The sequence below is a fragment of the Crenobacter oryzisoli genome, from assembly GCF_030385785.1.
Taxonomy (GTDB): Bacteria; Pseudomonadota; Gammaproteobacteria; order Burkholderiales; family Chromobacteriaceae; genus Crenobacter_A; species Crenobacter_A oryzisoli.
Genome location: NZ_JAUEDK010000010.1, coordinates 86520 through 128885 on the forward strand (window position 1 = coordinate 86520; position 42366 = coordinate 128885).

Below are 42366 nucleotides of genomic sequence, written 5' to 3' on the forward strand. Positions count from 1 at the left end.
CCGGGTTGAGCGCTCAAACCGGGAACCCCCAAACGTCGGGCGCGGGGCGCGGATTGGCCGATCCCCGGCCAATCCGCGCTAGCTTGACGCGCGTCAACATTCGGCCGGAGCAGCCGTCCGACAATGGCGATCTTTTTAGGTTTAGCTACTTGAAAGCATCGCCATGACCACCCCCACCGAATTCTCTCCCTTGCGCCTGAAGGGGCGCGAGCTCTTGCCCATCGTGCAGGGCGGCATGGGCGTCGGCATCTCGGCCAAGAGCCTGGCCGGCGCCGTCGCCCGCGAGAATGCCGTCGGCACTATCGCCAGCGTCGACCTGCGCCACCTGCACGAGGACCTGGTCGCCCAGTCGCAAGGCGCCGACCTCGATGCGCTGAACCGTCTCAACCGCATCGCGCTCGACCGCGAGGTGCGCGGCGCGCTCGTGCGTGCCGACGGCCACGGCTTGGTTGCGGTCAACGTGATGAAGGCGGTCGACGACCACCCGGCGCTGGTGCGCCAGGCCTGCGAGTCGGGCGCGCACGCGATCGTGATGGGCGCCGGCCTGCCGCTCGACCTGCCGGAGATGGCGGCCGAGCACCCGGACGTGGCGCTGATCCCCATCCTGTCCGAATCGCGCGGTATCGGCATCGTGCTCAAGCGCTGGATGAAGAAGAACCGTCTGCCCGATGCGATCGTGATCGAGCACCCGAACCACGCCGGCGGCCATTTGGGTGCGGCGCGCATCGACGACCTGTCCGACGCCAAGTTCGACTTCAAGCGCGTGCTGGACGAGACCTTCGAGCTGTTCAAGGGGCTGGGCCTGGAGCGCGAGAAGATCCCGCTGATCGTCGCCGGCGGCATGAGCCGCTTCGACAAGGTAAAGACCGCGCTGACCGAATGGGGTGCCTCAGCGGTGCAGGTCGGCACCGCCTTTGCCGTCACCCGCGAGGGCGATGCGCACGCCAACTTCAAGCGCACGCTGGCCGAGGCGCGGCCCGAGGACATTGCCGAGTTCATGTCGGTGGCCGGCCTGCCGGCACGCGGCGTGCTGACGCCATGGCTGAAGAACTACCTGAAGCGCGAGGTCAAGCTGCAGGCCAACGCCAAGGCCGACCCGCGCCGCTGCACCCAGGGGCTGAACTGTCTATCGGTGTGCGGATTGCGCGATGGCCTGAGCAAGGTCGGGCAGTTCTGCATCGACCTGAAGCTGGCGGCGGCCTTCCGCGGCGAGGTCAGCAAGGGGCTGTTCTTCCGCGGCGCCGATCCGCTGCCGTTCGGCGAGACGATGCGCTCGGCGAGAGAGACCATTCACTATCTGCTGACCGGGGAGAAGCCGGGCGAGTTGGTCGCCGGCTAAGTCGGGTTCGGTAGGCCGGGAGGTTGGCCGAATGAATAGGGATGACGGGCGCGACGTGGTGACGTAGCGCCCGTTTTGTTTGGGGGGATTGGTGTGGTGCCTTTCGGCCAACGTTGGAGGGGATTGTGGGACCCGGATGAGGGGGCGGGTGGTGGCCCGTCATTAAGGTAGAATGCCAAAATCACATCAAAAATTCCTTCTCTATTTGTTCGGTATAAATAAACAGCATCCAGAACAACAATGAATCCTAAACCAACCATTCAATCCATCCAGGCGCTGCGAGGTTTGGCGGCGCTCCTCGTTGTCGGGTTCCACTTCCGAAGTATCGCCGGCCCGGCGAACCAAGCCCTAGCCGACTTGCTGTTCAGCCAGGGGGCGATTGGAGTGCCCTTATTCTTCACCATCAGCGGCTTCATTGTCGTGTATATCACCGAGGATCACGCCCAGGGGCTGGCCGGCGGACGCGACTTTCTGGTAAAGCGCGCCTGCCGTGTACTGCCGCTCTACTATCTGGTCACACTAGGGGGAGCGGGCTCCTCCTGGGACAGCCTGTATGAAACTGGCCGCTCGATGTTGTTCATTCCCCTCGGTGGCACAGGCGGGGGGCCTACCTACGGCTACGCTAGGCTGTTTGTCGGTTGGACGTTGAACTACGAAATTTTCTTCTACCTGCTGACGGGCCTATGTATCGTGGTTGCCGGTCGCTGGCGCTGGCAGGTCCTGTTGGCCTGCTTGGCGGCATTGGTGTTGGCGCCCGCGCTGTATTTTGGCTGGAACGGATTGAGCACGTCGGCAGGTTATCCGTTTGGGAACGTCTACTTGGCGATGATCACTAACCCGATCTTGCTGCAGTTCGCGCTGGGCGTTCTGATTGGGCTATGGCACCGTGCTGACCCGAAGCGAGGCATGGGCTACTGGGGGTGGGGCCTCGCCGTGGCGGGGCCGCTCTTTGTGTGGGATTACGTCACGGGTCGCTACAATGGGCATGATCTGACTGGCTGGGGACTGATTTGTGCAGCGTTAGTGCTAACGCTGGTGATGTACGAACGGCAGAGAGCTGTCCGCTGGCCCCCTTTCCTCCTGTTCCTTGGTACGATTTCGTATTCGTTGTACCTGATGCACGAAAAAGTCTGGTTTTTCTGTGAGCGGTTGCTACCCCGTCTCGGAATCGCGAAGGATACCGGCGGATGGCCATTGTTGATCGCGGTGGCCATCGTGACGCTGCTGGTGTCAATGGTGACCCACAAATACATTGAACAGAAGCTGTTGGGGTGGATGCGAGCTAAGCTCTTTGGGGCATCGCGTGGAGGTTCCGAAAGACCGCGCCAACCTGCGCCAGCCGGTTTGTAACATGGTGGGATGCACGGACGGGGCTCTCGTGGAGGGCCCCATTTTTTTTAATAAAAACCTGTCAGTCAGATAGCGCTTCTTGAAAGAGGCGCCGTTGGCAGGTGTCTGACTGTGGATAAGCCGCAAGGTCGGCCGAAAGTATCCGATGCGTGATTTAGTGTAAGAAAGCCGGATTTGGCCAACATGATGAGTAGGCTCACGAACCTGCCCTCGTTTTCAACTTTCCAAATCCACTGTCGATGCAATCATCCTGCCCATCCCCCTTTGCGCTGCCGAGCGATCGTCAAGCGGCCAGGTTTTAAGCCGCCGCTTGTTCGAGCACCGCGACGTTAGCGCGGTGCGAGTTCGGCGGCGCCTGGCCGTTTGGCTGGCGCGAGGGAAGCCGAAGGCCGGCGCATCGGGGGTCGCCTTTCTTTGCTTCCTTTCTTTGGCGAAGCAAAGAAAGGAAGTCGCCAGTCGGGCGAGGCCGACAAGGCCGCTGTTCTCGCCAACGTTGGCCGAACGACAAGATGGGTTGCGGCGCCAGCGTCTCCACCCATCCTACGGGCTACCTATTGGCTACATCGCCAAGCCGCAGCCAGCCCCGTCCCCGCCCCATAACAATTCGTCGCGAAAACACACGTGCCCCGTGTTTTCCCCTCCTGACGCCGCTCCCCCGTTTTTGCTACCCTTGGGTCATGACTGCCTATACCAGCTGCAACCCCGCCACCGGCGAGGTCGTCTTCACCCGTCCCGCCGAATCCGACACCCGTCTGGCCGAGCAGATCGCCGCGCTGAAGCAGGCGCAACGTGACTGGCGTGGCCTCTCCGTCGAACAGCGCATCCCGCCGCTGCTGAAGCTTGCCGACCTGCTTGAGGCCGAGCGCGAACGGCTCGCCGACCTGGTCACGCTCGAGGTCGGTCGACGCACCGCCGAATGCCTGGCCGAGATCGACAAGTCGGCGCAGTTGATCCGCTACTACGCGCAACTGGCGCCGGGCCTGTTGGCGTCGCAGCCGATTGCGACCGGCGCGAGCAAGAGTGGCGTCGCATTCGAGCCGCTGGGGCTCGTGCTGGCGGTGATGCCGTGGAACTATCCGATCTGGCAGGTGCTGCGTTTCGCGGTGCCGGCGCTGTTCGCCGGCAACGCCTGTCTCGTCAAGCCGGCGCCGTCGGTGCCGCAGGCGAGCGCCGCGCTGCTGGAGCTGGCGCATCGGGCGGGCCTCGCGGTGCTCGATATCGGCTGGCTCGATAACGAGCAGGTCGAGGAGGCGGTGCGGCTGTGCGACGCGGTGGCGTTCACCGGCTCGACCAGCACCGGCCGCCTGATCGCGGGCCTGGCCGGCAAGCATCTGAAGAAGACCGTGCTGGAGCTGGGTGGCAGCAACCCGTTCATCGTCCTGCGCGATGCCGACATCGCCGCGGCAGCGAAGGAAGCGTGCCACTCGCGTTTCCGCGACGCCGGCCAGAGCTGCAACGCCGCGAAGCGGCTGATCGTGGTGCCGGAGATCGCCGACGAGTTCGTCGCGGCCTTCCTCGCTGAGGCGGTGGCACTGCAGCCGGGCGACCCGCGCGACCCGGCGGCGACGTTGGCGCCGCTGACCCGCGCCGATTTGCGCGAGGCGCTGCACGCGCAGGTGCTCGACGCGCAGGCGAACGGCGCCGAGCTGCTGCTCGGCGGCCAGATGCCGAGCGGGCCGGGTTTCTTCTACCCGGCCACCGTGCTCGATCACGTGAATCCGGCGTGCCGCGTTTACCACGAGGAGGTGTTTGGGCCGGTGGCGAGCATCCTGCGCGCCGATTCGGAGGCCGACGCGATCCGCCTCGCCAACGATACGCCGTTCGGCCTGGGCGCGGCCATCTACACCGCCGATACCGAGCGCGGCTGGCAGCTGGCGCGCCAGATCGAGGCGGGCAGCGTGTTCCTGAACCGCCATACCAGTTCCGACCTGCGCCTGCCGTTCGGCGGCGTGAAGGCGTCCGGCTACGGCCGGGAGCTGTCCGAGTTCGGCCTGTACGAATTCGTCAATGTGAAGACCTACTGGCAGAAATAATCCGCCGATGCCCCGTTTCTGCCTGATCCTGCTGCTGGCGCTGGTCGCCGGCTACTACGGCGTCGTCGCGTTCGCGCCGTCGCTGCTTGCCGGTAGCCTATCCGGCTGGCCGGTGTCCATCGTCGTCGCGCTGGCGCTGTTCGCGCTTGGCTTCGCGATCACTGTGCTCTACGCCCGTGCGGCCGATGTTGGTCGAAAGGGGGCGAAATGAGCCCGGCGGCGATGCTGTCCATCCTGTTCGTGCTGCTCACCCTGGGGGTGACCCGCTGGGCGGCGCGCCGCCAGGGCGATGGTGCGATGGCGTTTTTTACGGCGGACGGGCGGCTGGCCGGTTGGCAGAACGGCCTGGCATTGGCCGGTGACTACCTGTCGGCGGCGGCTTTCCTCGGCGCGGCCGGCCTCTATTTCACTAGCGGTTACGACTCGGCGGTGTACGCGGTCGGCACCTTGTTCGGCTGGCCTCTATTGCTGATTCTGCTTGCCGGACGGCTGCGCGATGAGCGTGAGTACACGCTCGCCGGGGTGCTCGCGAAGCGCTTCGACACCAGGGCGGTGCGCGGCCTCGCCGCCGCCTCGTCGCTGACGGTGACGTTGTTCTACCTGATCGTGCAGATGGTCGGTGCCGGCAAGCTGGTGGCGTTGCTGTTCGGCCTGCCGTACGCGGCGGCAGTGAGCGTGGTCGGTGTGCTGATGGTGCTGTACGCAGCGGGCGGGGGCATGCTCGCGACCAGCTGGGTGCAGATGATCAAGGCGATGCTACTGTTCGGCTGCGGCGGCGCGCTGGCGGCCGGGGTGCTGGCCGTGCACGGCGGCAGTGTTGCCGCGCTGTTCGCCGACGCGGCGGCGCACTCGGGCCAGGCGATCTTCCTGCCGAGCCGTGCGCTGGCCGACCCGGTCGAGGTGCTGTCGCTTGGCGTTGGCCTGGTGCTCGGCCTGTTGGGCCTACCCCACGTGCTGATGCGTTTTGTCACCGTGCCAAACGCGCGTGCGGCGCACCGCTCGGTGCTCTGGGCGACCGGGCTGATCGCGCTGTTCTTCGCCATCAATATGGTGATCGGCTACGGTGCGGTCGCGCTGCTCCCCCCCCACGCGGAGCTGTTCGACGCGGCTGGCAAGCTCGTCGGCGGCAGCAATATGGCGGCGGTGCAGCTCGCGCGGGTGCTCGGCGGCGCAGTGCTGGGCGGCTTCGTCGCGGCGGTGGCGTTTGCGACGATCCTCGCGGTGGTCGCGGGGCTGGCGCTTGCTGGTGCCAGCGTGGTCAGCCACGACCTGTACGCCGGGCTGCTGCGCCGTGGCCGCGTCGATGCGGCCGCCGAACTGAAGCTGGCGCGCTGGGCGGTGATCGCGCTCGGCGCGTTGGCGGTGGCGCTGTCGCTGGCGTTCCAGGACCAGAACGTCGCGTTCCTGTTCGGCCTTGCGTTCGCGCTGGCCGCGTCGAGCAATTTTCCGCTGCTGCTGCTCAGCCTGTTCTGGCCTAAGCTGACGGCACGCGGCGTGATCGCCGGCGGCATTGCCGGCATTGCCGCGTCGGTCGGCCTGATCGTCGCCGGGCCGGCGGTGTGGGTGGCGGTGCTGGGCTTCAAGGCCCCGCTGTTCCCATACACCAATCCGGCACTATTCTCGGTGCCGCTGGCATTCGCCGCCGCCTGGCTGGGCTCGGTCACTGACCGTGCCGCTCGCCGGGCTGCCTTGTCTTCCTCATTGTGAAAGTCCTGTCTATGTCCCGTCTGCTGCTCTACGGCAACCGTCTTTCCGGCCACAGCTACAAGGTGCGCCTCGCGCTGATGCTCGGCGACCTGTCGCACGACTACGAACACGTCGACCTGGCCGTGGCGCGCGACGCCCGCCTGGACGCCTTCCGTGCCGCCAGCCGTTGGGGTGAGGTACCAGTGCTGCTGGTCGACGGTGTGCCGCTGGTGCAGTCGAACGCCATCCTGCAATGGCTGGCCGAGAGCGAGGGCGTGCTCGCCGCAGCGCCCGGCGAGCGCCAGACGGTGCGCGAGTGGCTCAGCTGGGAGGCCAACCGCATCGGCATCTCGCTGCCCAACCTGCGCTATATCCGCCTGTTCGGCGGCGCGAACGAATCGGTGTGCGACTGGCTGGCCGCAAGGCTGCGTGACGATCTGAGCGTGCTCGATGCGACGCTCGCCGGGCGCGCGTGGCTGGTCGGCCAGCATCCGACCATCGCCGACGTGGCCTGCGCCGCCTATCTGTGGTGGCTGCCCGACGCCGGTCTGAACCTGCAACGTTGGCCGAACGTCGCCGCCTGGCTCGCGCGCATCGAGGCGCTGCCGGGCTGGGCGCATCCGGATACGCTGATGGCGCCTGACCTGGCCGACGAGGAAGAGGACGAATAATGAGCACGCCGCTCGCGCAACTGGCCGCCATTGTCGGCGACGCGCACCTGTTAACCGCCGAATCCGACATCGCGCCGTTCTGCCTCGACTGGCGCAAGCGCTACCTCGGTCGCCCGCTGGCGGTGGCGCTGCCGGGCAGCACCGCCGAGGTCGCCGCGCTGGTCGGCTATTGTGCGGCGAATGGCATCCCCATCGTTCCGCAGGGCGGCAACACCGGCACCTGCGGCGCGGCGACGCCGGACGACTCCGGCCGGGCGCTGGTGATCGCGATGCGTCGGCTGAACAAGGTGCGCGAGGTCGACGCGGCCAACGCAACGATGACGCTGGAGGCCGGCGTGACACTGGCCGAGGCGCAGCAGGCGGCGGCTGCGGTCGATAGGCTGTTCCCGCTGTCGCTGGCGAGCGAGGGCAGCTGTCAGATCGGTGGCAACCTGTCGACCAACGCCGGCGGCCTCGCGGTGCTGCGTTACGGCACGATGCGCGAGCTGGCGCTGGGGCTGGAGGTGGTGCTGCCGGACGGCCAAGTGCTGAACCTGCTGTCGGGGCTGCGCAAGGACACGACGGGGCTCGACCTGAAGCAGCTGTTCATCGGCGCCGAGGGCACGCTCGGCCTGATCACCGCGGCGACGCTGAAGCTGTTCCCACGGCCGACCGCGCGCGCAACCGCCCTGATCGGCATCGCCGACGCCACCGAGTCGGTGGCCTGGCTCGCCGAGCTGAAGGCGGTGTTCGGCGACCGGCTGACCACCTTCGAACTGATCTCGCGGCGCTGTCTGGAGCTGGTCGACCAGTACCAGCCGCAGGCGCGCGTGCCGTTCATCACGCCGTGGGCGTTGCTGATCGAGCTGTCCGATGGCGGTGCTTCGGCCGAACTCAACGAACGGCTGGTCGGCTGGCTGGCCGAGCGGGCGATGCTCGACGGCGTGATCGCGCAGTCCGAGGCCGAACGGCAGGCGCTGTGGGCAGTGCGCGAGGCGATCTCCGAGGCGCAGGCGGCGCACGGCCCGAGCATCAAGCACGACATCGCGGTGCCGGTGTCGGCGATCCCTGCGTTCATGCAGGATGCGGCGACCCGGCTCGAGGCCGCCTTCCCCGGCGTGCAGATCGTCGCGTTCGGCCATGTCGGCGATGGCAGCCTGCACTACAACGTGTCGTATACCCGCCCCGGCAACGCCGACCTGTTCGACGACGAGGAGCGCGTCAACGCCATCGTCTACGACGCAGTGTATGCCGTGCACGGCACGCTGGCCGCCGAGCACGGCATCGGCCAGCTCAAGGCGCACTGGCTGGCGCGCTACAAGGACCCGGCGGCGCTGGCGCTGATGCGACAGATCAAGGCTCTGCTTGACCCGCAGGGGCTGATGAACCCGGGCAAGCTGTACTGAGTCGCCGCTGCGACCAGCAACGAAAAAGCGCCCCGCGGGGCGCTTTTTGTATGGTGTGGGACACGACTCAGAGCTTGAAGCGCCCGAACGCCGCGTCCATCCGCGATGCCGCCTCGGCGAGGTGCTGCAGCGTGCCGCTGACGCTCTGCAGCTGGTCGTCGCTCTCCAGCACCCGGTTGTTGATCGCCTCGGTGCTCTGCGCGATCAGCGTCGACGCGTTGTGCTGCTCGGTGGTCGACAGCGTGATGTCGTTCATCTTGCTGACCACCGACTCCATCGAGCCGCGGATCGTGCGGATGTCGGCGACCGACTGCTGGGTCAGCGACACGCCCTGGTCGACCGACTGCACCGTCTGGTTCACGTCGCCGACCGCGCGGCTGGTCTCGCTGCGGATGGTGTCGACCTGCTGCGCGATTTCCAGCGTCGCCTGCGCGGTGCGCTCGGCGAGCTTGCGCACCTCGTCGGCCACCACGGCGAAGCCGCGGCCCTGTTCGCCGGCGCGCGCCGCCTCGATCGCCGCGTTCAGCGCCAACAGATTGGTCTGGTCGGCGATGTCGCGGATCACGTTGGTGATGTTGCTGATGTCCTGCGAGCGACGGTCGAGCGAGCTCAGCATGGTCTCCAGCGAGCGCACTGCGCTGACGGTGACTTCCATGCCGTCGGACAACTGCTGCATCTTGGTCGAGCTGTCGGCCAGTTCCCCGTGCGTGCTCTTCACCAGCGAGTCGGCCTGGCCGGCGCTGTCGGCGATGTGCGCGATGCTGACGGTGATCTCCTCGAGCGTCGCGGCGTTGGACGAGGACACGTCGGCCATCTGGCGCGAGCCTTCGGCCAGGCGGACGAGCTGGCCGTTCGCCTCGCGCACCCCGCCGATCAGCGTGTGCGCCTCGCCCTGCAGCTGGCCGAACAGCTTGCGCAGCTGGCCGATGAACTGGTTGAACGCGCGCGCGGTGGCGGCGATCTCGTCGCTGCCGGTGTCGTCCAGGCGCAGCGTCAGGTCGCCGTCGCCCTGGGCGATGTCGGCCATCGCGTCGCGCAGCCGGTGCAGCCCCTGCAGCATGCGGCCGATCACCACGCTCGCCAGCGCCGCCATCAGCACGAAGGCGAACAGCGAAATGCCGATCAGCGTGTAGAGCAGGGTGTGCAGCGGCGCCATCAGCTCGGCCTTCTTGGCGGCCACGCCGATATACCAGTTGGTGCCCTCGATCGGCTGCAGCGCCACCAGCATGGTCTCGCCCTGGATGTCGACGTCGGCGGGGCTCGCCTGCTGAGCCAGGCTCGCCATCGCCTCGGCGGTCAGGCTCGGGGCGATCTGGGTGATCGGCTTCAGGGTCAGGTCGGCCTGCGGGTGGGCGATGATGGTGCCGTCACGGCCGACGATGAATGGGTAACCGTCGCCGCGGACCTTCTGCGACAGCACGGACTTGACCACATCGTCGACGAATACGTCGCCGGCGGCCACGCCGCCGAACTTGCCGTCGGTCTGGAACGGCGCTGCGACGGTCACCGTCAGCTTCTTGCTCTGCGCATCGATGTAGGGGTCGGTGACCACCGGTTGACCGGCGGCCTGCGCCTGCTTGAACCACGGGCGCTCGGTGACGTTGTAGTCGGCCGGCGGCACCCAGCTGTCCGAGAACAAGACGCGCTTGTCCGCATAGCCGAAGTAGGTGTCGTAGAAGCGGCCGCCCTTGGTCAGCTGCTTGAGGAATTCGATCGCGTCGGGGCGCTGCGCCACGTTGGTCTCGTTGGCGATCAGCGCGCGCTTCTCGTCGAGCCAGGTGCGCATCATGCTGCCCTGGCCGGACAGAACGCTCTGGAATTCCTGATTGATGCCCTGCTGGATCTCGCTGCGCATTTGCACATACGCAAATGCAACCAGCGCCAGACCGAACAGTGCGGTGATCAGTATGGTGAGGCCGATCAGTCTACTTCTAAGAGTTTTCACGTCCGATTCCTTCTTGGGTCCATTCTCTGTTCCGTCGTCTGGCCGGGGAGAGGGGGCCATGCGGATTTGTTTTAACTGTGTCGATTGTTTTTTGTATTTTGATTACGAATCAGCATATTAACATTCAGTAAGTTACTTGTTGATTGCAAAATGGCAGAGATGTGCGTGACAGCTTGGAAATGGAAGAAAAATGCTGCAGTAGTAGACGTACGGGCCGAGGGGGATTGCGCTGTTGCCGGGCAGTTTGGGGGGAGTAGCGTAGGGGGCCGACGGGTGGGGGCGTTGCGGCGCTGGCCAAAAAAAATCCCCTGGCGGGATTCCGGCAGGGGCCAACACGAGGAAGAAACATCGTCCGCCGGTAGGCGAAGCGACGTTTCGAGGGGCTAACACCACAAAAACCTTTCAGTTTCTGTGCGGGGCACAATTTAAGGTAATTGCTCTAATTTGTACAGTTCTTCTTCGTTCTAAGCGCCATCCGGCCAGCGATAAGCGCGAAATCGCTCGCGCAACGCCATCTTCTGCAGCTTGCCGGTGGCGGTGTGCGGCAGCTCGTCGACAATCACCACGTCGTCGGGCAGCCACCACTTGGCCACCTTGCCGGCGAAGAACGCCAGCAGCTCCTCGCGGCTCACCGTCGCGCCGGGCTTGAGCACCACCACCATCAGTGGCCGCTCGTCCCACTTCGGGTGCGCGACGCCGACCGCCGCCGCTTCGGCCACCGCCGGATGGCCGATCAGGATGTTTTCCAGTTCGATCGAGCTGATCCACTCGCCACCCGACTTGATCACGTCCTTGGTGCGGTCGGTGATCCTCATGTAGCCGTCCGCGTCTATCGTCGCGACGTCGCCGGTGTCGAACCAGCCGTCGTCGCTGTGGCTGGCGTCGCGTTCGCGGTGGAAGTAGCGCGACAGCGCCCAGACGCTCTGCACCTGCAGCCGGCCGAAGGTGACCCCGTCGTTCGGCAATACCTTGCCGGCGGCGTCGACCAGGCGCAGTGCCACGCCGTAGATCGGCCGGCCCTGCGTCAGTTGCAGGCGGCGCCGTTCTGCCGCGTCGGCACGGCGGTGCTTGAGCTTGGGCGAACTGGTGGTGCCCACCGGCGACAGCTCGGTCATGCCCCAGAGCTGGCGCAGATCGGCGCCGTGGAAGGCGAGCTGCTCGATCATCGTTTCGGGCACCGCCGAGCCACCGACGATCACTCGCTCCAGCGAGCTCAGTGTCAGGTCGCGCTGCTCGCAGTGCTGCAATAGCGCCATCCACACCGTAGGCACGCCGGCGGCGAGGGTGACGCCTTCGGCCTCGATCAGCTCGTACAGGCTTTCCGGGTCGAGCTTCGGCCCCGGCAGCACCAGCTTGGCGCCGTTCAGCGTGGCGCTGTACGGAAAGCCCCAGGCGTTGACGTGGAACATCGGCACCACCGGCAGGATGCAGCTGTCGGCCGACACGCCGAACGCGTCGGGCAGCGAGCTCGACAGCGCGTGCAGCACGGTCGAGCGGTGGCTGTACAGCACGCCCTTCGGATGGCCAGTGGTGCCCGAGGTGTAGCACAGGCCCGACGCGGTCTGTTCGTCGAGGCGCGGCCAGGCGTAGTCGTCGCGCTCGGCGGCGAGCAGTTCCTCGTAGCAGAGCAGGTCCGGCAGGCTGGTCGTTGACGGCATGTGGGCGCGGTCGGTCAGCAGCACGTAGTGGCGGATCGCCGGCAGTGTCGGTGCCAGCTGCTCGACCATCGGCAGGAAGGTGAGGTCGAAGCACAGCACGCCGGCCTCGCCGTGGTTGACGATGTAGGCGATCTGGTCTGCGAACAGGCGCGGGTTGACGGTGTGGCAGATGGCGCCGGTGCCGGAGATCGCGTAGTAGAGCTCGTAGTGGCGGTAGCCGTTCCACGCCAGCGTGGCGACGGTGTCCCCTTCGGCCACGCCGAGCCGGGCCAGTGCGTTGGCGAGCTGTCGGGCACGTCGCGCGGCGTCGTGGTAGCTGTAGCGGTGGACCGGCCCCTCGACGGTGCGCGACACGATCTCGGTATCGCCGTGGTAGGTCTCGGCGTGACGCAGCAGGTCGGTGATCAGCAGTGGCGCGTCCATCATCTGTCCCAGCATGTTTGTCCCCTCTTGTGGTTGTCCCATCGGCCGGCGGGTGCGCCGCCGACTTTCCATGGTAGGAAAGCGGTCGGGGGAATGACAGGAGGATGGCGATGGGATCCGGGCGAGGCTTGATCCGGGTCAAGCATTGCGGCGATGAGCCGCTGGCAAGCGCGCTTGGTTGGGGGCGTCGTAGGCAGCGCGTACGGCAAGACCGGGCAGCAGGGACCGCGTCAGCGCGCCACCGGCTTCTTCGCCAGCATCCGTTGCAGGGTGCGGCGATGCATGTTCAGCGCCCGGGCGGTCGCCGACACATTGCCGTCGTGCTCGGCCAGCACCCGCTGCACATGCTCCCAGGTCAGCCGCTTTACCGACATCGGCTGCGCGGCGACCGGCAGTGCCGGGTCGGGCTCCTGCTGGCCGAATGCGGCGAGGATGGCGTCGGCGTCGGCCGGTTTGGCGAGATACTGGGTGGCGCCGAGCTTCACCGCCTCGACCGCGGTGGCGATGCTGGCGAAGCCGGTCAGCACCACGATGCGGGCCATCGGACTGCGCGCCTTGAGCTTGGGCAGCAGCGCGAGGCCGCTGTCGCCGGCGAGATTCAGGTCGAGCAGGATGCGGGCGGGGGCCGGGTCAAGCGACTGCAGCGCGGCGGCGGGGCTCTCGACATGGCGGCTGGCGACGCCGCGCCGCGCCAGCGCGCGGGCGAGCACCGTGGCGAATACGGCATCGTCGTCGATGATCAGCAGTTCGTTCATCAGGTGTCCTTCGCGAGAGGCAGCACCAGCTCGGCGCATACGCCGCCTTCTGGGCGGTTGATCAGCCTCACCCGGCCGCCGAGGCGCGACAGCGTCGCATGCGTCAACAGCACGCCGATGCCGAGCCCCGCCGGCTTGTCGGTCGGCAGCTCGGCCAGGCCGGCGCGCGCCAGCTGTTCGGCCGACAAGCGGCCGCTGGGGTTGACGATGGTCAGCGTCAGCGTGGCGTCGGTGAGCGTCGCCGCGAGTTCGACCCGGCCGCCGCCGGCCTCGGCGGCGTTGTCGAGCAGGTTGTACAGCGCCGGCCAGAATGTCGCATCCAGCGCTACCGTCGGCCCGGGCGCGCACGGCAGCTGCTGCTCGAGGCGAACCTGCGGGCGCAGCGTCGCCCAGGCGGCGAGCCGCTCGGCCAAAGTCGGGAACAGCGGTGCCGCCTCGGACGCCGGTTCGCCACCGCGTTTCAGTGCCGCCAGCGCGTCGCGGCAGCTGGCGAGCTGCGCCTGCATCAGCGCCAAGTCCTCGCTCAGTGCCGCGTCGTGGCAGTGACCGGCGGCCAGTTCGTCGGCCAGCAGCGTCAGCGTGTTCAGCGGCGTCGACAGCGCGTGCGCGGCGCCGGCCGCCTGCACGCCGAGCGCCACCAGTTGTTCGTTGCGCAGCTGGATCTCGCGTGCGCGCGCCAGTGCCGCCTCGCGCTCGGACAGGTCGTGAGCGAGCCGGGCGACGACGATGGCGATCAGCAGTGCCGACAGCGCGAAGGTGAACCACATCCCGGTCAGGTGCAGGTGAAAGGCGTAGGCGGCGTCACCGCCGAGCAGCGGCCACGGTGCATGCCAGTAGAAGAGGGCACCGTAAGCGGCCGTCGCCGCCAGCGACAGCCCCCAGGCGAACCAGCCTGGCGACAGGAGGGCGGCGAACAGCACCGGGCCGAGGAACAGCGAGGCGATCGGGTTGGCGGCGCCGCCGGTCAGCGCGACCAGTGCGGACAACGCCAGCGTGTCGGCGACGAGCCCGGCGCGCAGTGCGGCCAACGGTGTGAGTGGCGCGTGGGCCAGCAACAGGTTGGCGCTGGCGAGCAACACCAGCGTGGCGCCGAGTTCGGGCAGCGGCAGCTGCCAGCCGGTCTGGCTCAGTGCCGTGAGCGTCAACACGGCGATGGCCAGCAGCACCCAGCGCAGTCGGGTCAGGCCGGCGAGGGCGCGGGCAAGATTGGCCGAATCGGAGGGGGAGGGAAACGCGGTCATGTCGCGACTTTACCACTGGGGCGAGTGGGGAGGCTGCGACACGATGTCGCATCGTTCCGCGCTGCCGACGGGCCGGCCGATTGATAAGGAAATGATAAGGAAATGATAAGGAAATGACCATTTCCACGTCATATAATGGGCTCATAATGCTTCGAGTGACAATGCCCGCTGGGAGCAAGCGAGCGCTTGGTTGCGATGCAGTGCAAAGCCTTTCCAGGCAAGGCTTTGCACTGGATTTACATCGATGCGGACAGGGTCATGCAGGAAGAATTTTTTCTGAATTAAGAATTTTGATAAATTGTTTTTTTCTACTATTACCCCGCATATTCGTGTATCGTTTTGTAATACATACTATAAATTGATACTACTTGATGAGCCTGGCCGGATAGCCCCGACCCCTGGAACGAGCCAATGGATACCCTCAAAGCACTTCAGGTTTTCATGACCACGGCTGAGAATGGCAGCTTCTCCGACGCTGCCCGCAAACTCGGCGTTTCGCCCGCCGCCATCAGCCAGAGCATTGCCCGTCTCGAGCAAGAGCTGGAAGTGCGGCTGTTCAACCGCACTACTCGCCAGCTGACGCTGACCGAAGACGGCCGACGCTTCTACGCGCAGTGCCGCGGCCCGGTCAACCACCTCGACACCGCGATCAACCAGCTGAAGGAGAGCCGCGACGAGCCGGCCGGCCATCTGCGCGTGAGCCTGCCCAACTCGTTCGGCCGGCGCTTCATCCTGCCGCTGATGGGCGAGTTCTGTGGGCTGTATCCGAAGATCAAGGTGTTCTTCGGCCTGGACGACCATTTCAGCGACCTGATCGAGGACGGCTACGACGTCGGCGTGCGGGTCGGCATGCTGCCGGACAGCCGCATGGCGGCGCGCCCGCTGGCGCAGATCCCGCAGTACGTAGTGGCGAGTCCGGCGTACTGGGACAAGCACGGTCGGCCGAGCAAGCCCGAGGATCTGGCGCAGTACGACTGCATCAACTTCCAGTTCCCGACCTCGGGTCGCTTGTACAAGTGGGAGTTCGACTGCGATGGCGAGCGTCTGCCACTCGAAGTCGTCGGTACCTACACCGTCAACGACATCGAGGCGGTATGCGAGCTGGCACGCCTGGGCCTCGGTGTCGCGCAGCTGCCCGGCCACGAGATAATGCCCTACTTGCGCAGCGGCGAACTGGAGGTGGTGCTGACCGATTTCGTGTCGCTGCAGCGCAATATCACCATCTGCTTCCCGCATCGCGAGCACATCGCGCCACGCACCCGCGTGTTCGTCGACTTCATCGTCGAGAAGCTGTTCGATCACCCGGACATCGTCGCCGAGCTGCCGGGCCTGGACCTGTCGGCCAAGCGCAGCGAGTTGGCCGCCGCCGAGGCGTAAACGGCCCCACCGTACCGTTCGTCCCACAAACCCGGCCTCGGCCGGGTTTTTTTGTGCGTCGGGTGTGACAAAGTCCGGAACGTGTGTTTAATATGATTAACACAACGATGGTTGAACCGGACTGGACTCGCTATGGCTACCCAAAAGATCGCGCACACTTCTTCCTACTACGCCGCCTCGGCCAACCCGTCGCCGGAACGCCCGCCGCTGCGCGGCGCCGAGCGCGCCGATGTTTGCGTGATCGGCGCCGGTTTCACCGGCCTGTCCACCGCCCTGCACCTGGCCGAACAGGGGTATTCGGTGATCGTGCTGGAGGCGGCGCGGGTGGGCTGGGGCGCCTCGGGGCGCAACGGCGGCCAGATCGTCAACAGCTACAGCCGCGACATGGACGTGATCGAGCGCTGGCACGGCAAGGCCACCGCCGATGCGCTGGGCGGCATGGCGTTCGAGGGCGGACGCATCATCCGGGAGCGGGTGGCGAAATACGGCATCCAGTGCGACCTGAAGGACGGCAACATCTTCGCCGCGCTGACGCACAAGCAGCTGAAAGAACTGGAAGACAAGAAGGCGCTGTGGGAACGCTACGGCCACACCCGGCTGGAGCTGGTCGACGCCACCGGTATCCGCCGCCATGTCGGCACCGATCGCTATGTCGGCGGGCTGATCGATCACTCGGGCGGTCACATCCACCCGCTCAACCTGGTGCTGGGCGAGGCGGCTGCGTTCGAGTCGCTGGGTGGAAAGATTTTTGAACAGTCGGCGGTCACCAAGATCACCGAGGGCAAGACGGTGAAGGTGCATACTGCCGCCGGCGAGGTGAGCGCGCGCTTCCTGGTGGTGGCCGGCAACGCCTACCTCGGCGACCTGGTGCCGAAGCTGGCCGAGAAGTCACTGCCCTGCGGCACCCAGGTGCTGACCACCGAGCCGCTGCCGGAATCGCTGACGCGTGAATTGCTGCCGACCGACATGTGCGTGGAGGACTGCAATTACCTGCTCGACTACTATCGGCTCACCGCCGACAACCGGCTGCTCTACGGCGGCGGTACCGTGTACGGTGCGCGCGATCCGGGCGAGATCGAGCAGTTGATCCGGCCGAAGATGCTGAAGACCTTCCCGCAACTGGCCAAGGTGAAGGTCCAGTTCGGCTGGACCGGCAACTTCTCGCTGACGCTGTCGCGGCTGCCGCAGGCGGGCAAGCTCGCCGACAACATCTATTACTCTCAGGGCTGCAGTGGCCACGGCGTCACCTACACTCATCTGGCCGGCCGCCTGCTGTCCGAGGCGATCGCGGGCAAGCCGGAGCGCCTGAAAGCCTTCGCCGGCCTGCCGCACTTCCCATTCCCGGGCGGTCGCCTGCTGCGCGTGCCGATGCTGACGGCCGGCGCGTGGTACTACGGGGTGCGAGACAAGCTCGGAGTGTGAGCGGTCGCTCGTTTTGAGACATCACGATAACGCCGCGGTCTTCGGACTGCGGCGTTTTGCCTGTTAGGGTGGTAGGGGTGCCCTAGGACGTTGTGCGGTTCGGCCAAGGTTGGTGAACTCTGTGGCTTTACTCGGTCTTGCCCGACTGGCGGGACTGGCGCTGTGACATTGTGTGTGACCGTTACCCAATTTAACCGCAAATGGTCCTACTCTTCAAAACGGCCACACCATCTTCGTCTTCGCCACCGTAACGATATACAGCACCGTCGCCAGCGCCGCGATGAACGCCCCCCAGCGCACCCCCGGCGTCTTGCCGCGCTTGAGCGCTACCGTGCCGAGCCCGATGTAGACGACGAGGGCGACGATCTTCGCCTGCAGCCACGGGATGTGCAGGGGGTTGAGCTGGCCGACTACCAGCAGCGCGATCGCGCAGACCAACAGCAGCGTGTCGATCAGGTGCGGCGCGATGCGCACGGGCTTGGCGGCGAGCCAGGCGGGTCGCGCCGCCATCATCAGGCCGCGAGCGACGAAAGACAATACGGTCAGATAGGCGAAACCGGCGTGGGCGTGCTTCAGCATCAGATAGGCGGGCATGGCGATGTCGATGTCTTAAAGGTTGGCCGAAGCGTTGATTCTAGCTTGTGTCACCGATGTGGATGCTGCGCAGGATCAAGCCTGCTGTCCGTGCCGGGCCTCCGACTCGGCGATGCGGCCACGCGACACGCTCTCCCAGATCGCCACTACCGCCAGGATCAGCGTGGTCAGCCCGCCGACCATCAAGAGGTCGGTGCGAAAACCGAACGGGGTCAGCACCGCCAGCAGCGCCAGGCCGGCTAGGTGCGACAGCGGCAGGCGGCCGTACACCATGCGCTTGAACAGCGCGTTGGCGAGCAGGTACAGCGCCGGTCCGCCGATCAGCACCGCCAGCGTGCGCGGCACGAGGGAGCCGTCGGGCTGGGCGATCACCAGCTCGTTGCCGACCGCGTTGACGATGATCGCGCCGACCAGCGCCACGTGCACATAGTGGAAATGCGCGCCCATCTTGCCCGGGTCGTCGGCATGCGCGATCGCCTCGGTGGCGGCGCGGCAGCCGGTGTCGAAGTACACCCACCACAGCGCGAGGCTGCCGACGAAGGCGACCAGCGTGGCGATCAGCACCGGTGCGTTCCAGGTGGGCAGGCTGCTCAGTGTGGCGCCGGTGATCAGGATCGCTTCGCCGAGCGCGACGATCACGAACAGCTGGCAGCGCTCGGCGAGGTGTCCGCCTTCGATCGTCCACTCGCGGCGCGAGTCGGAACGGCCGAGCCCCGGTAGCCAGAAGCCGACCATCGGTGCCACGTATTCGGCCAGCACTGCCAGCGCCCACAGCGCCAGCCGTATCGGCTCGCCGCTGACGCCACCGGTCAGCCATAGCGCCGCCGACAGGCTCTGCCAGCCGAGGATGCGCCGGTAGTTAGCGGTGAGCGCATGCTCGCCTCCGAGAAAGAACAGGATGCACAAGGTGCGGCCCAGCTGGATGACGGCGAAACAGGCGCCGACCACCAACGCACGCCCGGCGAAGGCCTGCGGCAGTGCGGCCGCCAGCACCAGGCCCACGCCCATAATGGCGAACAGCAGCAGCCGCACCGGCTTGCTCTCCGGGTCGAACCAGTTGGTCATCCAGGCGGTGTACTGCCACGCGAGCCACACCGCGAACCATAGCAGCAGCGTCTCGATCGCGCCCGCCAGCGACAGATCGGCGAGCAGCCGGTGCGACAGTTGCGTCACCGCGAACACATAGATCAGGTCGAAGAACAGCTCGGCGTTGGACACGCTGGCCTCATGGCCGTCGCGCTGGCGCAACAGGTGGTGGAAGGCGCGGGACATGGACGCTCCTTGTCGAGGGTGTGCTTGCGGTATGGCATAAGCGGGCGACAGCTGGAAAGCACGACGTCGCGCAGTCCGGCACGGCACGGGTGGTAAACTGCGGCTCCATCCATTCGCCACGGCCAGCCGATGCTGTATCTCTACCAGTCCAACCGCCTCGAGGCGCTGTCCGAATTCCTTGCCGCGTTCAGCAGCGCGGTGCCGCTGTCCGACCCATTCGTGGCCGAGACGGTGATCGTGCAGAGCCGCGGCATGGGGCGCTGGATCAGCCTGGATCTGGCGAAGAAGAACGGGGTGGCGGCGAATCTCGAATTCGTGCTGCCGGCAGCGTTCGCCTGGCGGCTGATGCAGCGGGTGATTCCCGGCCTGCCGAAGAAGTCGTTCTTCTCGCCCGACGTGCTGGCCTGGCGGCTGATGGAATGGCTGCCGACGCTGAGCGATCCGGTGTTCGCGCCGCTGCAGCGCTATCTCGCCGGCGGCGAGGCGGCCGCGTTCGAGCTCGCCGGCAAGATCGCCGACGTGTACGACCAGTATCTGGTGTTCCGCCCCGACTGGGTCCGTGCCTGGGAGGCCGGCCAGCTGCTCGACCTGGGTGAGGACGAGGCCTGGCAGGCGGCGCTGTGGAAACAGTTGGCCGAAGCCGACGACGCGCGCCACCGGGTGCGCATGCTCGACGAGGTGCTGGCCGGGCTGCGCCCCGAGCACGTGCCGGAGCGGGTGGTGCTGTTCGGCATCGCCAGTCTCGCACCGATGTACCTCGCGCTGGTGAAGCGGCTCGCCGAGATCACCGACGTGCTGATGTTCGCGCTCAACCCGTCCGAGATGGCCTGGGGCGACATCGTCGACGCGCGCCGCGCGCTGGCGCTCGGGGAAAACGCCGCCGAGGCGGCCGGCCATCCGCTGCTCGCCTCGCTCGGCAAGCAGGGCCGCGACTTCTTCGACCTGTTGGTTGCCGAGTGCGCTAACGAGCTGAAGGACCTATTCGTCGAACCGGCCCCGCAGACGCTGCTCGGCCGCCTGCAGTACGACCTGTTGACGCTGTCCAACCCGCAGTCGCCCGATTACGACCATCTGGCGATGGACGAAGCGGACAACTCGGTCGAGGTCCATGTCGCGCATGGCCCGATGCGCGAGCTGGAAATCCTCAAGGACCGGCTGCTCGCCCGCTTCGCCGCCGACCCGACGCTGACCCCCGCCGACGTGGCGGTGCTGACCCCAGACATCAATACCTACGCGCCGTTCATCCACGCGGTGTTCGGCAGACGCGACGACGCGCCCAGCCTGCCCTACAGCGTGGCCGACCGCCGCGTCAGCCGCGAGCATCCGCTGTTGTCCACCTTTGCCGCGCTGTTGGAGCTGGCCGACAGCCGCTTCGAGGCCGAACGGCTCTTGGCCTTGCTCGACTGCGCCGCGCTGCAGCGTCGATTCAATCTCTCCACCGACGAGCTGCCCTTCCTGCGCCGCTGGGTGCGCGACGCGGCGATCCGCTGGGGCCGCGATGCCGCGCACAAGGCCGGTCTCGGCCTGCCCGCCGATGCGGCATTCAGCTGGCGCCAGGGACTGGATCGCCTGCTGCTCGGCACCGTGCTGCCGCCCGAGCTGCTCGGCGACGGCATGCCGCTGTTCGAGGGCCTGCTGCCGCTTGCCGGCGCCAGCGGCAGCCTGGCCGACACACTGGCAGCCTTGGTCGCGCTGTTCGACGCGCTGGCAGGCTTGGCCGAACAGTGGGCGGTGCCGACGAGCCCGGCCGACTGGGCGGCGCGCTGCCACGCGGCGATCGAGGCGCTGTTCGAGCCGGACGACGAGGACGAGGCGGCGCTGTCGCTGTTGCGCGACGCGCTGGCGGAACTGGCCGGCGATGCCGAATTGGCCGGTTTCGGCCAGCCGGTGGGCCTGGCGGTGCTGCGTGACTGGCTGGCGCGGCGGCTGACCCTGTCGGTCGACTCGGGCTTCTTGACCGGAGGAGTGACCTTCTGCGCGATGGTGCCGATGCGCAGCCTGCCGTTCCGCGTGCTGTGCCTGGTGGGCATGAACGACGGCGTCTACCCGCGCGACGAGCGCCCGGTCAGCTTCGACCTGATCGCCCGCCACCCGCGCCGCGGCGACCGCTCACGCCGCTACGACGACCGCTACCTGTTCCTCGAGGCGCTGCTGTCGGCGCGCGAGGCGCTGTATCTCTCTTACGTTGGCCGGAGCGCGCGCAGCGACGAGCCGCTGCCGCCGTCGGCGCTGCTGTCCGAGCTGCTCGACACCTTCGCCGCGATGGCCGGCGAGGGCGTGCGCGAGACACTCGTCACCGCCCATCCGCTGCAGCCGTTCTCGCCGCGCTATTACGACGGCAGCACCCTGCGGCTGTTCAGCTACGAACCGGCCTACGCCGCGGCGCTCGCCGCCGAGCGCCACGAGCCCGCGCCGTTCGCGACGCCGTTACCGTTGGCCGAGACGCCGCGCGTGCTGCCTTGGCCCGACCTGCTGCGCTTCTGGCAGAACCCGGCGCGCGCCTGGCTCGCCGACCGGCTCGGCATCCGCGTCGCGCGCGAGGAGGACGAGCTGCCCGAGCGCGAGCCGTTCGCACTCGACCGCGACGGGCGTGAGCGGGTGCGCGGCGCGCTGCTGGAGGGGCGTCTGGCCGGCGCCGCCAACGACGCCACCGCCACCCGGCTGCGCGCGGCCGGCGCCTTGCCGCCGGGCGAGCTCGGCGAGGCCTGGCTCGCCGCCGAGCAGGACGCCACCCGCCGGCTGCTGCGCCAGCTGCCCGCCGCGCTGTTCGAGCCGCCGCTGCCGCCGTGGCCGTTCTCGCTGGAACTCGCAGGCCTCACGCTGACCGGCACGCTGTCCGGGCTGCGCCGCGACGGCCAGTACCTGGTCAAGGTGCGCCGTGCCTTCGCCGGCGAGAAGATCGGTCTGTGGCTGCAGCACCTGCTGCTCAACGCCCTGGCGCCGGACGGCTTCGCCACCGAATCGACCCTGCTCGACGACGAGGGCCGGCTGACGCTGGCGCCGCTGCCGCCGGCCGAGGCACAGGCGCTGCTCGCGCCGTGGCTGGAAGGGTGGCTGGCCGGGCAGGAGTCGCCGCTGCCGTTCTTCCCGCGCACCAGTTGGGCGGCGGCCGTGTCGCTGGCCGACGCCAAGCTAGCCCGCGAAGCGGCGCTGACCGCCGCGCAAAACGAATGGGCGCCGGCCTTCGACGGCAACGGCAAGGTCGCACAGCGCGACGATCCGGCCATCGCGCTGGCGTTCCGCCATGTCGACCCCTTGGCCGATCCGGTCTTCCTAGATTGGGCCGAGCGGCTGCTGTTGCCGCTGTTGGCCGCCTTCCAACAAGCCGAGGAGGGCGACGCATGAGCGCCTTGCTGCCGTTTGCACCGCTCAATGTGCCACTGATCGGGGTGAACCTAGTCGAAGCCTCGGCCGGCACCGGCAAGACCTGGAACATCGCCGCGCTGTTCGTGCGCCTGCTCTTGGAGGCGCAGCCGGGCGAGGCGGCACCCGCCAGCGTCGAGCAGATCCTGGTGGTGACCTATACCAAGGCCGCCACCGCCGAGCTGCGCTCACGACTGCGCGCGCGCTTGGCCGAAGCGCTGGCGGCGCTCGATGTCGACGAAGTGGGCGATGCCTATCTCGCCGAGCTGCTGGCGCCGCACCGCGAAGACACCGAGCGACGCGAGACGGCGCGCGCGCGCCTCACCGCCGCGCTGACCGGCTTCGACGCCGCGTCCATTTATACGATCCACGGCTTCTGCCAGCGGGTGCTGACCGACGCCGCCTTCGAGTCCGGCCAACCGTTCGACGCGGAGCTGGTCGCCGACGACGAGGCACCGCTGCTGGAGCTGGCCGACGACTTCTGGCGCCAGCGCGTGCTCGGCGATCCGCTCTACGCGCGGCTGCTGGCCCAACAGGGCGATACGCCGGACGCGTGGCTCGCCGCGGTGAAGCCCTTCCTCGCCAAGGATTACCTGACGCTGGTGACGCCGCCGCCCGGCCAGTTGGCCGAACGCGAGGCGGCGCGCCTGGCCGCCTGGCAGGCCTTGTGCGCGGACCCGGCCAGCATCGAGGCCGGCGCCGCCGCGTTCTGGGACGGCTTCGCGGCGCTGAAGGGCAATCTGTATCGCCAGCCGACCTATCAACGGCTGTTTGGGTGGCTTGCCGGCATCGCCTTGCCCGATACCGCGCCGCCGACGCTCGGCACCGACATGCTCAAGGCGCTGGGCCGGCTGACGCCGAATGGCCTGGCCGACGGCGCGAAGAAGGGCCAGGTGCCGCCGGCCCACCCGCTGTTCGCCCGCCTCGGCGACTGGCTGGCTAGCGAGCTTTCCTGGCAGGACGCGGCGGCCGAGGAGGTGGCGCGGCTGAAGATCGAGCTGATCCGCTGGATCGACACCGAGCTCGCCGCGCGGCGCCGCGCCGCCCGGCAGCGCCGCTTCGACGACCTCTTGACCGACCTCGCCACCGGCCTGCGTGACCCGGTGTCCGGGCCGCTGCTCGCCGAACACATGGCGCGCAGCTGGCAGCTGGCGCTGATCGACGAGTTCCAGGACACCGACCCGGTGCAGTACGCGATCTTCCGCGCCGGCTTCATCGAGCGGGGCCGACCGGTGTTCCTGGTCGGCGACCCCAAGCAGGCGATCTACAGCTTCCGCGGCGCGGACATCTTCGCGTATCTGGCCGCCCGCGACGACGCCGGCGCGCGCTACACGCTGTCGACCAACCACCGCTCCACCGACCAGCTGGTGGCAGCGGTGAACGCGCTGTTCGCGCGCGAGCAGGCCTTTTTGCTCGACATCCCCTACCAGCCGGTAGCGAGTGCTGGCGGGCGCGGCACGCTGACGCTGGACAAAGATCTGGCGCCGCTGACGCTGCAATGGCTGTCGCCGGAACAGGACAAACCCTTGCCCAAGGACCGTGCCGCCCGGCTCGCCGCCGCCAGCACCGCCGACGCAATCGCCGGGCTGCTGGTCGACGCGGGGCAGGGCGGGGCGACACTGACGCGCGACGACAAGAGCCGGGCGCTGAAGGGCGGCGACATCGCGGTGCTGGTGTCCACCCACCGCCAAGGCGAGCTGGTGCGCGCGGCCTTGGCCGAACGCGGCGTCGCCAGCGTGGCGCTGACCCAGGAGAGCGTGTTCGCCAGCCGCGAGGCGCGCGAGCTGGCGGCCTTGCTGCGTGCCTGGGTCGACCCGGCGCACGAGGGCCGGCTGCGCGCCGCGCTCGCTACCGAGCTGATCGGCCTGACCGCCGCCGAGCTGGTCACGCTGATCGACGACGAGACCGGCTGGGAGACGCGCCAGGGCGCGTTCGCCGCCGACCACGCGCGCTGGCGCGATGCCGGCTTCATGGCCGCCTGGCGCCAGGCCTTCGTGCGCGAAAGGCTGGCCGAACGGCTATTGCCGCTGCCGGACGGCGAGCGGCGCCTCACCAACCTGGCACAGCTCACCGAGCTGATCCAGCAGCAGTCTGAGCACCTGGCCGGCCCGGCGCCCTTGCTCGCCTGGTTCGAGGCCTGCGTGGTCAACCCGCCTGCCGGCGAAGAGGCGATGATGCGGCTGGAAAGCGACGCGGCGTTGGTGAAAATCGTCACCATTCACGCCTCCAAGGGCCTGCAGTACCCGCTGGTGTTCTGCCCCTTCCTGTGGGATGGTGCGCTATCGCGCAAGGACACCGCGTTCTGGCGCTATCGCGACGGCGGCGAAACCCGGCTGGTGCCGGACGAACTGGCCGGCGACGCCGACCACCTGGCGAGCGACAGCGAAACCCTGGCCGAAAAGCTGCGCCTCTTGTATGTGGCGCTGACCCGCGCCGAGCACCGCCTCGTCATCGGCTGGACCCGCGCCAGCGGCATGGAGACCGCCGCGCTGACCTGGCTGCTGCACGGCGAGGGGACGTCGTCGCTGGAAGGTCTGCGCGAACTGAAGGACGAGCTGAGCCACGACCGGCTGGTCGCCGACCTGCACCGCTTCGCGGGCGCCAATGCTGGGGCGGTGCGATTGCAGAGCGAATTGCCCGAGCCGGCCCGGCTGGCGCGAGAGCATGCCGAGCACGGCGACTGGCAGGTGCGGACGCTGACGCGGCCGATCTTCACTCCGTGGCGGGTGACCAGTTTCACAGGTCTCGCCCAGCACGGCAGCCGCCACGCCGCCGAGGCGCCGGACCACGACCGACTGGCGGCGCGGCCCGTCGAGCCGGCCGAACCGGTCTACGACCGCTTCAGCTTCCCGCGCGGCGCGCGCCCCGGCACCTGCCTGCACGCAATCTTCGAGCATATCGATTTCACCGCGCCGGCCGACGCGCACGCGAAGGTCGTCACCGAGCAGCTGGCGCGCGCCGGCTTCGGCGAGGAATGGCAGGGCGCCGCCGCCGACATCGTCGCGCGCACGCTGGCCGCGCCGCTCGACCCGGGCGCACGGCTCGCCGACGTACCGAATGGCCGCCGCCTGGTCGAGCTGGAATTCCTGCTGCCGCTGCAGCCTTTGCAGGCGGAACGGCTGTCCGCCATCCTGGCCGACCCGGCGCACGGCCTGCACCCGGCCTGCCGCGCCGCGGCGGTCCAGCTCGAATTCCGCCACGTCGAGGGCTATCTGAAAGGCTTCATCGACCTGGTCGCCGAGGTGGACGGCAAGCTTTATCTCGTCGACTACAAGTCCAACCATCTGGGTGATGCACCGGACGATTACGGCACGGAACAGTTGGCCGAAGCGATAGCACAGGAGCATTATTACCTGCAGTACCTGATCTACACGGTGGCGCTGCGCCGCTATTTCACCGCACGGGGTATCGACTTCGGCCAGCGCTTCGGCGGGGTGCGCTACCTGTTCCTGCGCGGCCTCGACGACACCGGCCGCGGCGTGTGGCACGACGCGCCGAGCGAGTCCTTGCTGGCCGCGCTCGATCAGCTATTCCAATAATGATTCCGGTGCGTTGCGCCCCTGTATGCCGGGGGCGCCGCCCGACCCCGACGCCCAAGGAGCGACCATGTTCGAATCCGCCGAAATCGGCCACGCGATCGACAAGCAGACCTATAAGAGCGAGGTGCCGGCGCTGCGCGAGGCGCTGCTCGACGCGCAGTACGATCTGAAGGAAAAGGCCGACTTCCCGGTGCTGCTCCTGCTCCACGGCCTCGACGGCGCAGGCCGCGGCGAGACGATGAACCTGATCAACGAATGGCTCGACCCGCGGCTGATCGACAACGTCGCGTTCGCTGGCATGAACGACGAAGAGAAGGCGCGGCCGTGGATGTGGCGCTACTGGCGCGAACTGCCGCCGAAAGGCCGCATCGGCATGTATTACGGTTCCTACTACTCAGATGCGCTGTTCCCGCGCATCTACGGCAAGAGCGACCGCGACACCTTCGACAGACAGATCTTCGACATCTTGCGTTTCGAACGGATGCTCACGCAGGACGGTGCGCTGGTGCTGAAGTTCTGGTTCCATCTGACCCGGGAAAAGCAACTGGCACGGCTCAAACAGCTCGAGCGCGATCCGGACACCGCCTGGCGCGTTACCGATATCGACTGGAAGCACTACGACCGCTACGACAAGATCCGCAAGCACGGCGAGCACATGCTGCGCCTGACCAATACCGCCCATGCACCGTGGATCGTCGTCGAGGGCGAGGACCCGTACTACCGCAATCTGACGGTGGCGCGCGGCATCCTCGCCGCACTGCGCAAGCGACTCGACAGCAAAGTCCCGCAGCCCATGCCCAGCGAGGTGCCGCCGCCGATGCCGCCCATCGACAACAAGCTGGTGCTCGATACTCTCAAGCTCGACCAGAAGCTGGACAAGGACGGCTACATCGAGAAACTGACGAAGCTGCAGGGACGGCTCAATCTGCTGACCCGCAATCCGCGCTTCGCCCAGCATTCGCTGGTGCTGGTGTTCGAGGGAAACGACGCCGCCGGCAAGGGCGGCAGCATCCGCCGGATCACCCAGGCACTCGATGCCCGTCACTATCGCGTGATGCCGGTGGCGGCGCCCACTGAAGAGGAGCGCGCGCAGCCGTGGCTGTGGCGCTTCTGGCGGCACGTGCCGCGCAAGGGCGGCATCACCATCTTCGACCGCAGCTGGTACGGCCGGGTGCTGGTCGAGCGGGTCGAGGGCTTTGCGTGCGAGGAAGACTGGAGCCGCGCCTACTACGAGATCAACGACTTCGAGCACCAATTGCACGAGAACGGTGCGGTGGTGGTGAAGTTCTGGCTGGCGATCAGCCAGGACGAGCAGCTCGAACGCTTCAAGGCGCGCGAGGAGAGCGGCTTCAAGCGCTTCAAGATCACCGAGGAAGACTGGCGCAATCGGGACAAGTGGGACGACTACCGCCTGGCCGTGTCCGACATGATCGACCGCACCAGCACCAACCGGGTGCCGTGGACGTTGGTCGAGGCCAACAACAAATACTATGCACGTCTGAAGGTGCTGCAGACGGTGTGCGACGCGCTGGAGGCGGCACTCAATGGCGGTAACTGAGGCCCGGCTGCCGGAGCAGCTCGCCGGTCTGTTCGCCCGGCTCGCGCCCGAGGCCGCACCGACGGTCGCGCCGTATCTGGCGCGTCTGGTGTCGGCCAACCAGGCCGGTCACGTCTGTCTTGCACTGCCGCCGGCGGAAGCGCGCCGCCTGGCCCGTGCGCGCCCGCTGGTCGGCCAGCCCGGCGAGGCGGCGCCGCTGATCCTCGACGGCGCGCGGCGGCTCTACTTCGCGCGGCACTGGCGCGACGAAGCAACGTTGGCCGACCGGCTCGCCGCGCTCGCCGCCGACACCGTGCCGCTGGCGTCCGAGGCGGCGCGCCGCGTGCTCGACGCGCTGTTCCCGCCGCGCGCCGACGGCAAGCCGGACCGGCAGAAGCTCGCCGCCGCGCTGGCGCTGCGCAAACGCTTCACGGTGATCTCCGGCGGCCCCGGCACCGGCAAGACCACCACCGTGGTGCGGCTGATGGCGGCGGTGGCCAGCCTCGCACCGCGTCCCCTGGCGATCGCGATGGCGGCGCCGACCGGCAAGGCGGCGGCGCGGCTCACCGAATCGGTGCGGCTCGCCCGCGCCGCGCTGCCGGTGCCGGAGGAAATCCGCGCCCAGCTGCCAAGTTCCGCGCAGACCCTGCACCGGCTGATCGGCCTGGTGCCAGGCCAGGCCGCGCCGCGCCACCACGCCGGCCACCCGCTGCCGCTCGACCTCTTGGTCGTCGACGAGGCGTCGATGGTCGACCTGTCGCTGATGAGCCGCACGCTGGCGGCGCTGCCGCCGTCGGCGCGGCTGGTGCTGCTCGGCGACCGCGACCAGCTCGCCTCGGTCGATGCCGGCGCGGTGCTGGCCGACCTGTGCAGCGAGCAGATATACGGCGCCGATACGCTGGCCTGGCTGCAGGAGGCGGCCGGCCACGCGCCGTTCTCGGCCAATCTTGATCCCCTGCCGGCGCTGGCCGACTGTGTCGCACTACTGACCGAGAGCCATCGCTTCGGTGCCGACAGCGGCATCGGCGCGCTGGCGCGTGCGGTCAACGGCGGCAACAGTCGTGCCGCGCTGTCCTGCCTCGATGACCTGTTCACTCCCGACATCGGCTGGGGGCCAGAGCGCGAAGCGCTGGCGGCCGAACTCTTGGCACGCCGCGAGGCCTATTTCGCCGCGCTGGAGCAGGGCCCGGCGGTGGCATTCGCCGCCTTCGGCCGCTTCATGCTGCTGGCCGCCGAGCGGCGCGACGTGGCCGCGCTGAACGAGGCAGTCGAAGCGCGGCTGGCACGCGCCGGGCGCAAGCGGCACGACGCCGACTGGTACGCCGGCCGACCGGTGATGATTCGCGAGAACGACTATGCGGTCGGCCTGTTCAACGGCGACATCGGCCTGGCGTTGCCCAGCCCGGACGGTCTGCGCGTCTGGTTTCCCACCGCCGACGGCGGCTACCGCGCGCTCGCTCCGGGCCGGCTTCCACCGCTCGACACCGTGTATGCAATGACGGTACACAAGAGCCAGGGCTCCGAGTTCGACGAGGTGTGGATGCTGCTGCCCGGCGGCGACAGCCAGGTGCTCGACCGCGCCTTGCTCTACACCGCCATCACCCGCGCCAAGCGAGAATTTCGCCTGTGTGGCGAGCCGGCCACGCTGTCAGAGGCAGTCGGGCGCGTCTTGCCGCGCCACAGCGGTCTCGCCGAACGGCTGTGGGCGACGGCGGGTTGATCCTTGTTCTGTCCGACAGGCCATTCGGGCTGGGTGGTTTGCCGATCGCCACGGCACTCCTCGATATGAAGCTAGTGCTCGGAAAACGAAAGCGTTTTCCGTAAAAACCACGTAAGATGGCGCGCTTGTTGCTAATGCCATATATCATGGAGGGCGCCATGCCTCAGCTGGACCGGGTACTCGATTATCTTTCGCGCATCACGCAGTTCGACCGCACCGCTTTCACCCCGTTGACCATCGCCGGCGAACGGGTCGGTTGCGTCAACGCGCTGTGGAAGGAGCGTCTGCTCGGTAGCGAAACGACCCTGTTCAGCGACAGCCCCAACGGTCTTATCTGCCAGGCCGGCGGCGACTACGCCGCGCTGAGCTCCACCCTGGACGCCGAGGCACGGCGCTGGCACGAGGCAGGCTGGCTCAACGGCTGGCGCAACGAAAACTTCACCGCCTTCCGCCCGGACGGCGCGCAGCTCTTCGAGCTGGAGCGTGCCGCATTCCGCCCGCTCGGCCTGACCAGCCGCGCGGTACACCTGAACGGCCTGGTGCGCGACGCAGACGGCTCGGTCCGCATGTGGGTGGCGCGCCGCAGCCCGCACAAGGCGGTCGACCCCAACCGCATGGACAACCTGATGGGCGGCGGCATCGCCGCCGGCGAGAGCATCGAAGTGGCGCTGGAGCGCGAAGGCTGGGAAGAGGCCGGCATCCCGGCCGACAAGCTGGAACTCTTGCCGCAGACGGCGCTCTTGCTGGCCGAACGGCCGGTACAGCGTGGCCTGCACCGCGAATGGCTGTACGCCTTCGACCTGTGGCTGAACCCGGGCGAGATCCCCTGTAACCAGGATGGCGAAGTCGCCGAGCATACGCTGATGACGCTGGCCGAGGTCGAGCAGCTGCTGGTCGACGAGCGCTTCATGATCGACGCCGCGCTGGTCGCCAGCGACTGCTTGGCACGGCTCGGCTATTGGGGCGCCGACAACGCCCGTGTCGAGGCCGTCCTCGCCGCGATCCGCCACCCGGTCGGCACGACGGTGCACGGGCGCTGAGACGGTTAGAGCAAATAAAAAGCGCGGCTTCGGCCGCGCTCTTTATTTGTCCGGATGCCATACAGGCTATTTCTACATGCAATGTACCCGTTCACGAATGCGGTATCGGCGGGCATCGGATCGGTGCATTGTTGATGTAGGTTCTGGGATGGCACTGGCCTGATTAGGGTGGTGCGGGGGGGCAAGGGGCGACCGTGATGCCGTGACGTCCCAACTCAAGCCGGATCAACCTGGCAAACGCCACGGCATGCTCGCTGTCGCCATGCAGACAGATCGTGTCGGCGTGAATGGCCAAGCTCGCTCCGTCGAGCGTGGCTAAGCTGCCGTCTCTTACTATCCGCAACACCTGGGCCAGCGCTTGGGCTTCATCGTCGATCAGCGCTCCTGCGGTGTTACGCGGCACCAGGGTGCCGTCGGCGCGGTAGCGGCGATCGGCAAATGCCTCGTCGAGCGCCTTCAGGCCTGCTGCCCGGGCGGTACGTACGAGCGCTCCACCGGCCAGTCCGACTACGGACAGCGTAGGGTCGGCCACTCGCACCGCCGAAACGATCGCCGCGGCGAGAGCGTCGTCGCACGCGGCCTGGTTGTAGAGTGCGCCGTGTGGTTTGACATGACGCAGCTTCGCCCCCTCGCCACGGGCGATCGCCTGTAGCGCGCCGATCTGATAGAGCACCCCGGCGTAGACGGCATCCGGCGCGATGGTCATCTCGGTGCGGCCGAAATACTGCCGATCCGGGTAGCTTGGATGGGCACCGATCGCGACGCCGCGAGCCAGCGCCCAGAGCACGCACTGGCGCATCGTGTCGGCATCGCCGGCATGCCAGCCGCAGGCGATGTTGGCCGAACTGACGTAGTCGAGAATCTCTTCGTCATGGCCGCCGCCTTCGCCGAGGTCGGCATTCAGATCAACCACCATACAAGCTCCAGTCCAGATAGCGCAGGTAGCCCGTCTGCTCGACCCGAGCGGCGGTAGCCTCGGCCGCATCGCACAATTGGAAGGCCAGTCGTGCGCCTATCCGCGTCTGCGCGACCTTCCACAGGTCCGCTTCGATCACCACGGCGATACGGGGGTAGCCGCCGGTGGTCGGGGCATCGGCCAGCAGCACGATGGGTAGGCCGCTCGGCGGTACCTGCACCACGCCGGGCAGTACGCCATGCGACGGCAGCTCCCGTTCAGCATCGCGGTGCAGCGGTTCGCCGTGCAGCCGGTAGCCCATCCGGTCGCTCTGCGGCGTGACTTGCCAGGCTTCGCCCCAGAACCGCTGCCTGGCGGCGTCGGTAAACTCGGCATGCTCAGGCCCAGGCAGTGCACGCACCAGCGGTGACCAGTCGGGCAGTTTCACTCCCTGTCGATGTAGCAGCGGGTGAGGGTGCCCCAGCGGTAGCCTGTCGCCGCTTTGCAGGGAGCGTCCCTCCAGGCCGCCGAAATGGGCGTGCAGATCTGTACTGCGCGAGCCGAGCACCATGTCGGTTTCAATCCCACCATCCACCGCTAGGTAGGCGTGCGTACCGATACGTGCCGACCCTAGGTGCAGATGCTGGCCGGCCCGCACCGGAGTGCGCCACCCCGGCCAGACGGCGACCCCGTCAAGCGTGGCACCGAAATCGGCACCGGCCAAGGCCAGCCAGCCGGCACGAGCGAAGCACAGCTCCACCGGGCCTAGGGTGATCTCCAGGCCGGCATAGCCGACAGGGTTGCCGACCAGCCGGTTTGCTATCGCCAACGCCAGCGGGTCAAGCGCGCCGGCGTGACCGATGCCGAGGTGGCGCGAGCCCTGGCGGCCAAGGTCTTGGACGGTGCACAGTGCTCCGCCCTGGATTACTTCAAGCATGTCGTGGCCTCCACCGGGACGAAGCGGACCCGGTCGCCCGGTTGCAGCAGCGTCGGCGGGCTGGCCGAAGGGTCGAACAGCCTCACGGTGCTGCGGCCGATCAGGTTCCAGCCGCCGGGCGTCACCGCCGGATAGATGCCGGTCTGGCAGCCGCCGATGCCGACCGAGCCGGCCGGTACTGACAGGCGCGGTTCGGCAAGCCGCGGCGTTGCCAACTCCTCGGGCAGGCCGCCGAGGTAGGCGAACCCCGGTTGAAAGCCGAGGAAATAGACGAGGTAGTCCGCACCGGCGTGCCGCGCGATCACCTCGTCTGGACTGAGCTTCGCATGGTGGGCGACATCGGGGAGGTCGGGGCCGGCATCGCCGCCGTAGACCACCGGGATGCGGACTTCGTGCGAGTGTGGTGGCTCCTCCGTCGCCTGCTGCCATAGTGCCTCGAGTTCAGGGAGAAAGTTGGTGGGCAACAGCAGGGCCGGGTCGAGCAGCACGGTCAGATTGTTCATGCCCGGAATCACGCCGCGGACCGCCCAATGGCTGCTCAGTCGCCGGGCTAGCCACCAGATCTTCTGCTGGCAGGTCTCCTCGACGGGAGGGGGCGATTCGATGACGACCGCTCGCTCACCGAGCGCGTAGAAGCGGGCGCTTGCAGTGGTCACGACGTTCTCCAGTGCGGTGGGCCATCGGGTGTGCCAGGCCTTGTGCCTTGTGCTGCCAATGGCCGCTCTCAACGTTTCATTGTTGTACCGCGTAGAACGTGCATGGCAAGACCATGCTGCCGGCCGGCAGGGCCGATGGTCAGGGTGGGGGAGGGGCGGCAGGGACGATGCGGTTGGCGAGAGTCGGGGAAGGACGATGGAAGGTCCGATAGCCGGTTTGGCCTTGTCCAGCGGGGCAGCGGGACTATAGTGCTCTTGCTATTGGGGCGGTCGAGCGGGCTGCGTTCCCGCGGCAAGCTCGCTACCTTTTCTGGAAGGAGCAACGACAATGTCACTAACGCTCACCTCACCCGCATTCGATGCCGGCGGGGCAATCCCGCCGCGCTATACCTGCGAAGGGAAAAACGTATCACCACCGCTCGCCTGGAGTGGTGCTCCGGACGGCACGCAAAGTCTGGTGCTGATCGTGGATGATCCCGATGCACCGGACCCGGCTGCACCCAGGATGACCTGGGTCCATTGGGTACTCTACAACTTGCCCGCCAGCCTGCAAGAGCTGCCCGAGGGGCTGCACACGCTGCCGCACGGGGCATTGCCGGGGCTGAACGACTGGCAGGACAGCGGTTACGGTGGCCCTTGTCCTCCGATCGGCACCCACCGGTATTTCCACAAGCTCTATGCGCTGGACACCATGCTGCCGGATCTGGGCAAGCCCACTAAGGCCAAGCTTGAGAGCGCGATGCGCGGCCATGTGTTGGCACAGGCTGAGCTGATCGCTACCTATCGCAAGGCCAGATGAGCGAGAACGGCCCTGGAAGGGGACACACTCGCCTGGCCAAAGCAGGCGGGCGCCTTACAAGATTGCTGCCTATACTGCTTCGGCCGCCCGTTTCGACGCAGCGCCCCAGAATCGCAACCGCTATCGAAACGCTGGCACCCCCCATCACCCATAAGGAGGTCGGACATGGCAATCCGTATTGGCGACGAAGCACCTGATTTCACCGCCGAAAGCACCGAAGGGACAATCCGTTTTCACGAATGGATCGGCGACCACTGGGCCATCCTGTTCTCACATCCGAAAGATTTCACCCCGGTCTGTACCACCGAACTTGGTTATATGGCCGGGCTCAAGCCGGAGTTCGACAAGCGCCATACCAAGATTATCGGGCTGAGCGTGGATCCGGTCAGCGACCACCGCGCCTGGGTCGGTGACATCGAGGAAACCCAGGGGCACGCAATCAATTACCCGCTGATCGGCGATGCAGACCTGACGGTGGCGAAGCTCTACGACATGATTCATCCGAATGCCAGCTCCGGCCCACGTACCGCGGTGGACAATGCCACTGTGCGCTCGGTGTTCCTCATCGGCCCGGACAAGAAGGTCAAGGCGATGTTGGTCTACCCGATGAGTGCCGGACGCAATTTCGACGAAGTGCTGCGCCTGCTCGATTCGCTGCAGTTGAACGCGAAGCACGCGGTCGCCACGCCGGTGAACTGGAAGCCGGGCGATGATGTCATCATCCCGACGTCGGTATCCGACGAAGAGGCCAAGAAGAAATATCCGCAGGGCTTCAAGACACTGAAGCCTTATCTGCGCGTCGTACCGCAGCCGAAGTAGCCGCGGGCGCCAAGCCCTTGGCGTGAAGGCGCGAGCGCATGCCGAGCGCCGATAAAAAAAAGGCGCCGCTGAATCCAGCGGCGCCTTGTTGCGAGAGGAATATCCCGATCTTAGAAGGTAAAGGCCAGTACCCCGTGAGCGGGGGTCTGGAAGTCTACCGCCATCATCACCGACAGCGAGGTGATGGTGATGATCGAGAAGAAGAACACCTGACGTGCCCAGGTACGGTCGTCGATGCCGTGCTTGTAGCCGGACAGCGCCATCTTCAGCCACCACAGGCTGGTGGCACAGGCCACCGCCAGGTAGCCGTAGCCGACGTAGCCGCCCAGCGACAGCATCACCGTCGCCGCTGCGAACGCCAGGATGTACAGCACGATCTGCTGCTTGGCGGCCGATACCCCCTTCACCACCGGCAGCACCGGGATGTTGGCGGCTTCGTAGTCCTTGAAGCGGAAGATCGCGATCGCGTACGAGTGCGGCATCTGCCACAGGCAGAACATCGCCAACAGGATCAGCGCACCCATGTCGAAGCGACCGGTCACCGCGCAGTAGCCCGCCACCGGCGGCACCGCGCCGGATAGGCTGCCGACCACGGTGCCGTACACCGAGTGGCGCTTCATGTACAGGCTGTACACGCCGACGTAGATCACGAAACCGAACAGCGCGCAGGCGAACGCCAGCGGGTTGGTCCAGTGCCACAGCGTCCAGAAACCAGCGACACCCAGCAGCAGGCCGTGCACCAGAGCGGCCTTGAATGACATGACGCCAGTAACCAGTACGCGGTTCTTGGTGCGCGCCATCTTGCAGTCGATATCCATGTCGATGCAGTTGTTCAGCGAACAACCGGACGCAACGACCAGGGACAGACCGATCACCGTCGCCAGAAACACGCTCAGGTCGGCATGACCCTTGGCGGCGAGCAGGAAGCCGCCCGCCGTCGAGATCAGGTTGCCGAAGATGATGCCGGGCTTGGTGACCTGCAGGTATCGCTTGAGTTTCACGTGCGACCTCTTAGCGCATCATCAGCGCGTCGGCGCTGAAGATGATCCAGACGGACAGTGCGATCAGCAGCACGATGACCATCGCGGTGAACAGGAAGGACAGGGTGTTCAGGCGACCCTCTTCCGAGAAGTTCAGGTGCAGGAAGTACTTCAGGTGCACCAGAACCTGTACCACCGCGAAGCCGACGATACCTAGCATGGTGTCGTGCTGGCTGAAGTTGCCGCTCATCACCATCCAGAACGGGATCACCGTCAGGATCACCGACAGCACGAAACCGATGCCGTAGGACTTGACGCTGCCGTGGCTGGCGTGGTCGTGGCTATGTGCTTGACTCATTACATGGCCCCTTTCAGGTAGACGACGGTGAACACGCAGATCCAGACGATGTCCAGGAAGTGCCAGAACAGCGACAGGCAGTTCAGGCGGGTCAGCGAGCGCGAGGTCAGGCCGGTCTTGACCACCTCGAACATCATCACCGCCATCCACACGAGACCTGCGGTCACGTGCAGGCCGTGCATGCCCACCAGAGCGAAGAACGACGACAGGAAGGCGCTGTTCTGCGGGCCGTGGCCCTCGGCGATCAGGTGGTGGAACTCATTCAGTTCCATGCCGATGAACGCGGCACCGAACAGGAAGGTCACCACCAGCCAGCCGAGCACGCCCGACTTGTTGCCCTTGTGGGCCGAGATCATCGCGAAGCCGTAGGTGATACTGGAGAACAGCAGGGCGAAGGTTTCCACGAGCACGTACTTCAGCTCGAAGATGTCCTTGCCGGCCACGCCGCCGTTCACATTGCCGAACAGCACCGCGTAAGCGGCGAAGGCGCTGGCGAACAGAATGCAGTCGGTCATCAGGTAGAGCCAGAAGCCCAGGACCGTGCTTTGCCCGCTGTCGTGATGCTCATGCTCGTCGTGAGCGTGAGCGCTATCCATATGGGTTGCGTGAGATGCCATGGCTGCTTACACCTGCTCCAGAGTTTTAGCCTTGCTCGGACGGGCTGCCGGGTTGGCTTGCCCATCGTTGCGGTCCACGTTGATGCCGAGTTTCGCGAGGCGAACACGCTCGATGCGCTCGATCTCGTCCGGCTGCACGTAGTAGTCGATGTCGTTGTCGTAGGCGCGCGCCAGCATGCTGGCCACGATGCCGACGAAGCCAACGATCGCCATCCACCAGATGTGCCAGATCAACGCGAAGCCCATCACGGTGGTGAAGGCACCGATGAATACGCCGGCCGAGGTGTTCTTCGGCATGTGGATCGGCGCGTACTTGGCCGGAGCGGCGTAGGCGACACCCTTTTCCTTCATGTCGGTGAAGGCGTCGATGTCATGCACGTGCGGCACTACGGCGAAGTTGTAGAACGGCGGCGGCGACGAGGTCGACCATTCCAGGGTATGGCCATTCCACGGGTCGCCGGTTTCGTCGACCAGTTTCTTGCGGTCGCGCAGGCTCACCGCGATCTGCAGCAGCTGGCAGGCGATACCCAGGGCGACCAGCACCGCGCCGATGCAGGCCACGTACAGCCACGGGGTCCACAGCGGGTTATCGGTGTGGTTCAGACGACGGGTCATGCCCAGGAAGCCCAGCACGTACAGCGGCACGAAGGCGAAGAAGAAGCCCGACTGCCAGAACCAGAACGCGGCCTTGCCGATCTTCTCGTTCAGCTTGAAGCCGAACGCCTTCGGGAACCAGAAGGTAAAGCCGGCCAGGTAGCCGAACACCGCACCACCGATGATGGTGTTGTGGAAGTGCGCGATCAGGAACAGCGAGTTGTGCAGCAGGAAGTCCGCACCCGGTACGGCCAGCAGCACGCCGGTCATGCCACCGATCGAGAAGGTGACCATGAAGCCCAGGGTCCACAGTACCGGCGTGGTGAAACGCAGGCGGCCGCGGTAGATGGTGAACAGCCAGTTGAACAGCTTCACCCCGGTCGGGACCGAGATGATCATGGTAGCGATGCCGAAGAACGCGTTAACGTCGGCACCCGAGCCCATGGTGAAGAAGTGGTGCAGCCACACAATGAAGCCCAGCACCGAGATCACGCCGGAGGCGATGATCATCGAGGTGTGGCCGAACAGGCGCTTGCCCGAGAAGGTCGAGATCACTTCCGAGAAGATACCGAAGGCCGGCAGCACCAGGATGTAGACCTCGGGGTGACCCCAGGCCCAGAACAGGTTGATGTACATCATCGGATTACCACCGGCTTCACTGGTGAAGAAGTGGAAATCCAGGTAGCGGTCCAGGCTCAGCATCGCCAGCGCGCCGGTCAGGATCGGGAACGAGGTCACGATCAGCACGTTGGCCCAGGTGCAGGTCCAGGTGAAGATCGGCATCTGCATCAGCTTCATGCCCGGTGCGCGCATCTTGATGATGGTTACCAGGAAGTTGATTGCCGTTAAGGTGGTCCCCACCCCCGCTATCTGCAGCGCCCAGATGTAGTAGTCGACCCCCACGCCCGGGCTGTAGGACAGCTCGGACAGCGGCGGATAGGCTACCCAGCCGGTGCGGGCAAATTCGCCGACCCCGAGCGATACGTTGACCAGCACCACGGCCGAAACCAGCAGCCAGAAGCTTAGCGAGTTCAGGAACGGGAAGGCCACGTCACGCGCACCGATCTGCAGCGGCACGACGATGTTCATCAGGCCGGTCATGAACGGCATGGCCATGAAGATGATCATGATCACACCGTGGGCGGTGAAGATCTGGTCGTAGTGTTCAGGCGGGAAGATGCCCAGGTGGCCGTTGGTAGCCAGCGCGAGCTGGGTACGCATCATCGCCGCATCGGCAAAGCCGCGCAGCAGCATGATCAGCGCGACCACGATGTACATCACGCCGATCTTCTTGTGATCGACCGAAGTCAGCCACTCTTTCCACAGGTAGCCCCATTTGCCGAACTTGGTGATCAGGGCAAACACCACGAGCCCCATCAGGCCGGCGCCCGAGAGCGCCCCCATGATGATCGGCTCGTGGAACGGTATCGCGTCGAGCGTCAGTTTACCTAACAACATTTCTTTGATTACTCCTTAGCAACCGGCGGCGTGATGCACAGGCTCTTGGCGAGCGAGGCGAGCTGGACCGAGCCTAGACCGGACTCCATCGCGGTCTGGTGGCTGGCTACGTACTTGTTCAGTACCCCGTAGAACAGGCTCGGCGTCACCGACGCGTAGTACTGCACCGGGTTGTTCTCGCTACGCTTGAGCAGCTGCTGGTAGGCACCAGCATCGAGGGTCTTGCCCTCACGCGCTTTCTTCACCCAGGCGTCGAATTCGGCCGGGGTAGCGGTGGCGATGGCCTTGAACTTCATGCCGGTGAAGCCGCCGCCGCTGTAATTGGAGGACATGCCGTCGAACGAGCCCGGCTCGTTAGCGATCAGGTGCAGCTTGGTCTGCATGCCGGCCATTGCGTAGATCTGGCCACCCAGCTGCGGAATGAAGAACGAGTTCATCGCCGCGTCGGAGGTGATCTTGAAGTTGACCGGGGTGTTGGCCGGGAAGGCGATTTCGTTGACCGTGGCGATGTTCAGATCCGGGTAGATGAACAACCATTTCCAGTCCAGTGCGACCACTTGGATGTTGATCGGCTTCTTGTCGGAGTCGAGCGGGCGGTAAGGGTCGAGCTTGTGCGTGCTGTTCCAGGTGATGACTGCGAGGCACGATACGATGATGATCGGGATGATCCAGACGACTGCCTCGATCTTGTTCGAGTGCGACCATTTTGGCGTGTAGGTGGCATTCTCGTTGCTGGCCCGATATTTCCAGGCAAACGCCAGTGTCATCAAAATGACCGGGACAACCACTAACAACATCAGCACGGTTGCCGTGATGATCAAGGACTTCTCATCCGCCCCGACCTGCCCCTTTGGATCGAGGATGCCACCTTGGCAACCCGTCAACAAAGCGGCAGCAGTGAGAGAAAGTCCCCGTAGGAGGCGGGGGTATTTTCTGAATATCATCTTACGACCTTAGTGGATAGAAAGTGGCTTTTTATCGTGCCTCAACGAAACAAACGTCTTAACCCCCACGGCGTCTCCGGACGCAATGGGGGCTAGCAGCTACTTCGCTAAAACGAAATAACCTGGCCGAATGCCGCAGTTCCGATCACCCATAAAGCCGCGACCGAAGCAGACAGGAATCCATCTCTAGATCGCGCGGGTGTCGGTGATCACTGGATAGGACAACGGTTCATCGTCCCAATAGATGGCGTGACTGTAAGAAAATCAGGGCTCGATATTGCGAATGGTGCAGCCGGCCTTATCTGGATCATTCTCGACAGCGAATGTCCGTTGTTTTGAACGAATGGGCGGCACTCAATCGTTATGCTTTTCGAATCAATATTGCGCGAAAGAAAAGCAGGTGGAATTTGATTATTCCATCCTGGATCTGAACTGGACGGGGGGTATTGAAAGCCATTTCTGCCACATCTTCAATGGTCTTCTGCGACACTTTGTCGCAAAAACGGTCCTTGGTCCGCGTCGAATCTGTGCAGCGCAGCACGTCGACAAGCTGCAAGTCGTTGCCCCTGCTTAATTTAAGCAATTATCATATTAGAAATTGATTGTATTTTGCCGTTACAATTTGTTACATTTCGGCGGCCGACAATGATGGCCTTTGCTGCTACCAAAACGCCACAGTGCGCCATGTAAAGCGGAACCGCAGCACGAATAGCCGTCTGGCCGCCCTTGTACCGGAACCATGCCCCAGCAGTTTCCTGTCTGGCCCGATCGGGATGGCCTGTTATTGTGCTAGCGGCGCAGTTCCGGTGCCGCCGAGCGGTGTACCAGACTCACCGGCATTCCCAAGTCTTAGAACCTATTCACGATCTCGCGAACGAAGGGTCAACCAAGGCTGACGTGAAAAAGCGTAATGTACTTATCGAGTAGATAAGCATGTTGAGCGTCATTTCAATGCAGGATCACCCGAGTGCAGCAGATCGTGAACGGGTTCTTAGGCTCTCTGGTCTGGTAACAATGTTGGGCGAGGGAGGGAGACAGTTCGCGCCAGGCCTTTGGCCCGGCCTCAATCAGTGCAAAGGTGGCTCAGGGCGTCCACGAAGTGGCTGTGACGGCTTGAATTGAAATTCTCCCGGATTGCAACACTGTGAATCGTATTGTGAAGGGAGTTGGGCTGAAAGCTAGGCAGCGGAACAGTCTATCGGCAAGATGCCTGAGGACTTTGCGATATGCAGATTTGATGAATCTGGTGTGGATGGCGCACCCGACAGGGATCGAACCTGTGACCTTCAGCTTCGGAAACTGACACTCTATCCAACTGAGCTACGGGTGCGCAGAGCCTCAGAGAATAGCCGAATGCTTGTACCATGTCCAGTGTAGGGTTTTTGCCATGCCGTTGGGCTTGCCGTATAATCGTGTGCAATGATTTGAATGTCATCAAGATGTTTTTCAGGCGAGGCATAGTGCGATGAGTAATGAAAACAACATGGCTCCTGGCTCGGTCATCAAGGTGATCGTGGGCATCATCGTTTTTGTGGTGGCGGCGATTTGGCTGCTCGCCAAGCTGGCTACCAGTGGTTATGAAATTGATGCGCAAGTGATGACCAAGGAGGCGGTCGCCGCTCGCCTGAAGCCGGTCGGTGACTCGGTCGCCAGCGACGCACCACCTGGGCAACGCACTGGTGAGCAGGTGTTCAAGGCCATCTGCATCTCTTGTCATGGCACGGGCCTGGCAGGTTCGCCGAAGTTCGGTGACGCGGCAGCTTGGGCGCCGCGCATCGCCAAGGGCTATGACACTCTGATCGACCATGCCCTGCACGGTTTCAACGCGATGCCGGTCAAGGGTGGTTCGCCGGATTTGTCGGATGACGAAGTGAAACGTGCGGTAGCGTACATGGCCAATGCCGGTGGGGCGAAATTTACCGAGCCGCCAGTAGGCGGTGCCGCCGCAGCGGCTTCTCCTGCCGGGGCTAGTGCGCCTGCTGCCGTCGCCGCCCTCGACCCGCAGGTGGTCGGCAAGAAGATCTTCGACAGTGTCTGCACTGCCTGCCATTCGACCGGCGCCGCCGGTGCGCCGAAGTTCGGCGACAAGGCCGCCTGGGCGCCGCGTCTGAAGCCGGGCATCGACGAGGTGGTGAAGATCGCTACCAAGGGGCTGAACGCGATGCCGCCGAAGGGGGGGTACACCGGTAGCGACGCCGAGTTCCGTGCCGCCGTCGAGTACATGGTGAACGCCTCGAAGTAAGCCTCTCGGTTTTGCATGATAAAAAACGCACTGTCTAGACAGTAATGCCGTTCACTTAAGCAAGTGAACGGCATTTTTCATGGTGCGAATCTTGCTCATATTCCGGCCAGGTTGACTCCCTCACGTTGGTCAAGATGGTAAGCAAGGCTCATAAACACCCTGATTTCTCTGCACTTTCTCAGCAAATTGACCCCGCATGGATCGCCCACGCGCTTGCAGTGACCGGCAAAGCCAGCGTGCGCCGGCGTAGATTGCCGGCCGAACAGGTCGTCTGGCTGGTCATTGCGTTGGCTATGTACCGGCATCAGCCCATCCCGGAGGTCGTCGCTCATCTCGATCTGGTGCTGCCTGACGAGGTCAATCCAGAGATTGCCAAGAGCGCCTTGACCCAGGCGCGGCAGCGCCTCGGCGAGGAACCGTTGGCCCAACTCTTCGGGCTCAGCGCGCTGGTTTGGGATGAGCGGCATCAGCGGGGAAGAAGCTGGCGCGGATTGGCCCGCTACGCGATTGATGGCAGTACCTTGCGCACCTCGGATACCCCAGAGAATCGTCAGCACTTCGGAGCACAGGCTTATGCCTCCGGCGTAGCAGCCAGCTATCCGCAGTTGCGGCTGCTGACGTTGACTTCGCTGGCGACGCATCTGGTGCGAGAGGCTGTCTTTGGCGAATACGCCAAGAATGAAATGCGCTATGCCCGTGACCTGCTCCAGGCGATCC

General features: G+C 65.8%; 33 protein-coding genes and 1 tRNA gene. 19 read left to right on the top strand and 15 right to left on the bottom strand.

Annotation, left to right across the window (positions count from 1 at the left end; genetic code table 11):
- Nucleotides 1–163: 163 nt before the first annotated feature.
- From QU481_RS08030 to QU481_RS08060, 7 genes are all read left to right on the top strand, one after another.
- Nucleotides 164–1339 (top strand): NAD(P)H-dependent flavin oxidoreductase, encoded by a 1176-nt coding sequence (locus tag QU481_RS08030; protein ID WP_289829422.1) that lies wholly within the window; start codon nucleotides 164–166, stop codon nucleotides 1337–1339.
- A gap of 240 nt (nucleotides 1340–1579) precedes the next feature.
- Nucleotides 1580–2689: an acyltransferase family protein gene (locus QU481_RS08035; protein ID WP_289829424.1), complete on the top strand. Its 1110-nt coding sequence runs from the start codon at nucleotides 1580–1582 to the stop codon at nucleotides 2687–2689.
- Between the two features lie 677 nt (nucleotides 2690–3366).
- The gene (locus tag QU481_RS08040) at nucleotides 3367–4722 is read left to right on the top strand and encodes an aldehyde dehydrogenase family protein (RefSeq protein ID WP_289829425.1); all 1356 of its coding nucleotides are present in this window, start codon (nucleotides 3367–3369) and stop codon (nucleotides 4720–4722) included.
- 7 nt (nucleotides 4723–4729) lie between these two features.
- Nucleotides 4730–4933 carry a DUF485 domain-containing protein gene (locus QU481_RS08045; RefSeq protein ID WP_289829426.1) on the top strand — a complete coding sequence of 68 codons (204 nt, stop codon included), beginning with the start codon at nucleotides 4730–4732 and terminating at the stop codon, nucleotides 4931–4933.
- A complete protein-coding gene (locus QU481_RS08050; RefSeq protein ID WP_289829427.1) occupies nucleotides 4930–6429 on the top strand; it encodes a sodium:solute symporter family transporter in 1500 nt (499 codons plus the stop codon). The genes QU481_RS08045 and QU481_RS08050 overlap by 4 nt, the downstream gene beginning before the upstream one ends.
- A gap of 11 nt (nucleotides 6430–6440) precedes the next feature.
- Nucleotides 6441–7079 (top strand): glutathione S-transferase family protein, encoded by a 639-nt coding sequence (locus QU481_RS08055; protein ID WP_289829428.1) that lies wholly within the window; start codon nucleotides 6441–6443, stop codon nucleotides 7077–7079.
- The gene (locus tag QU481_RS08060; protein WP_289829429.1) at nucleotides 7079–8464 is read left to right on the top strand and encodes an FAD-binding oxidoreductase; all 1386 of its coding nucleotides are present in this window, start codon (nucleotides 7079–7081) and stop codon (nucleotides 8462–8464) included. The genes QU481_RS08055 and QU481_RS08060 overlap by 1 nt, the downstream gene beginning before the upstream one ends.
- A 67-nt stretch (nucleotides 8465–8531) precedes the next feature.
- On the opposite strand, the gene QU481_RS08065 is transcribed toward QU481_RS08060, so the two are convergent.
- From QU481_RS08065 to QU481_RS08080, 4 genes are all read right to left on the bottom strand, one after another.
- The gene (locus QU481_RS08065; RefSeq protein ID WP_289829430.1) at nucleotides 8532–10409 is read right to left on the bottom strand and encodes a methyl-accepting chemotaxis protein; all 1878 of its coding nucleotides are present in this window, start codon (nucleotides 10407–10409) and stop codon (nucleotides 8532–8534) included.
- A gap of 464 nt (nucleotides 10410–10873) precedes the next feature.
- Entirely contained in the window at nucleotides 10874–12505 is a 1632-nt protein-coding gene (locus tag QU481_RS08070; protein ID WP_289829431.1) for a 3-(methylthio)propionyl-CoA ligase, read from the bottom strand.
- Nucleotides 12506–12720: 215 nt separating this feature from the next.
- Nucleotides 12721–13245: a response regulator transcription factor gene (locus QU481_RS08075; RefSeq protein WP_289829432.1), complete on the bottom strand. Its 525-nt coding sequence runs from the start codon at nucleotides 13243–13245 to the stop codon at nucleotides 12721–12723.
- A complete protein-coding gene (locus tag QU481_RS08080; RefSeq protein WP_289829433.1) occupies nucleotides 13245–14486 on the bottom strand; it encodes an ATP-binding protein in 1242 nt (413 codons plus the stop codon). Before QU481_RS08080 ends, QU481_RS08075 begins: the two co-directional genes overlap by 1 nt.
- 411 nt (nucleotides 14487–14897) lie before the next feature.
- Between QU481_RS08080 and QU481_RS08085 the strand changes: the two genes are divergently transcribed.
- Both QU481_RS08085 and QU481_RS08090 read left to right on the top strand, forming a co-directional pair.
- Nucleotides 14898–15863: a LysR family transcriptional regulator gene (locus tag QU481_RS08085; protein WP_289829434.1), complete on the top strand. Its 966-nt coding sequence runs from the start codon at nucleotides 14898–14900 to the stop codon at nucleotides 15861–15863.
- 132 nt (nucleotides 15864–15995) lie between these two features.
- Nucleotides 15996–17285, top strand: coding sequence for an NAD(P)/FAD-dependent oxidoreductase (locus tag QU481_RS08090; protein WP_289829435.1), 1290 nt, complete (start codon nucleotides 15996–15998; stop codon nucleotides 17283–17285).
- 213 nt (nucleotides 17286–17498) lie between these two features.
- Here QU481_RS08090 and QU481_RS08095 read toward each other — a convergent pair whose 3' ends face one another.
- Both QU481_RS08095 and QU481_RS08100 read right to left on the bottom strand, forming a co-directional pair.
- Nucleotides 17499–17879, bottom strand: a complete 381-nt coding sequence (locus tag QU481_RS08095) for a SirB2 family protein (RefSeq protein ID WP_289829436.1) — start codon at nucleotides 17877–17879, stop codon at nucleotides 17499–17501.
- 75 nt (nucleotides 17880–17954) lie between these two features.
- Nucleotides 17955–19151 carry a low temperature requirement protein A gene (locus QU481_RS08100; protein ID WP_289829437.1) on the bottom strand — a complete coding sequence of 399 codons (1197 nt, stop codon included), beginning with the start codon at nucleotides 19149–19151 and terminating at the stop codon, nucleotides 17955–17957.
- A 129-nt stretch (nucleotides 19152–19280) separates the two neighbouring features.
- Here QU481_RS08100 and recC point away from each other — a divergent pair, with 129 nt between their 5' ends.
- The 5 genes from recC (at nucleotide 19281) to QU481_RS08125 (ending at nucleotide 30350) form a co-directional block, all read left to right on the top strand.
- Entirely contained in the window at nucleotides 19281–22496 is a 3216-nt protein-coding gene (gene recC / locus QU481_RS08105) for an exodeoxyribonuclease V subunit gamma (RefSeq protein ID WP_289829438.1), read from the top strand.
- Entirely contained in the window at nucleotides 22493–26053 is a 3561-nt protein-coding gene (gene recB / locus QU481_RS08110; protein ID WP_289829439.1) for an exodeoxyribonuclease V subunit beta, read from the top strand. The genes recC and recB overlap by 4 nt, the downstream gene beginning before the upstream one ends.
- Before the next feature lie 67 nt (nucleotides 26054–26120).
- Nucleotides 26121–27611, top strand: a complete 1491-nt coding sequence (gene pap, locus QU481_RS08115) for a polyphosphate:AMP phosphotransferase (RefSeq protein ID WP_289829440.1) — start codon at nucleotides 26121–26123, stop codon at nucleotides 27609–27611.
- Nucleotides 27598–29310, top strand: a complete 1713-nt coding sequence (gene recD, locus QU481_RS08120; RefSeq protein ID WP_289829441.1) for an exodeoxyribonuclease V subunit alpha — start codon at nucleotides 27598–27600, stop codon at nucleotides 29308–29310. The genes pap and recD overlap by 14 nt, the downstream gene beginning before the upstream one ends.
- Nucleotides 29311–29468: 158 nt before the next feature.
- On the top strand, nucleotides 29469–30350 hold the full coding sequence (locus tag QU481_RS08125) for an NUDIX hydrolase (RefSeq protein ID WP_289829442.1): 882 nt from the start codon (nucleotides 29469–29471) through the stop codon (nucleotides 30348–30350).
- Between the two features lie 163 nt (nucleotides 30351–30513).
- On the opposite strand, the gene pxpA is transcribed toward QU481_RS08125, so the two are convergent.
- The 3 genes from pxpA to pxpB are packed head-to-tail and all read right to left on the bottom strand — an operon-like array spanning nucleotide 30514 to nucleotide 32838.
- Nucleotides 30514–31266, bottom strand: a complete 753-nt coding sequence (pxpA, locus tag QU481_RS08130) for a 5-oxoprolinase subunit PxpA (protein WP_289829443.1) — start codon at nucleotides 31264–31266, stop codon at nucleotides 30514–30516.
- A complete protein-coding gene (locus QU481_RS08135) occupies nucleotides 31256–32182 on the bottom strand; it encodes a 5-oxoprolinase subunit C family protein (protein WP_289829444.1) in 927 nt (308 codons plus the stop codon). Before QU481_RS08135 ends, pxpA begins: the two co-directional genes overlap by 11 nt.
- Nucleotides 32170–32838, bottom strand: coding sequence for a 5-oxoprolinase subunit PxpB (gene pxpB / locus QU481_RS08140; RefSeq protein WP_289829445.1), 669 nt, complete (start codon nucleotides 32836–32838; stop codon nucleotides 32170–32172). The genes QU481_RS08135 and pxpB overlap by 13 nt, the downstream gene beginning before the upstream one ends.
- 328 nt (nucleotides 32839–33166) lie before the next feature.
- Between pxpB and QU481_RS08145 the strand changes: the two genes are divergently transcribed.
- Together QU481_RS08145 and QU481_RS08150 are read left to right on the top strand one after the other, a co-directional pair.
- A complete protein-coding gene (locus QU481_RS08145; RefSeq protein WP_289829446.1) occupies nucleotides 33167–33637 on the top strand; it encodes a YbhB/YbcL family Raf kinase inhibitor-like protein in 471 nt (156 codons plus the stop codon).
- A 165-nt stretch (nucleotides 33638–33802) separates the two neighbouring features.
- Nucleotides 33803–34456 (top strand): peroxiredoxin, encoded by a 654-nt coding sequence (locus QU481_RS08150; RefSeq protein WP_289829447.1) that lies wholly within the window; start codon nucleotides 33803–33805, stop codon nucleotides 34454–34456.
- Nucleotides 34457–34566: 110 nt separating this feature from the next.
- Here QU481_RS08150 and cyoE read toward each other — a convergent pair whose 3' ends face one another.
- From cyoE to cyoA, 5 genes are read right to left on the bottom strand one after another with little or no spacing between them, the layout of a single operon-like run.
- Nucleotides 34567–35457, bottom strand: a complete 891-nt coding sequence (gene cyoE, locus QU481_RS08155) for a heme o synthase (protein WP_289829448.1) — start codon at nucleotides 35455–35457, stop codon at nucleotides 34567–34569.
- Nucleotides 35458–35467: 10 nt separating this feature from the next.
- Nucleotides 35468–35794 (bottom strand): cytochrome o ubiquinol oxidase subunit IV, encoded by a 327-nt coding sequence (gene cyoD / locus QU481_RS08160; RefSeq protein ID WP_289829449.1) that lies wholly within the window; start codon nucleotides 35792–35794, stop codon nucleotides 35468–35470.
- Nucleotides 35794–36411 carry a cytochrome o ubiquinol oxidase subunit III gene (gene cyoC / locus QU481_RS08165; RefSeq protein ID WP_289829450.1) on the bottom strand — a complete coding sequence of 206 codons (618 nt, stop codon included), beginning with the start codon at nucleotides 36409–36411 and terminating at the stop codon, nucleotides 35794–35796. Before cyoC ends, cyoD begins: the two co-directional genes overlap by 1 nt.
- A 6-nt stretch (nucleotides 36412–36417) precedes the next feature.
- Nucleotides 36418–38463 (bottom strand): cytochrome o ubiquinol oxidase subunit I, encoded by a 2046-nt coding sequence (gene cyoB, locus QU481_RS08170; RefSeq protein WP_289829451.1) that lies wholly within the window; start codon nucleotides 38461–38463, stop codon nucleotides 36418–36420.
- Nucleotides 38464–38471: 8 nt separating this feature from the next.
- Nucleotides 38472–39407 (bottom strand): ubiquinol oxidase subunit II, encoded by a 936-nt coding sequence (gene cyoA / locus QU481_RS08175; RefSeq protein ID WP_289829452.1) that lies wholly within the window; start codon nucleotides 39405–39407, stop codon nucleotides 38472–38474.
- A 283-nt stretch (nucleotides 39408–39690) separates the two neighbouring features.
- On the opposite strand from cyoA, the gene QU481_RS08180 reads away from it, so the two are divergent.
- Nucleotides 39691–39981 carry a hypothetical protein gene (locus QU481_RS08180; RefSeq protein WP_289829453.1) on the top strand — a complete coding sequence of 97 codons (291 nt, stop codon included), beginning with the start codon at nucleotides 39691–39693 and terminating at the stop codon, nucleotides 39979–39981.
- Between the two features lie 679 nt (nucleotides 39982–40660).
- Here QU481_RS08180 and QU481_RS08185 read toward each other — a convergent pair.
- Nucleotides 40661–40737 (bottom strand) — tRNA-Arg (locus QU481_RS08185).
- A 153-nt stretch (nucleotides 40738–40890) separates the two neighbouring features.
- Between QU481_RS08185 and QU481_RS08190 the strand changes: the two genes are divergently transcribed.
- Both QU481_RS08190 and QU481_RS08195 read left to right on the top strand, forming a co-directional pair.
- Nucleotides 40891–41649: a c-type cytochrome gene (locus tag QU481_RS08190; protein ID WP_289829454.1), complete on the top strand. Its 759-nt coding sequence runs from the start codon at nucleotides 40891–40893 to the stop codon at nucleotides 41647–41649.
- A gap of 134 nt (nucleotides 41650–41783) precedes the next feature.
- The coding region (locus tag QU481_RS08195; protein ID WP_289829456.1) for a transposase domain-containing protein at nucleotides 41784–42366 on the top strand (583 nt) is incomplete at its 3' end.

What these genes read in the sequence shown, in the direction of transcription:
- QU481_RS08030 (WP_289829422.1), top strand. Translation starts at nt 164, where the DNA reads ATGACCACCCCCACCGAATTCTCTCCCTTGCGCCTGAAGGGGCGCGAG.
- QU481_RS08035 (WP_289829424.1), top strand. Translation starts at nt 1,580, where the DNA reads ATGAATCCTAAACCAACCATTCAATCCATCCAGGCGCTGCGAGGTTTG.
- QU481_RS08040 (WP_289829425.1), top strand. Translation starts at nt 3,367, where the DNA reads ATGACTGCCTATACCAGCTGCAACCCCGCCACCGGCGAGGTCGTCTTC.
- QU481_RS08045 (WP_289829426.1), top strand. Translation starts at nt 4,730, where the DNA reads ATGCCCCGTTTCTGCCTGATCCTGCTGCTGGCGCTGGTCGCCGGCTAC.
- QU481_RS08050 (WP_289829427.1), top strand. Translation starts at nt 4,930, where the DNA reads ATGAGCCCGGCGGCGATGCTGTCCATCCTGTTCGTGCTGCTCACCCTG.
- QU481_RS08055 (WP_289829428.1), top strand. Translation starts at nt 6,441, where the DNA reads ATGTCCCGTCTGCTGCTCTACGGCAACCGTCTTTCCGGCCACAGCTAC.
- QU481_RS08060 (WP_289829429.1), top strand. Translation starts at nt 7,079, where the DNA reads ATGAGCACGCCGCTCGCGCAACTGGCCGCCATTGTCGGCGACGCGCAC.
- QU481_RS08070 (WP_289829431.1), bottom strand. Translation starts at nt 12,505, where the DNA reads ATGCTGGGACAGATGATGGACGCGCCACTGCTGATCACCGACCTGCTG.
- QU481_RS08075 (WP_289829432.1), bottom strand. Translation starts at nt 13,245, where the DNA reads ATGAACGAACTGCTGATCATCGACGACGATGCCGTATTCGCCACGGTG.
- QU481_RS08080 (WP_289829433.1), bottom strand. Translation starts at nt 14,486, where the DNA reads ATGACCGCGTTTCCCTCCCCCTCCGATTCGGCCAATCTTGCCCGCGCC.
- QU481_RS08085 (WP_289829434.1), top strand. Translation starts at nt 14,898, where the DNA reads ATGGATACCCTCAAAGCACTTCAGGTTTTCATGACCACGGCTGAGAAT.
- QU481_RS08090 (WP_289829435.1), top strand. Translation starts at nt 15,996, where the DNA reads ATGGCTACCCAAAAGATCGCGCACACTTCTTCCTACTACGCCGCCTCG.
- QU481_RS08095 (WP_289829436.1), bottom strand. Translation starts at nt 17,879, where the DNA reads ATGCCCGCCTATCTGATGCTGAAGCACGCCCACGCCGGTTTCGCCTAT.
- QU481_RS08100 (WP_289829437.1), bottom strand. Translation starts at nt 19,151, where the DNA reads ATGTCCCGCGCCTTCCACCACCTGTTGCGCCAGCGCGACGGCCATGAG.
- recC (WP_289829438.1), top strand. Translation starts at nt 19,281, where the DNA reads ATGCTGTATCTCTACCAGTCCAACCGCCTCGAGGCGCTGTCCGAATTC.
- recB (WP_289829439.1), top strand. Translation starts at nt 22,493, where the DNA reads ATGAGCGCCTTGCTGCCGTTTGCACCGCTCAATGTGCCACTGATCGGG.
- pap (WP_289829440.1), top strand. Translation starts at nt 26,121, where the DNA reads ATGTTCGAATCCGCCGAAATCGGCCACGCGATCGACAAGCAGACCTAT.
- recD (WP_289829441.1), top strand. Translation starts at nt 27,598, where the DNA reads ATGGCGGTAACTGAGGCCCGGCTGCCGGAGCAGCTCGCCGGTCTGTTC.
- QU481_RS08125 (WP_289829442.1), top strand. Translation starts at nt 29,469, where the DNA reads ATGCCTCAGCTGGACCGGGTACTCGATTATCTTTCGCGCATCACGCAG.
- pxpA (WP_289829443.1), bottom strand. Translation starts at nt 31,266, where the DNA reads ATGGTGGTTGATCTGAATGCCGACCTCGGCGAAGGCGGCGGCCATGAC.
- QU481_RS08135 (WP_289829444.1), bottom strand. Translation starts at nt 32,182, where the DNA reads ATGCTTGAAGTAATCCAGGGCGGAGCACTGTGCACCGTCCAAGACCTT.
- QU481_RS08145 (WP_289829446.1), top strand. Translation starts at nt 33,167, where the DNA reads ATGTCACTAACGCTCACCTCACCCGCATTCGATGCCGGCGGGGCAATC.
- QU481_RS08150 (WP_289829447.1), top strand. Translation starts at nt 33,803, where the DNA reads ATGGCAATCCGTATTGGCGACGAAGCACCTGATTTCACCGCCGAAAGC.
- cyoD (WP_289829449.1), bottom strand. Translation starts at nt 35,794, where the DNA reads ATGAGTCAAGCACATAGCCACGACCACGCCAGCCACGGCAGCGTCAAG.
- cyoC (WP_289829450.1), bottom strand. Translation starts at nt 36,411, where the DNA reads ATGGCATCTCACGCAACCCATATGGATAGCGCTCACGCTCACGACGAG.
- cyoB (WP_289829451.1), bottom strand. Translation starts at nt 38,463, where the DNA reads ATGTTGTTAGGTAAACTGACGCTCGACGCGATACCGTTCCACGAGCCG.
- cyoA (WP_289829452.1), bottom strand. Translation starts at nt 39,407, where the DNA reads ATGATATTCAGAAAATACCCCCGCCTCCTACGGGGACTTTCTCTCACT.
- QU481_RS08180 (WP_289829453.1), top strand. Translation starts at nt 39,691, where the DNA reads ATGGTGCAGCCGGCCTTATCTGGATCATTCTCGACAGCGAATGTCCGT.
- QU481_RS08190 (WP_289829454.1), top strand. Translation starts at nt 40,891, where the DNA reads ATGGCTCCTGGCTCGGTCATCAAGGTGATCGTGGGCATCATCGTTTTT.